Genomic DNA, 56,201 nt, shown 5'->3' on the forward strand with positions numbered 1-56,201 from the left:
ACGCCCAGCATGCCGAGGCACCACAGCACCGTGCGGTAGATCGGCCACGAGTCACCGCGGCGCAGCAGCCGGTAGACGCCCGCCAGGTAGAAGAACACCCCGAAGGCCACGATCAACGTCCAGAGCAGGTCGATGTCCCACGCGGTGAACCAGCGCTCGATCGTCAGCTCGGGCGGCAGCGGCGCGCCGGTCAGCACCTCGGCCGGGGTCTGCCCCACGAGCGGGGGCTGCACCGGCGGGGGCGTCCGCGCGAGAGCCGCGGCGACGCCGCTGGCGATGCCCATGAAGGCCAGCTCGAGAGTGATGACGCCCCAGAACCGGCGCGAGCCCGGCTCATCGGCCATGCGCGAGATGAGGCGACGGCGGTACCACGCGCCCAGCACGCCCATCGCGATCAGAGCACCGACCTTGACCAGCACGAGGATGCCGTACGCGGACCAGAGGTTCTGCAGGCCCAGCAGGCCGATCGAGGCGCGAACCGTTCCCGAGACCGCGACGACGATGAACGCGACCAGGGCGATCGACGAGTAGCGCAGGAGCGTCGTCTGCAACTGGCCCCGCGACATCGCCGGACGCACCACCACGAGCAGGATCAGACCGCCGAGCCACACGGCCGCGGCCATGATGTGCAGCACCAGCGAGGTCACGGCGGCGTTGTGGCTGGCCTCCTCGCCGGCGTGCCCCTGCGTCCCCATCGGGATGAGCGAGGCCAGCGCGAGGATCGCGACGACGAGGGTCGGGATCCACGATCGGACGGCGAAAGTGAGCACCGTCAGCACCGCGCCGGCGATCGTGGTGATCAGCCAGGCCTGCCCGATCGAGCTCTCGACGAGGAAGCGCCCGAGCTGCTGCCCGAACACGGCATCGAGCGTCGGCTTCGCGTTCAGGACGTTCAGGAAGGTGAGATACCCCGTGGTGGCCGCCGAGACGGTGAAGACGGCGGCGCCGATGGATGCCGTGTCGAGGGCGATCTCGAACGGTCGCTCTCCCGCGGTCAGAGCGAAGAGGGCCAGCACCAAAGAACCGACCATCGTGGCGGCGGAGAGGTTGACCACGACCGTGGCGATCGGAAGCCCCCAACGGACGACCGGTCCGGGGTCGGCGAGCTGCGTGGGGGCTGCTCCCCCGCCGTAGGCGAGCCCCACCGCGACGGCGATCAGCGAGACCACGACGAGGATGACGGGTCCCGCGACGCGGAGCAGGCGGGGATTCACCCCCTCAGCCTACGTCGCGCGGGAACGACAGAGGGGGGATGCCGCGTGGCATCCCCCCTCTGTGATTCGACGTCGTCTTACTTGACGGCGGCCTTCAGCTTGGAGCCCGCGGTCACCTTGACGCGCTTGCCGGCGGGGATCGAGATCTCTTCGCCCGTCTGGGGGTTGCGGCCCGTGCGAGCCGACGTCGCGACCTGCTCGAAGGCGATCCAACCGGGGATCGAGACCTTGCTGCCCTTGGCGACCGCCTCGGAGACGGTGGAGAAGAGGGAGTCGAGCACGCCCGACACGGCGGACTGGCTCTGGCCGGTCGCGCTGGCGATGCTCGCGACGAGCTCGGTCTTGGTGATGGACTTGTCAGCCATGTGGTTGTCCTCCAGGCGACGACTCGGTCGCCTCTCGTTACGCGGACGAGGGGAAAATCCTCCTCGTTGGTCGGGAGACCGCCTCGACAGTATCAACCGAACCGCGGAATTACGCGGATTCTGACGCTTTTCCTCCCTTTCCCGCCGGCGTGTCGCGGCGCGGAAGGGGTGGATGGGGCGCCTGAGGCGCGTGCGCGGAGTCCTTCCGCGGGGGCGGCGAACGCCCGACCCCGCAGGGCCCGAACGCGGGGTCCCGGAGAGTTCTGCGTAAGAGAGCGACCTTCGCGGCGGCCTCGATCTACAAAACGGTGCAGAATTACCCTGAACGGTTTGAAACTGCCTTACTGGCCGATCCCGCGGAGGTGCGATGCCCGGGACTCCTTCCTCCATCGACGCTCGTGCGGCCCTGCGCGCCGCGGCCGTCACGACGGCGACCCGCCTCGCACCGGGTCGCGGCATCCCGATCCCCCGTCATCTCGCGCTCTTGGCCGAAGCGGAGCTCCCGCCTCCTCCCGCGGTGTGGACCGACGCCACCGCGCAGACGGTCGCGGCCCTGCTGTCGGCGCGGGCGCGACGCGACGCTCTCGGGGACGGCTCCGATGCCGTGCGTGTGTACTTCGACGACGTGCGGCTCAAACGCCCCGCCGCTCTGTCGTACGGCGGTCGGGCGCAGCTGCTGGCCAGCGTCGGCGAGTACTGCGGCGCGATCGGCTCCGCGCAGCACACCGCACGGTTCGGAGCGGAGGCGCTCCTGTTCGCCGACACCCCCGCTCTGCGGTATCGCGCCCTCTCCGTCATCGCGCTGGGACACGCGATCAACGGCGAGTACACCGCGACCAAGGGTGCCCTCGCCGCGGCCGGAGACATCTTCACCGCCACGGGATGGCCGATCGAAGTGACCGCGTACCTCGTCTTCCTCGCCGAGATCCTCACCGCGTCGGCACGCTGCGACGTCGAAGGCCTCACCGCCGTCACCGAAGCGATGGCGCGCGCCCGTCGCGACGACCCGTACGGGGCGTACACGGCTCGGGCGGCGGGAGTGATGACCAAGCTCCTCCTACACCGGTTCGCCGACGGGCGGGCCGAGGCGCGTGAGCTGCTCCACGGCTGCCTGCGGAGCGCGAGCCACCGCCTGGTGCGTCACTTCCTGGTGGGCATCCTCTCCGACCTCTACGTCGCTCAGGGCGACGACCTTCAGGCTCTCGCCGTGCTCGCCCCGTACGACAACCCGGAGGGTCACGGCATCTGCTTCTCGACGCAGCGAGCCACCGCGCTGCTGCGTCTCGGACGAGAGCGCGAACTCCTGGTCGAGACCGATGCCTGCGTGGCATCCGAGACCGAGCACTGTCTGCGTACCTTCACGCCCGTGCTGCTCCGCCGCGCGCTCGCCCAGCAGCGCCTCGGCAACACCCGCCGCGCACATCAGAGCATGGAGGCGGCGCTGCTGATCATGGAACGCACCGAAACGTGGGCGACCCCGTTCCTCATGCTCCCGCACGACGAGACGCGCCGGCTCATGAGGGACGTCATGGCCCTCAACCCGGAGGTGCGGCATCTCGCCGCCCCTCTCGAGGCGATCCTCGCCCGCGTGGCGGCACCCGACAGCGAGAGCACCCCGGCGTGGGCCGTGCCGGGCCTCACACCGACGGAGCGCGCCCTGGCCTCGCTGCTCGACGGCCCGCTCAGCCTCGCGGAGATCGCGCGAGAGCGCGGCGTCTCACTCAACACGGTGAAGAGCCAGGTGCGGTCGATCTACCTCAAGCTCGGCGTCAGCGGGCGGGCCGAGGCGATCGAGCAGCTGAACGTCGTCGACGCCTGAGCCCGCGCGGCGACCTCGGGAACGCCGAAGGGCGAGGGCTCCTCTCGGAACCCCCGCCCTTCGATCGGGTGTCTGGTGCTTACCAGGACGACTTGGTCACACCGGGCAGCTCGCCACGGTGGGCCATGTCACGGAAGCGGACGCGCGAGACGCCGAACTTCGTGAGGACGCCACGGGGGCGGCCGTCGATGACGTCGCGGCTGCGCACGCGCGCGGGCGACGCGTTGCGGGGCAGCTTCTGCAGGCCCACGCGGGCGGCCTCGCGGGCCTCGTCGGTCGCGGTGGGGTCGACCAGGGTCTTCTTCAGCTCGGCGCGCTTCGCGGCGTAGCGCTCGACGACGACCTTGCGCTGCTCGTTGCGCGCGATCTTGCTCTTCTTAGCCATGTGCTTAGCGCTCCTCTCGGAAGTCGACGTGCTTGCGGACCACGGGGTCGTACTTCTTGAGCACGATGCGGTCGGGGTTGTTGCGGCGGTTCTTGCGCGTCACGTAGGTGTACCCCGTGCCGGCGGTCGAACGCAGCTTGATGATCGGACGGACGTCCTGAGCCTTCTTCGCCATTACAGCTTCACGCCCTTCGCCTGCAGGTCACGGACGACGGACTCGATGCCGCGAGCGTCGATGACCTTGATGCCCTTCGCCGAAACGTTGAGCTTGATGTTGCGACCCAGCGACGGAACGAAGTAGGTCTTCTTCTGCACGTTCGGGTCGAAGCGGCGCTTCGTCCGGCGGTGCGAGTGCGAGATGTTGTGACCGAAGCCGGGAACCGCTCCAGTCACCTGGCACACTGCTGCCATGGTGATGTCTCCTTCTGTACCGTGACACCGGACGGTGCCACCCAAGATCCCTTGTCTGCACCCCGTCTGAGCACGACCGAAGGCCGGGATCAGGGTATGGGATGCGAACTGCGTGCTGGAGTGCGCGCAGACAAGGGCTCAGTCTAGCACGGGCGGCGTGTCGCCTTGACGGGCGGCAGCCTCGGCTGCGCCCCGCCCCCATCGGAACGCCGAGACCGTGGCATCCCCCTCGATCCAGAACCGCCAGGGGAACGCATCCGTCCCGGCGACGCCCGCGACACCCACGCGCGGCCCGGTCGCCACGATCGCCGGCGGGGCCTCGGGCAGAAGCAACCGCGCTCGCGCGCCCGCGCGCACCTCGCCGGTGACCGCATCGATGCCGTCGTGGATCGGATGCCGCAGGCCCACCGCGTCTCCGAAGCGCCCGGGACCACGAGCCAGATCGCGCGCCGCCCGGACGGCGCCACGGCGCTCGAGGCGCCGGCGTTCGGCGATGTCCGCCCCCTCGACGATCTCGCCCCCACGCAGCAGCACTCCCCCGGCGACACCGTCGGGTCCGCACACGACGTTGACGCACGAGTGGATGCCATGGCTCAGGTACACGTACAGGTGACCGGGCTCGCCCCACATGGTGGCGTTGCGCGCGGTCGGTCCCATGCGAGCGTGCGAGCCCGGGTCGGGCTGATCTCCGGTGCCGCGGCCGTGGTACGCCTCGACCTCCGTCAGACGCGCGACGACCCGGTCCCCGGCGACCTCCGTCTCGAGCAGGGCTCCGAGCAGCCGCGGCGCGACCTCGACCGGCAGGTCGGCGAGATCGGCGCGGGTCGCGGGCCGCATCACTGCGGGGGCACCTGACACCACGACAGGTCGAAGCCCTGCAGCGCCACGACCTCCTGACCGGTGTCGACCTCGACGAGGTGGGTGAGCAGGCGTTGCGGGAGCGGTAGCTGGTACCTGTCGAAGGGGTTGTCGACGGCGCGGGGGGCGACGAGAACGGCGGCGTAGCGCCCACTCGGGGACACGCACGTCTGCAGCACGGTGTCGGAGCCCGGCACGCTCAGCAGCTGCCGTACGGTGCCGTCGGTGGCGACGTGCGAGACGATCGTCGATCGTGAGACCCCGTCGGGGCTGATGTCGGCGAACGAGCGGATGGTGCCCGCTCCCGCTCCGGGCAGGGGGGTCGCGCGCCCCGCCATCCCCGGCGGATCCACCGGGTCGACGAGTGCCTGCTCGGAGCCGTCGGTCAGGTTGATCTCGCGGATGCCCTCGATGCGCTCGACGATCGCCACCGACGACCCGCGCGCGATGCCGTCGATCGACACGGCGCTGCCGAGCGGCGCGGCGTTGCCGCCCTGCGCGTCGGTCAGCAGCAGGCGCGAGTCGAAGGTCAACACCAGCATGCTGTCGGTGTCGGGCACGAAACGGTAGTCGGCGATGCGGACGTCGCCGCCGTTCAGGCCCACCTCGACGGGCGGGGAGTCGTCGGCGACCGACGCCGTGAACAGACGGCTCTCGCGGCCTCCGGCGGCACCCAGGTCGGCATCCGAGAAAGTGAAGCCGATGCGCTCACCGCGGTCGGCGGACTGCAGATTGGTGACGTAGCCGGGACCGGGCAGGGCGATGTCGCGCTGGTTCTTGCCGTCGGGGTCGGTCACGATGATCCGCGGGGTGTCGCCGTCGCGCACCGAGACGACGAGGTGGTTCGCCGTGGCGCGGAAGTCCTCGATGTGGGGGTGCACGAAGACGGGCAGCCCCGCCTGCCCCTGCAGGTCGGTGCGGAAGATCGTGTCTCCCTCGGGGGTGCCGCGCTGCATGAGGTAGGCCTGCAGAGCCGGAGTGCGGAAGGTCTCGGTGAGCGTCGAGGCCGGTCCCGCGCCCAGTCCGTTCACCCCGTTGACGGTGATCGTGTAGTCGGTGTCGTCGCGCAGCGGCAGCGTGAAACGCACGCCGACGCTGCGGCCCGCGGTGTCGACCGTGAAAGGCGTCGCAGGGTCCACCTGGACCTGAGAGGGATCGACCTTCTCGAGCGACTGGGTCGTGGTGAGGATCACGCGGGAGCCGGATGCCGCGACCGCGGCCGCCGGATCGACCTGCACATCCGTGACGCGGGGCCCCTGGGCCACGGCCACCACTCCGCCGAGGCCGCCCACGACGACGAGACCGACGAGGACCGCGGCGAAGGCGATCGCGAAGCCGCGCCCGCGCCGACGACGCGCGCGCGAACGACGGGAGTCGCCGCCGCGGCGTGCATCAGTACTCATACGGGTCCGCGGGCTCGGAGATCGCCGCGACCTGATCGGCGTGCACGGCCAGCTTGCCGTCGCCGCTCGAACGCACCGTGCCGGTCACGGTCACCCATTGCCCGGTCGACGGGGCGTCGGTGGTCGCCGCGATCGGCAGGCGGGCGGTCTGCGCGTCGATGACGCAGTGCGTGATCACGAGCCGGGTGAGATCGAAGCTCGAGCCGTCGTTGGCCGGGGTGATGAACCCGGTGAGGGTCACGGGTTTGCCGTCGAACGTCTCGGGGTTGGTGGCGTGCGCGAAGACGGCCGACCAGTCGCCGATGCCGAACTTCGAGGTGTCGCCCGAGGCGGCGAGGGTCACCACGTCGGAGCCGGCGAACAAGGGCGGGGCTCCGACGTCGCGCGAGACCGCGAGCTCGGTCGACAGCGAGGCCGCGGGAGTCAGCAGCACGGCGATCACCGCCCCCGAGGCGAGCACACCGCCGGTGAACGCCGCGATCCCGCCGGGGGTCAGGCGCGGGCGGGCGGCGAGGTGGTCGTGGGCCGCGTGATCGTGCTCGTCGAGCGGGTCGGAGTGCTCGTGGTCGGCGTGCGCGAACGCCTCCCGCCGGGCGGAGGCCGCGGCGGGAGCGTGGCCGTGCTCGTGATCGTGCCCGTGGTCGGCCTCGGCACCGAGGGGCAGGGCGAAGGACGCGATCGCGCCCACCAGTGCGAGGAAGGCCATGCCGACGGCGAACCACGCCGAATCGGGGTTGATGTACAACGCCATGCGGCCGGTGGCCCACAGCGTGATGGTCGTGATCGACAGGCACGCGGTCAGGCCCACCCCGAGCCAGCGCGTGGCGAGAGCACCCGTTCTAGACAAGGAGGTTCACCACCGTTCCGAGCGTGAAGGCGAAGAGCACGACGACGACCGTCATGCCCACGAGAACGCGGGTCGAGAAGGTCGTGCGCAGCAGCGCCATCATCTTGAGGTCGATGATCGGACCCACCACGAGGAACGCCACGATCGAGCCGGGAGTGAAGGTCGAGGCGAACGACAGCGCGAAGAACGCGTCGACGTTCGAGCACAGCGACACCACGATCGCGAGCGCCATCATGGCCGCGATCGACAGCGCGGGGTCGGATCCGATGGCGAGCAGCGCGCTACGCGGCACGAGAACCTGCACCGCCCCGGCCAGCAGCGAGCCGATGATGAGGGCGGGCATGACCGAGCGCAGTTCGACGACGAACTGGGCGAGGGTGCGCCGGCCGCGGTCGCCGCGCTCCTGCACCACGATCTCGCACGTCTCGAGGAAGCGTTCGGTGAGCAGCTTGTCGGGTTCGGGATGCCGGCTGTACAGCCAGCCGATGAGGTTGGCGACCAGGTAGCCGCCGATCAGGCGCGCCACCAGGATGCCGTCGCTGAAGCCGAAGGCCGCGTGGGTGCTGATGATGACGATCGGGTTCACGATCGGTGCGGCGACGAGGAACGTCAGGGTGTCGCTGACGCCGAAGCCGCGCATGAGCAGACCGCGCGCGAAGGGCACGTTCCCGCACTCGCAGACCGGGATGAACATGCCCAGCAGCGACAGAACCGCCCGGCGCGCCCACGGCGCGCGCGGCATCCATCGCTCGATCGCCCCCGGCGGGACCCACACCTGCACGATGATCGACAGCACGACGCCGAGGACCACGAAGGGCAGCGACTCGATGAGCACGCTGAGAGCGAGCGTGAGACCGTCTTGCGCGCGCGTCGGCAACGGCTGCGCGAAGAACGTGGGGGCGAAAGCGTCGACGAGGAACAACGCCGTGACCACGACGACACCCAGGCCGAGCGCGACGAGGGTGCGGGAGGCGCCCGAGCGTTGCGGCGTGGGAGCCGTGGTGCGACTACTCGTCGCCACGCTCACGAGCCCGGGCGTGGGCGCACTCGGTGCAGATGCCGAAGATGTCGACGACGTGCTCGGCCTCGCTGAAGCCGTGCTGCGCGGCGGTGCGCTGCGCCCACTCCTCGACGTCGGTCGCGGCGATCTCGACGGCCTTGCCGCACGAGCGGCAGATCAGGTGGTGATGGTGTCCGCGCGTCTCGCAGGCACGGAACAGGTTCTCGCCGTCGGGGCTCTGCAGCGAGTCGGCGTCACCGCGGGCCGCGAGACCCGCGAGCGTGCGGTAGACCGTCGCCAGCCCGATGCCGGTGTTCTCGTCGCGCAGGGTCGCGTGCAGCGACTGGGCGCTGACGAAGCCGGGGGCTCCGGACAGAGCCTCCCGCACGCGTTCGCGCTGCCACGTATTGCGCTGGACCATGGCCGCGAGTCTAGCGAGGGGATCGGTGAATCGGCTGGGCGTCCTAGAGCGCGCGGGTGGTCCGATCGCGTCGCGCGCCCACCAGGCGGCAGACGAGGTAGATCGCGAACGAGATGGTCGTGATGTACGGGCTCACCGGCAGGGTTCCGGCCACCGCGAGCAGGACCCCGCCCACGGCCGAGACGAAACCGAACAGCGCCGCGAGCAGCGGCACCGAGAGGGGCCCGGATGCCACGCGCATCGCCGCCGCGGCCGGAGTCACCAGCAATGCCATGACGAGCAGCGCGCCGATGATGTGCACCGCGACCGCCACGATGAGTCCCAGCAGCAGCATGAACGCGAGCGACACCGCCGTGGTCGGCACGCCGCGTGCCGCGGCCGACTGCGGGTCGAGCGAGTCGAAGCGCAGCGGGCGCCAGATGAGCAGCAGGGCGACCAGTACCGCGATGCCGATCACGACGAGCCACCCCAGCTGCTCGCTCTGCACCGACACGATCTGGCCGGTGAGCAGGCTGAACCGCGTCGCGCTCCGGCCGTTGTAGAGCGAGAGGCACAGGATGCCGACACCCAGCCCGAACGGCATGAGCACGCCGATGATCGAGTTGCGATCGCGCGCGCGGGCGCCCAGCACCCCGATGAGAGCCGCCGCGATGAGCGAGCCAACGATCGATCCCGAGACCACGTCGACGCCGATCAGGAGGGCGACGGCGGCACCGGCGAACGACAGCTCGCTGATGCCGTGCACGGCGAAGGCCATGTCGCGCTGCATGACGAAGACGCCGATGAGTCCGCCCACGAGGCCGAGTACGGCCCCCGCATAGACGGAGTTCTGCACGAGTTCGAGGATCGCGCCGTACTGGCTCACCCCGCCGAACAGGGCGTTGCCGACGTCGGACCAGTTCATGCGTCTTCCTCGTCGTGGTGATGGTGGTGGGCCTCGTCGGCATCCGGTGCTCCGACGACGATCAGCTGACCGCCCGCGCGCACGACGTACACGGGGGCGCCGTAGAGGGCGGAGAGCGTCTCGGTCGTGAGCACCTCGTCGGGGGTGCCGAGAGTGAAGCGGCCGTTGGCGATGTAGAGGATGCGGTCGACGCGCGAGAGCACGGGATTGATGTCGTGCGTGACCAGCAGGACGGCCGCGTCCCGCTCGCGGCGGTGACGGTCGATGAGGCGGACGACGGCTTGCTGGTTGGCGAGGTCGAGGCTCGTGAGCGGCTCGTCGCACAGCAGCAGGGCGGGATCGTCGGCGAGGGCCTGGCCCACGCGCAGACGCTGCTGCTCTCCGCCCGAGAGCAGACCCACCGGCCGGTCGCCGAAGGCGGTGGCCCCGACCGCCTCGAGCAGTTCGTCGATGCGCGCGCGGTCCTTCTTCCGCGACAGCGGCAGGCCGAGCCGGTGCCCGTCGACGCCCAGACCGATGATGTCGCGGCCGCGCAGGGGCGTCTCGCGCGGGAGCGGACGCTGCTGCGGGATGTAGCCGATGCGGCGGTTGCCGGCGCGGCGCACGGGGGCTCCGAGGGCCTCGATCGAGCCGGAGCTCAGACGCTCGAGCCCGAGGATCGCGCGCAGCAGCGTCGTTTTGCCCGAGCCGCTCGGGCCGAGCACGGCGACGAGCTCGCCGGGCTCGACCTCGAGGTCGAGCCCGGCCCACAGCTCACGGCCACCCCTCTCGAGGGCGGCGCCGCGGATGCGCAGCGGTGCGGCCGCGCTCACGCCGCCAGCGCGTCGAACAGCGCCGTGATGTTGCTCTGCATCCACGAGATGTAAGTCTGACCCTCGGGGAGCGTTTCCGTGAACTCGATCACGGGGATGTTCTTGGCCTTCGCCTCGTTCTCGACCTGCGTGACCTCGGCGCCGCCGGTCTGCGGGTTGACGATCATGACGTTGATCTGCCCCGAGTCCAGCAACTGGAGCGACTCGAGAAGGGTCGCGGGCGGGACGTCCTGGCCCTCTTCGACCGATTCGCTGAACTCGTTCGGGGTCGCGTTGTCGAGGCCCGCCGCCGTGGTCAGGTACACGGGCACCGGCTCGGTCACGAAGATCTTCTTGCCGGCATCCTTCGCCTTGATCGCATCGAGCGAGTCCTCGAGACCGGCGATCTGCTGGGTGAATGCCTCGGCGTTGGCGTTGAAGTCGGCCACGTGCTCGGGCGCGAGCTTGCCGAGTTCGTCGGCGATGGCCTCGGTGAGGTCTTCGATGGTGTGCGGGTCGTACCAGACGTGCTCGTTGAAGCCCTCGATGTGGGCGTGGCCGTCTTCGTCGGAGTGCCCGTGGTCATCGGCGCTCTCGCTGGGCGCGGGGCTTGCGTCGTCGGCGTGGTCCGTCGAGCCCGGGTAGTCGTGGTTGTACTCGACCGCGGTGAGCACGGGGGCCGTCGTGCCGCTGGCCTCGATGAGCGACTCCATGAACGCGTCGTAGCCCGCGCCGTTCTCGATCACGAGGCCGGCGTTCTTGAGCGTCAGCTGATCCTGCGCGCTCGCCTCGTACTCGTGCGGGTCCTGGCTGGGCGAGGTGATGATCGAGGCGACCTCGACGTCGTCGCCACCGATCGCCTGGGCGATGGACCCGTAGACATCGGTGGATGCCACGATCTTGATCTTTTCGGACGCGTCCGACGAGGCGGGCGCGGCCGTGCCTCCGGCGCAGCCGGCGAGGGCGAGGACGGAGACGGTCCCGAGGAGGACAGGGGCGAGGAGGCGACGGGTCATGAGGAGACCGTATCGCCGTTGATAATCGTTCTCAAAATCGCAAGAGGGTGCTGCCCGGATTTCCCAGCCAAGACCTAAGCGCCCTGCCACATCGTCCGGTCGAAGGGCTCGCGGTGTGCACATCGGCAGGAGCCCAAACATCGCGGACGTCTTTTACTGGGTGCCATGACCGACCACGATCTTCCCGTCATCGCGCACTGGATCGACGGGGCCGCCTCCGCCTCGACCAGCGGCCGCACCGCCCCCGTATACAACCCCGCCACCGGCGCCGTACAGGCCCACGTCGCCCTCGCCGACGAGGCGGAGGTCGAGGCGGCCATCGCCTCCGCGCACCGCGGTTTCGCCGTCTGGAGCGGGTACTCCATCGCCAAGCGGCAGAGCGTGCTCTTCGCCTTCCGGGAGCTCTTGAATGCGCGCAAGACCGAGCTGGCGGAGATCCTCACCTCCGAGCACGGCAAGGTGCCCTCCGACGCCATGGGTGAGATCGCCCGCGGACAAGAGGTCGTCGAACTCGCGACGGGTTTTCCGCACCTCCTCAAGGGAGCGTTCAGCGAGAACGCCTCCAACGGCATCGACGTCTACTCGCTCAAACAGCCGCTCGGGGTCGTCGGCGTCATCAGCCCGTTCAATTTCCCCGCGATGGTGCCGATGTGGTTCTTCCCCATCGCCCTCGCCGCGGGCAACGCGGTCGTGCTCAAGCCCAGCGAGAAGGACCCCTCGGCATCCCTCTGGCTGGCACAGCTGTGGGCGGAGGCGGGTCTGCCCGCCGGGGCGTTCACAGTCCTGCAGGGCGACAAGGTCGCCGTCGACGGCCTCCTGAACAGCCCCGTGGTGCAGTCGATCTCGTTCGTCGGCTCCACCCCCATCGCGCAGTACATCTACGAGACGGCCGCGAAGAACGGCAAACGCGTCCAGGCGCTCGGCGGCGCCAAGAACCACATGCTGGTCCTCCCCGACGCCGACCTCGATCTCGTGGCGGACCAGGCCGTGAACGCCGGCTTCGGCGCGGCGGGCGAACGCTGCATGGCCGTCTCCGTCGTGCTGGCCGTCGAGCCGGTCGCCGACGAACTGATCGCGAAGGTCACGGAGCGCATCGGCCGACTGCGCATCGGCAACGGGTCGGCGGCACGAGACGGCGGCACCGAACCCGACATGGGGCCGCTCATCAGCGGAGCCCATCGCGACAAGGTGTCGTCCTACGTCGACATCGCCGAGGCCGATGGCGCGAAGGTCGTCGTCGACGGGCGCGGGTTCACCGTCGATGGTCACGAGGACGGGTTCTTCTTCGGCCCGACGCTGCTCGACGAGGTGCCCATCACCTCCCGCGCCTACACCGAGGAGATCTTCGGCCCCGTGCTCTCGGTCGTGCGGGTGAAGAGCTACGAGGAGGGACTCGACCTCATCAACAGCGGCGAGTTCGGCAACGGAACGGCGATCTTCACGAACGACGGCGGGGCGGCCAGACGCTTCCAGAACGAGGTCCAGGTCGGCATGATCGGCATCAACGTGCCGATCCCGGTGCCCGTCGCGTACCACTCCTTCGGCGGCTGGAAGAAGTCCCTCTTCGGCGATGCCAAGGCCTACGGCGTGCACGGCTTCGACTTCTTCACCCGAGAGAAGGCGGTGACCAGCCGCTGGCTCGATCCCGCCACCCACGGCGGCATCAACCTCGGCTTCCCCCAGAACAGCTGAGTCGTCTGCGGCGGATGCCGCGACCCCGGGTTCTTCGAAGCCTCGGGGTCGCGGCATCCGTCGTTCTCGGCGCGTCACCCCGCCACCACCGGTCGGTGCCGCCAGGCGAATTCTCCCGCAGACACGCCGCCCCACGGCTCGGGGCACCGGGGTGTCGGACACGAGATCCGCAGGACGGTCCCGCGGCGACGGGATCGATCGGCCGGGAACTCAGCCCTCGAGCTCGAGCGCGGCCCACAGCTCGGCCCGCGCGGCGAAGCTCGACAGGTCGAGCCCGAGGACCTGCTCCAGCTGCGCCACGCGCGCCCTCAGGGTGTGCCGATGGATGCCGAGACTCCGCGCCGCGGGATCCCAGGCGCCGTTGGCGTCGAGCCAGACCCGCGCCGAATCTCGCAGGCGCGCGCGTTCGACGGCCGGGAGCGCGTCGAGCGGCTGCAAGAGGGACCGCGCGAGCACCTCGCCCCCGCGGTCGCGGAGCGCGCCGACCAGACCGCGTCCGGCGAGCTGGTCGTAGGCGCGCAGGGTGCCGACCGCGGCGTCACGGGCCGCGTGCGATGCGCGTCGCAAGTTCTCGGCGAGGTCATCGCCCGCTTCGTGACGTGCGATCCCGACGCGCAGACCCCGTCGCTCGGCGAGCGCGGTGAGCATCGACGCCGCCCCGTCGGCCGCCAGCACGACGACATCGTCCTCGCGCTCCGCCGAGAACAGGCGCGAGGGGTCGCTCGAGACGAGATCGAGCTCGTCGAGCAGTCCCGGCACGGCCCCGGCTCCACGCACCACTCCGACGAGGTGCGGCTCGGCGGGCAGGCCGCCGAGCGCCGAATCCGCCACGCGACGCGCCGTATCGCCCTGCCCGTCGAGCAGCAGGTCGATCACCCCGGCGCGCACGCCGCGGAGGGCGGACTGCACGCCGCGCTGCTGCTCGAGCGCGATGCTCGCCAGGGCCACCACCGAGGCCACGAGGTCGCGCCCAGCCGGGTCGAGCGGCTCGGGCCCGCCCACCGCGAGCACGCCGCGCAGCCGCCCGCTCTGCCCGATCGTCTGTACCAGCGCATGACCGGCCGACGGCACGACGAGACTCGCCGCGGTGCGCCGCTCCAGCAGTCGCCGCACGTCACGGCCGACCTCCGCCTCGACCTCGGGCGGCGCCGCGCGCAGGCCAGGAGACGAGAGCCGACCGCCGACCGGGTCGTACAGCTCGACCCACGCGTCGAGCAGCCGGGAGAGCGTGGCGAGGATCTCGCGCAGACCGTCGTCGCGCACCGCGGCACGCGCCACCTGGCGCTGGGCGTCGAGCAGCCACGACAGCCGCGCGGCCCCGTCGGCAGCGATGATGTCGGCGACGAAGCGGATGATGCGGATGAACGGAGCCCGATCGGCGATCTCGACGATCGGCAGGCCCGCGGCCTCTCCCGCGCGCACGACGGCCTCGGGCACGCGGTCGTGGATGATGTCGGTCGCGAAGCCGAGGCCCGAGACCCCGTGCTCGCGCAGGCGCCGGCAGTAGGCCAGGGCGTCCGCGGCATCCGGATCGGAGGCGAACTGCGCCCCGTTGGTCAACAGGAGGTTGCCCGACTCGAGGTACGGCGTGGGGTCGAGCAGGTCGGAGCTGTGCACCCACGACAGGGGGCGGTCGAGCGCCTCGTCGTCCTGTCGGGTCAGCACGCGCAGGGGGAACGACCGGTCATCGAGGAGCGTGCGGAGGGTCGCGGGCATGGCGGGCCAAACTGTCGATCGTTCGATGAGATTACCGACATATCGGCGCTCCCCGCTGTGACGCGGCGCGCCCACACTGGGGGCATGTCGACTCCCCTCACCACGACCCGCAACGCCGAGATCAGCGACCGCGACCGCACGAGCGTCTTCCATTCGTGGTCGGCCCAGGGCACCCTCGCTCCGCTCCCCCTTGCGGGCGGCTCCGGCGTGGAGGTGTGGGATGCCGACGGCCGTCGCTACCTCGACTTCTCGAGCATGTTGGTCAACGTCAACATCGGGCATCAGCATCCGAAGGTCGTCGCGGCCATCCAGGAGCAGGCCGCACAGCTGACGACCGTCGCCCCCGCGCACGCCAGCGAGGTGCGCGCGCACGCGGCCGAACTCATCCTCGATCGGGCTCCCGCGGGGTTCTCGAAGGTCTTCTTCACCAACGGTGGGGCGGATGCCAACGAGAACGCCATCCGCATGGCCCGTCTGACCACCGGCCGCGACAAGGTGGTGTCGCACTACCGCTCGTACCACGGCAACACCGGCTCGGCCATCGTGGCGACCGGCGACTGGCGTCGCATGCCCAACGAGTACTCGCGCGGCCACGTGCACGTGTTCGGCCCCTACCTCTACCGGTCGGAGTTCTGGGCCGAGACCCCCGAGCAGGAGTGCGAGCGTGCGCTCCGGCACCTCGAGCGCACCGTGCAGGCCGAAGGGCCCGACACGATCGCGGCGTTCCTGTTCGAGACGATCCCGGGCACCGCGGGCGTGCTCGTGCCCCCGCCCGGTTATCTCGAGGGCGTCCGCGCGATCGCCGACCGCTACGGCATCCTGCTCATCCTCGACGAGGTCATGGCCGGTTTCGCCCGGACGGGTGAGTGGTTCGCGTTCGACGCGTTCGGCGTCCGCCCCGACCTCATCACCTTCGCCAAGGGCGTGAACTCCGGATACGTGCCGGTGGGTGGAGTGGTGATCTCGGATGCCGTGGCCTCGGTGTTCGACGACCGCGTCTTCCCCGGCGGCCTGACGTACTCGGGTCACCCGCTCGCCGCGGCATCCATCGTCGCCGCTCAGCAGGCGATGGACGACGAGGGCGTGATCGAGAACGCCCGTCGCATCGGCGCGGACGTCATCGGCCCGCGCCTGCGCCAGCTCGCGGAGGAGTCACCGCTGGTCGGCGAGGTGCGCGGCCGCGGTGTGTTCTGGGCCGTCGAACTCGTCGCCGATCAGGTCACCCGCGAGCCGCTGCCCGCCGCGCGCATCGGCGCGATCAAGGCCGCAATGCTCGAGAAGGGCGTGCTGGGCTTCACCGCCGACAACCGCGTGCACGTCGTGCCGCCCGCCGTGATCGGCGACGCCGACGCCCACCGCGGGCTCGACGTGCTCGTCGAGGTACTGCGCGGGGAGGCGGATCGCCGCTGAGGCCGGCGCGTTCGAGTCGAGCGCGGATCAGCCTCCGGGAGAGACTCGGCGATCGCGGGTTCGTCTGCTCATCCGCCACGCCCGCCACGCTCCGGTCGACCACAGCGCCCAGACCACCAGCAGGGGCTGGAAGAGCAGCCGGATGCCGCGGGCGAGATCGGTGTCGAGACCGAACGCATCGGTGCCCCGCACGAATTGCTCGATGTTGCCGGGGAAGATCGCGACGAAGAACGCCGCGACGATCCACCCGACGGTCACGCGCCAGCGGCTGAGCACGACGAGCGCGAGCCCGAGCGCGATCTCGACGACCCCGGATGCCACCACCGTGACATCGACCGGGAGCGGGAGCCACGACGGCACTTGAGCGACGAAGTCGTCGCGCGCGAACGTGAGGTGCGCGGTGCCGGTGAAGAGCAGTGCGGCACCGAGGAGCCAGCGGGCGAGCGTGCGGGGGAGGCTCATCTACCGAGCGTAAGCGGGGCCGCCCGGGTTGGGCCGCTCGCTGCGTTCCCGGGGTCGGGCACGCGCCGTCCTGTACGCGTGAGTGTCCAAAACACCCGGACGGTTTCGGAAGTCGTCCGGGTGTTTTGGACACTCGAGGGCAGACGGGCGCGGGCACCGCCGCGGCGCAGGCCCGGGCCGAGCGCTGACGCGCCGCGGGCGGCGGCTTTCGTCAGCGGCGCAGGATGCGGTGCGCGAGCGCGTTGCCGATGAGCTGCCCCGCCTGCACGATGACGACGATGATCGCCACGGTCACCCACGTTGCCTGCTGGTTGAACTGCTGGTAGCCGTAGATGATCGCGAAGTTTCCGAGGCCGCCGCCGCCGATGTATCCGGCCATCGCCGACATGTCGACGACCGCGATGAACATGAACGTGTAGCCGAGGATCAGCGGCGCCAGAGCCTCGGGGATGACGACGCCGAACAGCACGCCGATACGACGCGCACCCACGGCCCGAGCCGCCTCGACGGTGCCGGGGTCGACCGCGACGAGGTTCTGTTCGACCACGCGGGCGATCACGACCGTGGCCATGATCGTGATGGGCACGATCGCGGCATCCGTCCCCAGGGTCGTCCCCGTCACCGCGCGCGTGACCGGGGCCACGGCGGTGAGGAAGATGATGAAGGGGATCGGGCGGATGAGGTTGATCACGAGGTTCGCGACGGCGAAGACCACACGGTTCTCGAAGAGGTTGCCCGGCCGCGTGGCGTACAGCAGCGCGCCGATGACCAGACCCGCGAGGCCCGAGATGAGCAGCGAGACCGCGACCATGTAGACGGTCTCGCCGATCGACTGGATCAGCACCGGGGTGAGGGTGTCCCACTTGTTCATGCGCGGGCCTCCACGGTGGGAACGACGACGTCGGTGTGCGCGCGCAGCTCGGTCACGATGGCATCCAGATCCTCGGTGTGCACCCGGTACGTGAGCGTGCCGAGCTGCTTGCCGAGCACGTCGGTCACGCCGCCGTAGACGACGGAATGGCGGGCGCCGTGCCGGTGGAACACGTTCGAGACGTCCTCGCTCGAGAACTCGTTCACCTCGACGCTGACGAGGTCTCCCCCGCCCGCGGCGAGCGCCGAGAGAGCCTCGCCCGACGGGACGCCCTGCGTGACCGCCGCGACGAAGCGCTTGGTCAGCTCGGCGCGCGGGTGGGCGAAGACGCGGTACGTGTCGCCGCTGTCGACGACGCGGCCGCCCTCCATCACGATCACCTGGTCGCACAGCTCGTGCACGATCGATATCTGGTGCGTGATGACGACGATCGTGATGCCCAGGCGTCGGTTGATCTCGCGCAACAGGTCGAGCACCTCGGCCGTGGTCTGCGGGTCGAGGGCGCTCGTGGCCTCGTCGGCGAGCAGGATCCGCGGGTCGGTGGCGATCGCGCGGGCGATGCCGACGCGCTGCTTCTGCCCGCCCGACAGGCGCCGCGGGTACTGCTTCGCCTTGTCGCCGATGCCGACGAAGTCGAGCAGCTCGGCGACGCGCTTGTCGCGGTCGGCCTTCTTCCAGCCCGCCACCTTGAGCGGGTAGGCGACGTTGGCCGCCACCGTGCGCGAGGTGAACAGGTTGAACTGCTGAAAGATCATGCCGACGCGGCGCCGCAGGTCGCGCAGCTTCGCCTCGGACGCTGCTCCTACGTCGACGCCGAGCACCTCGACGGTGCCCGACGTCGGCTGCTCGAGGCCGTTCAGCAGGCGCACGAGGGTCGACTTGCCGGCGCCGGAGTATCCGATGACGCCGACGATCGACCCCTCCTCCACGGTCAACGACACGTCGTCGACCGCGGTGGTGGTGGAGCGGCGATCGGTGCGGAAGCTCTTGGTGACGCCCCGCAGCTCGATGACCGCGGTCATCCCTTCTGGGCCTTGAGGGCGTCTTCGAGGCTCGTCAGCTCGTCCTGCAGCTGCGCGCCGGTCCACTCGGTCTTGAACTGCAGGTTGCCCTGGTTCAGCTCGGTGACCGCGGCCTCGACCTCGGGCGAGTGGTACGCGGCGACGAGCTTCTCCCAGCGGGGGTCGTCCTTCTTGTCGTCGCGGGTGACGAAGGCGTTGATGTAGGGCGCGAGCTGCGGGTTGTTCAGGTCTTCCTTGAAGATGATGAGCTCGTCGCCGAGCCCGCCCTTCTGCGCCTGCGTGTTGTTGACGATCGCGGCCTGAGCGCTGCCGTCCTTGAGCGCGGTCACGGTCTGGTTCGTGTCGACGGGCAGCAGCTCGACCTTGGTCGAGACGATGTCGGCCGGGGTCGAGAGGGCGTTGCCGCCGTCCTTCAGGGTGAGCAGTCCCGCCTTCTGCAGGTTGAGCAGGCCGCGGGCGAGGTTGGTCGGGTTGTTGGGGATCGCGACCTTCGCGCCCTCGGGCAGGTCCTTCACGTCGGTGTACTGCTCGGAGTACAGCGCGAGCGGGTACACCGCGGTCGCGCCGACCGGCACGAGCGAGCCATTGTTTTCGACGTTGAACTGCGACAGGTAGATGAGGTGCTGGAAGAGGTTGCCGTCGAGCTCGCCGTCCTGCACGCCCTGGTTGAGCTGCACGCCGTCGTTGATGGTGCGCACCTCGAGGTCGATGCCCTCGTCGGCGAGCTTCTGCTTCAGCACCGTCCAGTGCGTCTCGTTGCCGTCGTCGGCTCCGAGCACGAGGCGGGACGCGTCACCGCCCTGGGCACCCCCGGCGCAACCGGTGAGGGTGAGGAGGAGGGCAGCGGTGGAGGCGCCGAGGATCGTGGCCAGGCGGGAGGTGCGAGAAGTCATAGCTCCAGGCCACCACGGACACAGCGGATGCCGAAGTCGAGGCGTTACGGCCGGTAACGGGCTGTCATGCGGGGTAACCGACTGGACGGATGCCGACCCGTGCACCATGATCGCGCCGCCCGGGACGCTCGACCGCGCGGATAGTCTGGACGGTGATGTCACGGGATGAAAACGCGCGTAAGAAATTGTCCCGGAACAGCCCCCAGGGGTTGGTCGTCGCGATCCTGGCCCTCGCGGGCCTGTGCTCGTCGTTCATGTTCACCCTCGTGGTGCCCATCCAGTCGCAGCTTCCCCAGCTGCTGAACGCCTCGCGCGACGACACGGCCTGGGTCGTGACCTCGACGCTGCTCGCGGCGGCCGTGATCACCCCCATCGCCGGGCGCCTGGGCGACATGTACGGCAAGCGCCGCATCGTGCTCTTGCTGCTGGTCGTGATGATCCTCGGCTCGGTGGTCGCCGCCCTATCGACGGGCATCATCGGCATGATCGTCGGCCGCGCGCTGCAGGGTGCGGTGGTCGGCGTGGTGCCGCTCGGCATCTCGATCATGCGCGACGTGCTGCACGAGAACCGCGTCGACAGCGCGATCGCCCTCATGAGCGCGACGCTCGGCGTCGGCGGCGCCCTGGGCCTGCCGATCAGCGCGCTCGTGGCCGAGAACACCGACTGGCACTGGCTGTTCTGGATCGCCGGGGGCCTGGGCGCAGTCGTGTTCGCGCTGATCCTCTGGATCGTCCCCGTCAGCGTGCTGCGTACCGCCGGCCGCTTCGACTACCTCGGCGCCGCCGGCCTCGCGATCGGTCTCATCGGTGTGCTGCTCGCCGTCTCGCGCGGCAACTCGTGGGGCTGGACGTCGCCGCTCACGCTCGGCCTGGCCGTCGGCGGCATCCTGATCCTGCTCGTGTGGGGCTGGTACGAACTCCGCGTCGACAACCCCCTGCTCGACCTCCGGGTCGCCGCGCGCCGACCGGTGCTGCTCACCAACCTCGCGTCCGTCGCGATGGGCTTCGCCCTCTTCACCTCGAACGTCGCCTACCCGCAGATGCTCGAACTGCCGCTCGCGACCGGCGTCGGTCTCGGCCTGTCGCTGCTCGCCGCGAGCCTCGTGGTCATGCCGTCGGGCCTGGTGATGATGGTGCTCTCGCCGATCTCGGGCACCCTGGCTCGCACGATCGGACCCCGCGTCCTGCTGGTCGCCGGCTCGATCTCGCTGATCCTCGCCTACGGCTTCAGCCTGATCTTCTCGACCGAGGTGTGGCACTTCGTCGTCGCGAACATCCTGATCGGTTTCGGCATCGGCTTCGGCTACGCCGCCATGCCCATGCTCATCATGCGCGCGGTGCCGCCGAGCGAGACCGGCGCCTCGAACGGCCTCAACGCTCTCGCGCGCTCGCTCGGGACGAGCACGGCCGCGGCGATCGTCGGCGTCGTGCTCGCGACCCTGTCGACCGGCAGCGGCGACACCCGCGTGCCCACCTCGCAGGCGTTCCAGGTGTCGTTCCTGATGGGCATCGGGGCGGCCGCGATCGCCCTGGTGCTGGCACTGCTGATTCCGACGCGGAACGACCCATCGATCGAGCGGGCGTCGCTGCCGGAGTGAGTGGGCTGCTTCGAGATCTCCCGGGTCCGCGACGGCCGCCCTCAGAGTTCTACGGAGCTTCCGTCCGCGCGTCGGAGGGTGAGGCGGTACGACGCCACCTCTCCTTCGACGACCTCGGCGACACCGTCGCCCAACCCGTGGGCGCTGAGGATGCCGGTCAGCGCCGCCGGGTCGGGTTCGACGCGCACGAACGAGACGAGCTCGATGGTCGGGATATCGCTGAGACCGGGCTGGGCAGTGTGCCCCCAGTCGATGAGGAAGGGGACGTCGTTGCGGTGATTCTCGCCGCGGGTGAGGCGCCATTCGAGCAGGATGCCGTCGGGCGTGCGCCGCGACAGGTCGCTCACGTCGCCCGGGTCGTAGCCGCCCGCCCGGGCCGTGGCGACGGTCGCGTCGATGTCGGACGGGTGCACCGCGTACGCCTGCACTCGCGGCTCGGTCAGCGTGTCGATGCCGAACGTCGTCGGCAGCGCGGGCTGAGCGCGGTCGGGGTCGGGGCCGATGAGTTCGATGTACTGCGGACCGCGTCGACCGTCGACGGTGAGGGCGACGAGCGCGTTCGCCGTGCCCGTGGGGTGCGCGCCGCCCGGAGCCGCGACGACGCCGGTGCGTTCGGCGAACCAGTCGATCACGGACGCGAGGTCGGGGCCGGCGATGACGACGTGGTCGAGAAGGCGGGGAATGCTCATGGCCGTCCTTGCTGTCGGGAGGGGACTTCGGGCTCGCCGAGCGACAGCATGAGCCGGTTCGCCCAGTTGAAGAAGGCGGCGCCGCCGATCACGTCGACGATCTCGGCGTCGTCGAGGCCCGCCGCGCGCAGACGCGCGATGTCGGCCTCGTCGAACGCCAGGGGGGTGTCGGCGAGGGCGACGGATGCCGCGACGACCGCGTTCCACGTCTCATCGCCGAGGTCGGCATTTACTCCCTCGTCGAGCAGGCGCTGCACGTCCTCTTCTCGTCCGGATTCGCGGGTGGCGGAGGCCGCGTGCACGGAGGCGCAGAAGACGCACCCGTTGCGGCGCGAGGTGGCGGCAGCCGCGAGCTCGCGTTCGGCCCGGCCGATGCCGCCGTCGACGTTGTAGAAGATGTCGAGGTCGGTCAGGGTGCGGGCGCGGAGCGCCTCGGGGTCGCGCGCGAGCAGTCGGAAATAGGGCATCTTCGCGCGGGCCGGCTCGATGAGGGCATCGCGCTGCGCGTCCGTCAGCTGGTCTTCGGCGACGGGCGACAGCCACGGCACCCAGCCGAGGCTGCGCTGGGTGAAGGCCTCCGGACGAGCGAGGTCGGGGTACTCGGTGACGGCGTCGGTCATCTCAGGCTCCTTCAACGAGCGAGACGCGGGCGGCGGATGGTGATGCGTGGGCGGCGTGCGCGTCCACGGGGGCAGGGGCCGCGGCGAGCACGCGCAGCCCCCACGCGAGGCGCAGCTGGAACGTCAGGAACGCAACGAGCTGCGACAGCGAGACGATGGCATCCGGACTCCACCCGGCATCCACCAGGTGTCGGAGGGCTTCGGGACGCGCTTCGCGCGGGCGCACGACCAGCAGATGAGCGTGCGCGAGGGCGGCGGAGAGACGGATGCCGAGACCCTCGGCCACGCGGGCCTCGGGGGCCCACCGCTCACCGTCGGTGGACTCCGCCGCGAGACCCGGTTCGCGGTACTGCCCGAACGGACCCGGGGTGCTCGCGGCGGCCGCGGTCTCGGTCACGACGGGGAGGAGCCCCGCCGCCTCGTCGCCGAGGAGGTCGCCGTAGAAGTCCGTCGCGGCAGTGAAGCCGTGCAGCGCCGAGACGAACACCGCGACCGCGTATCGCTCGGCGAGCGGGAAGTCGCCCGGCGTGGCCGGTTCGAGCAGGGCCTCCAAGCTGCGCTGCGCGTTCTCGCGCGCTTGCGGGCGACGGGAGCGGACGGCGTCGAGCGCATCGCCCGGACGGATCCCGGCGAGCAGATCGATGATGTCGGCGGAGGGCGTGCTCATGCGGATCCTTCCACGGAGGTGGTGGCGAGTGAGTGGTGGGCGTGGCGCAGAGCGTCGGCGGCATCCGGTCCGACGTCGAAACCGAGTCGGGGTGCGACTTCTCCGGCCAACAGCTCGAGCGACCGCAGGGTCAGCTCATGGGGCGCGGCGATCGAGTGCACCTGGAACGACACGTCGCTCACGGCCGTCAGCGTCTCATCGGCCGAAAGCGAGTCCACGACCTCGTCTACCGTGCCGACGTGGGTGTCGGTGAGGCGCACGAGCTCGTCGAGTCCGACCCTGTCGGTGTCGATGCCGAGCACCGTGCGCGCCAGGTGACGCAGGCCGTCACCGGCCAGCTCGAGCGCCCGGGTGCGGTTCTCGGGGTCGACCACCAGCGCGGTGCGCGAGGCGAGCACGCGCACGGGTGCGCCGGTGGGCAGCGCCGCTTTGTAGGCCGCGATGATCGGCAGCTGGAGGTCGTGCAGCGGTGCGCCGGGGGTCTCGGGGCTGCGCGGCTGCGTGCGCGAGAGCAGGAGTCCGTCGCCACGCCCGCCCGCACGGCGACCGCCGTCGACCGAGAACGTCGCCTGCCAGATGCGCGCCGCCAGGTCGCCGCCGCTCGGGTAGAGCAGGGAGTCGGATCCTCGGATGCCACGCCCCTCGAGCGCGTCCAGCAGTACGTCGAAGTGGTCGGCGAAGATCTCGCGGCGGCGGTCGGACTCACGCCCGAACGCGGCGAAGGATGCCGGAGTGCCGCCCGTGGCGAGACCCAGCTGCACGCGGCCCCCGCTGAGCTGATCGAGCACGGTGGCGTCTTCCGCGACGCGAAGCGGATCGTCGAGCGGGAGGGTGACCACCCCGGTCGCGAGCGCAATGCGGCTCGTACGCTCGGCCGCGGCGGCCAGGAGGACGAACGGAGACGGCAGCCCACCTTCGGTCTCACCGAAGTGGTGCTGCGCGAGCCAGGCCGAGGCGAAGCCGCTGCGCTCCGCGTGCGCGATCTGCTCGATCGCGAACCGGTAGCGGTCGGCTGCGCTCGCGGTCTCGAGCACGCGGCTGAAGAATCCGAGGCGGGGGCCGGTCATCGGAGGACCTCCTTGGGGTGGGGAATGGGGGGAGCGGCATCCGGGTCCTCGGACGACAGGTGCGCACGCAGCGAAGCGCCGGGGATGGCCGCGAGCAACTGACGTGTGTACTCGTGCTGCGGGTCGTCGAAGACGCGAGCGGCGGGCCCGTGTTCGACCTGACGCCCCCGCTGCAGCACCGACACGGTGTCGGCGACCTGACGGACGACGGCGAGGTCGTGCGAGATGAACACGTAGGTCAGCCCCAGGTCGGCCTGGAGGCGAGCGAGAAGGCGCAGGATCTGCGCCTGCACCGTCACATCGAGGGCCGACACCGCCTCATCGAGCACCACGAGCTCGGGTTCGACGATCAGCGCCCGCGCGATGGCCACGCGCTGTCGTTGTCCGCCGGACAGCTCCCGCGGACGTCGAGTGGCGATATCGGGGTCGAGTGCGACGAGCTCGAGGTGGTGGGATGCCCGGTCGGCGCGTTCCGCGCGGGAACCGATGCCGTAATTGCGCAGCGGTTCGGTCAGTATCTCGGCGATGCTCTGCCGCGGGTCGAGCGAGGCGTAGGGGTTCTGGTACACCAGCTGTGTGGTGCGATGGAAGGCGCGCCGGGCGCGCCGACCGGCCAGCGCCGTGACCTCGGTGCCCGCCACGTCGATCCGACCGGCGGTCGGGCGGTGGAACCCCGCGATCGAGCGACCCGTGGTCGTCTTGCCCGATCCCGACTCCCCGACGATCGCGTGCGTCGTTCCCCGCGCCACGGTGAACGAGACATCGTCGACCGCGACGAGCGGGGAGCGGCCGGGGCGGGGGAACTCCTGCGTCAGGCCCGCGACCTCCACCAGGGGGTCGGCGGCGAGGGTCGGGGCAGTGGGCGCTGCCCGCTCCACGACGCGCGCGAGCGACGGCGCATCGGAGAGGAGAGTGCGCGTGTAGGCCGAACCGGGGGCCGCGAGCACCTCGGCGGTCGGGCCCGACTCTTCCACGCGTCCGCGGCGCATCACGACGAGCGCGTCGGACCGGTCGGCGGCGACGGCCAGGTCGTGCGTGATGAACAGGATGCCGGTCCCCGTCTCGGTGCGGATCTCATCGAGCAGGTCCAGCACCGTGCGCTGCACCGTCACGTCCAACGCGCTGGTGGGCTCGTCGGCGATGATCAACTCGGGACGCAGCGCCAGCGCCGCGGCGATCAGCACACGCTGGCGCATCCCGCCCGACAGCTCGTGCGGGTACTGCCGCGCCCGGGCCTCGGGGTCGTCGATACCCACGCGCTCGAGCAGATCGAGCACGCGCGCCCGGATCTTCGAGCGGTCGGTCCAGCCGTGGATGCGAAGCGCCTCGCCGACGCTCCACCCGATCGTCGCGACCGGGTTCAGGGAGTTGCCCGGGTCCTGCGGGATGAGGGCGATGCAGCGGCCACGAAGATTTCGCCAGCGCCGCTCGGGCAGGCCGACGAGGTCGGTGACACCGTCGGTGCGTTCGGAGAGGCGGATGCTGCCGCCCGACACGAAGCCGTTGGACGCGAGCAGACCGATCGCGGCCTGCGCGACCGTGCTCTTGCCCGACCCCGACTCGCCGACGAGGGCGGTGACGGAGCCCGCCTCGACGTTAAACGAGACTCCGCGGACGGCGTCGACATCGCCGCGGCGGGTGCGGTACCGCACCTGGAGATCACGGATCGACAGCAGAGGCTCGGTGCTCACGCGGCATCCCCTCCTCGAAGGGCCTGGCTCAGGCGGTTGGTCGACAGCACGACGAGGACGACGACCAGGCCGGGCAGCACCGTGAGCCACCACGCGGTGGCGACGTAGTTGCGGCCTTCTGCGATGAGCAGACCCCACTCTGGGGTGGGCGGCGGTGCCCCGTAGCCGAGGAAGCCGAGAGTGGAGATCTGCAGGATGGCGGAGCCGAACTGGAGGGCGGCGAGGGCGATCACGGGCGTCAGCGAATTGGGCAGGATGTGCCGCCACAGCACCCCGAAGAAGGTGCCGCCGGAGCCGTACGCGGCCTCGACGAAATCGGTGACGCGGACGCTCACCACCCGCGAACGCGCGAGCCGGGCGAAGACGGCGATCGAGGTGACTCCGACCGCGACCGCGGCGCTCGTGGTGCCGAACCCGAGCAGGATGACGACGGCGAGCGACAGCAGCAGTGCGGGGATCGCGAGCAGCACGTCGATGACGCGCATGAGCGCCTCATCGACGGCGCCGCGGATGGATCCGGCGGCCAGACCCACGGTCGTGCCGACCACCAGGCCCACCAGAACCGCGATGAGGGCGCCGATGATCGACTGCGAGGCGCCGTAGACGACGCGCGCATAGAGGTCGCGTCCGGTCGCGTCGGTGCCGAACCAGTGCTCGGCGCTCGGCGGTTGCAGCGCGAGGGCCGCGGTCTCGGTCGGGCTCTGGGCGGTGAACAGGCCCGGGAAGACGGCCCACAGCAGAGCGACGACCACGACGAGCGCGGGGGCGACGAAGCTGGCGCGCGACCAGAGTTGGCGCGCCCGGACCCGGCCCGCGCCGGTTGCGGTCACGACGTCGCGGTCGGCCGCAGGAGACGAGACGGTCATGCGGTGCCTCCACGGGACAGATCGCGGGTGGGTCCGCCCACCTCGGCATCGACGAGGTCGTCGACGGCCCGCTCCGCGGCATCCGCCCGGACGGCGCCGCGCCGAGCGGATGCCGCGGTCCGCAGCCGCGCGTCCAGCACGGGGAAGAGCAGGTCGACGATGAGGTTGATCACCACGAACGCGACGGTGGAGATCACCACGACCGCCAGAAGCACCGGGGTGTCGCGGTCGGCGACGGCCTGCGCGGTCAGCTGACCGATGCCGGCTCGGGCGAAGACGGTCTCGGTGACCACCGCCCCGCCGACCAGCTCGCCGAACAACAGGCCGGCCATGGTCAGGGTGGGCAGCAGCGCGTTACGAGCGACGTTTCGCCACAGCAGCCACGACGTGCTCGCGCCACGCGCACGCACGACCGTCACGAACGGCTGCTCGCGCACCTCGTCGATCGAGCGCATGAGCACCTGCGCCAGAGGGGCGGCGATCGGGATCGCCAGGGTGATGACGGGCAGGATCAACGCCTGAACAGGGTTCGCGCCGATCACGGGCACCAGGCCGAGCCGGAACGAGAAGACCTGGATGAGGATGATCCCGATCCAGAACACCGGCAGCGACACGAACAGCGGGGGGATGCCGCGGCACACGCGCCGCAACAGCCTGCCACCCCCGTAGGTCGCGGTGAAGGCGATCGTCACCGCGAGCACGACCGCCAGGGCGAGCCCCAGCACGGCGAGGGTCAGGGTGGGCGGCAGGGCGGTGACGATCAGGTCGGACACCGCCGCGCCGCTGGCCACCGAGTATCCGAAGTCGCCCGTCAGGAAGCCGGCGATCGAGCGAGCGTACTGCACGATCAGCGGCTGGTCGGCACCCAGAGACTGGCGGATCGCCTCGATCTGGTCGGGCGTCAAGCCGAGCTCCGGACTGCCGTAGCGGGCGAGCACGGCGTCGCCGGGCAGGGCGGCCAGCAGCAGATAGGCCGCCGTGTAGGCCAGGACCAAGACGAGGACGGCCTGGCCTACACGACGAACGACGTACGACATGGATGCTCCGTGGACCGGGTTACCGCGTGACTCAGCCGGCGAGCCAGGTCGAGTAGAACGACGGGCGTCCGACCGACTCGGTGTCGAATCCCTGCACCTTCGCGGTGAGGCCGAACACCTGCGGCTCCTCGAAGATCGGCAGGATGTACGCGTTCTCGGCGAGGTACTGCTGCGCAGCTTCGGACGCGGTCTGGCGCTCGGCCGTGGTGGGCTCCGACGCGATGGCCGACAGCAGCGTGTCCAGCTGCGGGTCGCCGATCGATCCGTCGGCAGGGTTCAGGTTCAGCAGCGTGTTGCGGTTCTTCGAGAAGTACTGCGACTTCAGCACATCGAAGTCCGCGCGTCCGACCATCGAGTGGTAGACCTGGATCGTGCTCTGATCGGTGGCCGCCTTCGTCTGCGCGGCCATGTCGCCCGCGAACAGCGAAACCTGGATGCCGAGCTTGCCCAGCTGCTCCTGGATCAGCGTCACGACCTCTTTCGAGCGGGGCTGCGGCAGGGCCTCGTTGAACGCGAGGGTGAGCTTCTCGCCGTTCTTCGCGCGGATGCCGTCGGCGCCGAGCGTCCACCCGGCCTCGTCGAGAAGCGCGGCGGCCCGCTCGGGGTCGTAGGTGTAGAAGGACGACGTGTCGACGTAGCCGAGGGCGGTCTTCGCGAGTGCGCCGGTGGCGAGCGGGTAGTTGGCGGTGAAGAGGGTGTCGACGATCTTCTGGCGGTCAATACCCGCGATGATCGCCTGGCGCATGCGGACGTCTTCCAACCGCGGCTCGCGGAAGCGGAAGCTCAGGCCGTTGTTCACGCCGTTGGTGGCCGCGGCGTGGAGCGACAGCGAGCCGCTGGCGAACTGCGCCTCGTCGGGGGCGGGGATGTTGCGGGCGACGTCGGCCTGACCCGCGACGACCGTACCGACGCGCACGCTGTTCTCGGCGGCGACGATGTAGTCGATGCCCGCGAGATAGGCGGGGCCCTGGTGCGCCAGCGACGGGGGAGCCCAGTTGTAGTCCGCGCGCGCGGTGACGCTGGTCTGCGTGCTGATCTGTTCGTCGGAGATGACGAACGGGCCGCTGCCGATGATGTCCTTCGCGTTGCCGGGTCCGAACTGCTCGCTCGTGCGGTCGAGACTCGCGTCGGAGAGCAGCCCCGAGTTGATGGTCGACACCGCCTGCGCGAAGCCGGGCGAGGGGGCGGTGAACCGGAAGACGACGGTGTCGTCGTCGACGACCTCGCCACCGCCGTAGTTGTTGATGGCCTCGGAGACCGGCAGGGCGCGGTCTTTGTCGCCCTTCCCGTAGAGGTCGATGTTCTTGACGACGTTGGCGGCGGTGAGCGGCGTTCCGTCGGAGTAGGTGACGTCGGTACGCAGCTCGAACGTGTACTCGGTGGCGTCGGCGTTGACCGTGTAGTCGGTGGCGATCCACGGCTCGAGCTCGAGGGTCTCGGGGTTCTGGTACAGCAGCCGGTCGGTGATGTTGTTCACGATGCCGCCGTTGGGGTAGAAGCCCGCGGACGGCGGGTACAGCGTCGTCCAGGTCTGCGGCTCCAGATAGGTGAGGGTGCCGCCGCTGACGGGTTCGCCGCCGGCGTCGGGGCCCGTCGACGTCGAGGTCGCCGAGCACCCGGCGAGAAGGGCGACCACGGCGAGGGCCGAGACCGAGGGGACGGCTATGCGGGCGAGTCGGGACATGTGAACTCCAGAGGGCGCCGCGGTGCGGCGTGCGAGACAGGAGGTTCCACCCCACCACGGACACGGGCCGGCGCTCCAACCGACGGTCACGATTCGTCATGACGACACGGACGGCCATTGCGCACACGATCAGGCCTGATCAGGGTCGTATTCGGGGAGTTCCTGATTGCCCGTGAGATGCGGAACATGACGGATCGTTACGCCGTCCGCACGCCGACGTCGACGCGAACGAGGGCCCGATGACGACGCGAACGGGCCCCGCACCCGAGGGCACAGGCACGAGCGCCGATCACGCGAGCGGCGCGGTCACGATCGACCGGCGCCCACGACAGAGACGTCGGGCTGCCCCGTCCCGTCGGATCAGTCCAGCAGCAGCGCCGGCTCCTCCAGCACGGATGCCACGTCGGCGATGAACCGTGAGATCCCGTCGCCGTCGACCACGCGGTGGTCGAACGAGCCCGACACCGTGGTCACCCAGCGGGGGCGCACCTCGCCGTCGACGACCCACGGCTTCTGGCGGATCGCGCCGAGCGCGATGATGCCCGCCTCACCGGGGTTGATGATCGGGGTCCCGGCATCCACTCCGAAGACGCCGATGTTGGTGATCGTGAACGTGCCGCCGGTCTGGTCGGCGGGGCTCGTCTTGCCCTCGCGCGCGGTGAGGGTGAGGGTCTCGAGCGCCTTGGCCAGTTCGCGCGTGTTCATCGACTGCGCGTCCTTGATGTTCGGCACGAGCAGGCCGCGCGGGGTCGCCGCGGCGATGCCGAGGTTCACGTAGTGGCGCACCGAGATCTGCGCGCCGTCCTCGGTGTCGACCCACGCAGCGTTGATCATCGGCGTGCGACGCAGGGCCCAGATCACCGCGCGCGCCATGATCAGCAGCGGCGAGATCTTCACGTCGGCGAAGTCGGGCGAGGCCTTGAGGCGCTTGACGAGCTCCATCGTGCGCGAGGCGTCGACGTCGACCCACACCGACACGTGCGGCGCCGAGTACGCGCTCGAGGTCATCGCGTTCGCGGTCGCCTTGCGCACGCCGCGAACGGGGATCGACTCCTCGCGGGCGTCGGAGGCGGGGGCGGATGCCACGGGCGCGGGCGCCGCGGCAGCGGACACCGGGATCGTCTCCTCGCGCACGGCGCCCCACGCGGGCGTCTCGATGTTGCGGAAGACGCTCGCCTGCTCGGCGTGCTTGACGACGTCGTCGCGGGTCACCTCTCCGGCGGGGCCGCTGGGCGTCACCGCCGAGAGGTCGACGCCGAGGTCGCGCGCGAGCTTGCGGATCGGGGGCTTGGCGACCACGCCGACCGAGGCCTTCACGGGGCGCTCGGCGGGCTTGCGGCGACGCGACGACACCGCACCGCCCGTGCCGTACCCGACGAGCACCGCTCCGCCGGGGTCGCTGGGCTCGGGGACACTGACCGGGGCCGCGGGCGCCGGGGCGGCGGCATCCGTCGATCCGATCGTGATGATCGGGGCGCCGACCTCGACGGTCGACCCCTCGGATGCCAGCAGCTCGCCGACCGTGCCCGCGTAGGGCGACGGCAGCTCGACGAGCGACTTGGCCGTCTCGATCTCGACGATCACGTCGTTGACGGCGACGGCGTCACCGGGCGCGACGCGCCACTGCACGATCTCGGCCTCGGTGAGGCCTTCTCCGACGTCGGGGAGAACGAAGGTCTGCTCGGTCACGGTGTGTCCTTTGCTCGAAAGCCAGCTTGTCACCGGCGGCGCCGCAACGGAATGCGGACGCGGTCGGCGGGTGTCGGCGGGCGCGGGGCGGAAAGGGTCAGTAGGCCAGAGACCGGTCGACGGCCTCGAGGATGCGGTCGGCGTCGGGCAGGTACGTGCCCTCGAGCTTCGCGGGCGGGAACGGCACGTCGAAGCCCGACACCCGCAGCACGGGCGCCTCGAGCGCGAAGAACGCCTTCTCCATCACGGTCGCGGCGATCTCGGAGCCGAGCGAGGTGAAGCCCGGCGCCTCCTGCGCGTAGACCATGCGGCCGGTACGGCGCACCGAGTCGAGCAGCGGGCCGTAGTCGACGGGCGACAGGGAGCGCAGGTCGATGACCTCGCAGCTCGTGCCCTCGCTCTCGGCGAGCGCGGCTGCCTGCAGCAGGGTCGTGACCATCGCGCCGTGACCGACGAGGGTCACGTCGGTGCCGCGGCGGACGATCCGGCTCGCGTGCAGCGGCAGAGCGGGCGCATCGAGGTCGACCTCGCCCTTCTGCCAGTACTTCGCCTTCGGCTCGAGGAACACGACCGGGTCGGGCGAGGCAATCGCCTGCTGGATCATCCAGTACGCGTCGTTCGCGTTCGAGGGGCTGACCACGCGCAGACCCGCCGTGTGCGTGAAGTACGCCTCGGGGCTCTCCTGGTGGTGCTCGACGGCGCCGATGTGCCCGCCGTAGGGGATGCGGATGACGACGGGCATGCGCACCGCACCCTCGTGGCGGTTCGTGATCTTCGCCAGCTGCGAGGTGATCTGGTCGAATGCGGGGAAGACGAAGCCGTCGAACTGGATCTCGAGGACCGGTTTAAAGCCGCCCATCGCGAGACCGATCGCGGTGCCGACGATGCCCGACTCGGCGAGAGGGGAATCGATGACGCGGCGCGGACCGAAGTCCTTCTGCAGGCCCTCGGTCACGCGGAAGACACCGCCGAGCGGCCCGATGTCCTCGCCCATGAGCAGGACGCGGTCGTCCGTCTCGAGGGCGCGGCGAAGACCGGCGTTGAGTGCGCGGCTGATCGGGAGATTCTCGGTCACTGGGCGCCCCCGTCCATCGACGTCTCGTAGTCGTCGAGCCAGCGCTGCTCCTCCTGGATCAGCGCGTGCGCCTCGGAGTAGACGCTCTCGAACATGTGCGCGCGCGGGATCGACCCGAGCTCGTTCGTGCGCACGCGCACGTCGTCGGCGAGGGCGGCCCCCTCGGCATCCGCGTCGTCGAAGAACTGCTGCGAGGCGCCGCGCCCCTCGAGGAACGCGCGCATGCGGGCGATCGGGTCGCGCCCGGCCCACGCCTTCTCTTCGTCCGAAGTGCGGTACTTCGTGGGGTCGTCGCTCGTGGTGTGCGCGCCCATGCGGTACGTCATGGCCTCGATCGCGCGGGGGCCGCCGCCGGCGCGCGCCTCGTCGAGCGCGGTCTTCGACACGGCGTAGCTGGCGAGCACGTCGTTTCCGTCGACCTGGAGGCTCGGGATGCCGTAGCCCTCACCGCGCTTGTACAGCGGCGAGCGCGACTGCGTCGCGACGGGGACTGAGATGGCCCACTGGTTGTTCTGCAGGAAGAACACCTCGGGGGTCTGGAAGCTCGCGGCGAAGACCATCGCCTCGTGCACGTCGCCCTGGCTGGACGCTCCGTCGCCGTAGTAGACGATGACGGCCTCGTCGCGCTCGGGGTCGCCCGTGCCGCTCTTTCCGTCGAACACCAGGCCCATCGCAAGACCCGTGGCGTGCAGCGTCTGCGCGCCGAGCACGAGCGTGTAGATGTGCGTGTTGCCGTTCTTGGGGTCGGTCGGGTCCCACCCGCCGTGCGTGAGCCCGCGCATGAGCCGGATGATGTCGAGCGGGTCGACGCCGCGGATGCGGGTGACCACGTGCTCGCGGTACGAGGGGAAGACGTGGTCCTGCGCGCGGGCCGCGCGCGCCGAGCCGACCTGCGCCGCCTCCTGCCCGAACGACGGCGGCCACAGGGCCAGCTGTCCCTGACGCTGCAGGTTGGTCGCCTGCACGTCGAAGGCGCGGATCGACACCATGTCGCGGTAGAAGGTCTCGAGTTCGGCGTCGCTGAGGGCGTCGATGAGCGGCAGGTAGCGCTCGGCCTCGGGCGTGGGAGCCAGGGTGCCGTCGGCCGCCAGAACGCGCACGAGAGCGGGATCGTCGAGCGGGGTCATGGTCCCACGCTAACGCGCGACCCATGCGCGAGACCGCATGAGGTACACAACGGATGCCGGGATCCGACGTGCCAGATCGACAAAGACGCCGCGCGGGTCAGCGCGCGGCGGTGGCTGCGGCGACCTCGACCACGCGGTCGAGCGACTCTTCCTCACCGATCGAGATGCGGATGCCGTCACCCGGGAACGGACGCACGATGAGTCCGGCCTCCTCGAAGGCGGTCGCGACCTCGACCGTGCGGTCTCCGGCGGCGAGCCACACGAAGTTGCCCTGGGCGTCGGGGACGTCCCACCCGGCCTCGCGGAGACGGTCGACCAGGCGGTCGCGTCGCTCGGCGATGACCTTCACGCGGTGCAGCAGCTCGCTCTCGGCATCCAGGCTCGCAATCGCCGCGGCCTCTCCGGCCGCGGTGACCGACAGCGGGATCGCGGTGCTGCGCGCGGCGTCCAGCACGCCGGTGTGGCCGATCGCGTAGCCGATGCGCAGGCCCGCGAGACCGTACGCCTTCGAGAAGGTGCGCAGCACCACCACGTTCGGGCGGTTGAGCACGGCGCGCACGCGGCTACCCTCGACCGAGTCGGGGTCGGTGACGAACTCGGCGTAGGCCTCGTCGAGCACGATCAGCACCTCGCGCGGCACGGCGTCGACGAAGGCGGCGAACTCGTCGTACCCGACGGTCGGTCCGGTGGGGTTGTTGGGGCTGCAGACGATGACGAGGCTCGTGCGCTCGGTGACGGCGGCGGCCATCGCGGGCAGGTCGTGACGGGAGTCGCCCGTGAGCGGCACCTGCACACTCTTGGCCCCCGCGACCGCGACGAGCGAGGGGTACGCCTCGAACGAACGCCAGGCGTAGACGACCTCGTCGCCGGGGCCCGACGTCGCCAGCAGCAGCTGCGCGAGCACCGAGACGCTGCCGGCGCCGACGTGCACCTCGTCGGGCGAGACGCCGTACCGCGCGGCGAGGCGCTCGCGCAGGCGTGCGGCCGTGGCATCCGGATACCTGTTGAAGGCCCCCGCGGCGACGACGGCGTCGAGGACGCCGGGGAGGGGCTCGAAGGGGTTCTCGTTGCTCGAGAGCTTGAAGGCGTCGGGGCTGGCCTGGCGACCCTGCCGGTACGCGGGCAGCGCGGCGATCTCGGGGCGGATACGGGGCAGGACCGGCTCTTCACTCACCCCGCGAGCCTAACCGGGGCCCCGCCGCACGCGTCAGTCCCTCTTTCCCCACCCCCTCCTTCCCACGGTGGAGAGGACCGCGAGCTCTCCACAACCCCGTGGCGCCACGGCGGCTGCGTGCCACGATGGGGGCATGCGCTTCGTCGTCCGCGTCGCCGTCAACGCCTTCGCCATCTGGATCGTCACGCTGCTGCCCGCGCTGCAGGTGCGGCTCATCCCCTTCGCCCCGGGCGAGTGGTTCCAGGTGCTCCTCACCCTCCTCGTGGTGGGGCTGATCTTCGCCCTGGTGAACACGCTCGTGGGCACCGTGGTCAAGATCGTCGCGATCCCGCTCTACATCCTCACGCTCGGCCTGATCTCGCTGATCATCAACGGTTTCCTGCTGTGGCTCACCGCCGTCATCACGGGAAACTGGGACTGGGGACTGCGCACCGGCGAGTTCTGGCTGACGGTCGTGGCGGCGCTGCTGATCGGCATCATCAACGCGGTGCTCGGCGGCATCCTGCGCCCGCGGCGCGAGGAGCGCGAACGCCGCTGATGCGCGCGGAGCCCATCAGCGCCATGATGGGGGGATGACCGCGAACCCCGACGCGCCGTTCCGCGTCGTGTTCGTATGCAGCGGCAACATCTGCCGCTCGCCGATGGCCGACGTGGTGTTCCGCCGCATCGCCCACGCGTCCGGCCTCTCAGCGCACGTCGCGTCGACGTCGGCCGGTACCGGTGACTGGCACGTCGGCGAACGAGCCGACCATCGCACCCTCGCCGCCCTCGAGCGCCTGGGCTACGACGGGTCCTCGCATCGTGCCCGGCAGTTCCAGTACACCGACTTCGAGCGCAACGACCTCGTGGTCGCCCTCGACCGCAGCCACGAGCGCGTCCTGCGCGGCTGGGCGCGAGACGACGACGATGCCGACAAGATCGCGCTGCTGCAGTCGTTCCTCCCGGATGCCGAGACCCTCGACGTCCCCGACCCGTACTACGCCGGGGCCCCGATGTTCGACGAGGTGCTCGGTATGATCGAACGCGCCAGCCGCGCCCTGTTCCGGCAGCTCGAGCCCGCCATCCGCTCCGCGGGCTGACCCTTTCGCGCGACCCCCGGGAGACCCGTGTCCTCTCTGCCCCCGCAGCCCCTCAGCCCCCTCGACGGCCGCTACTTCGCCACCGTCGCAGAACTCGGCGACTACCTGTCGGAGGCCGGCCTCAACCGCGCCCGCGTCGAGGTCGAGGTCGAGTGGCTGCTCGCGCTGACCGACCGGTCGCTCTTCGGCACCGCGCCCGTCTCGGATGAGGACCGCGCGCGCCTGCGCGCGCTGTACGAGGAGTTCGGCGCCGACGAGGTCGCCTGGCTCAAAGAGAAAGAGGCGGTCACCCGCCACGACGTGAAGGCCGTCGAGTACCTCGTGCGCGACCGCCTCGACAGCCTCGGTCTCACCGCACTCGCCGAGCTGACGCACTTCGCCTGCACGAGCGAGGACATCAACTCCACCGCCTACGCGCTGACGGTGAAGCGCGCGGTGGAGCGCGTGTGGCTGCCGAAGCTCCGTTCGGTGACGGCCGCGCTCGCCGAGCTCGCGAAGAAGCACCGCGACACCGCGATGCTCTCGCGCACCCACGGACAGCCCGCCACGCCCACCACGATGGGTAAGGAGATCGGCGTCTTCGCGTGGCGCCTCGAGCGCGTCATCCGACAGCTGGATGCCGGGGAGTACCTCGCGAAGTTCTCGGGGGCGACCGGAACCTGGTCGGCGCACGTCGCCGCCGAGCCCGACGTCGACTGGCCCGAGCTGACGCGCGGGTTCATCGAGTCGCTCGGCCTCGGCTTCAACGAGGTGACCACGCAGATCGAGTCGCACGACTGGCAGGTCGAGCTCTATGACCGCGCGCGTCACGCCGGCGGCATCCTGCACAACCTCGCCACCGACATCTGGACCTACATCTCGCTCGGGTACTTCACCCAGATCCCCGTCGCCGGCGCCACCGGGTCGTCGACCATGCCGCACAAGATCAACCCGATCCGGTTCGAGAACGCCGAGGCGAACCTCGAGATCGCGGGCGGGTTGTTCGGCACCCTGGCATCCACTCTCGTGACCAGCCGCCTGCAGCGCGACCTCACCGACTCCACGACGCAGCGCAACATCGGCGTCGCCTTCGGCCATTCGCTGCTCGCGCTCGACAACCTTCAGCGGGGGCTCACCGAGATCTCGCTCGCCGAGGATGTGCTGCTGGCCGACCTCGACGTGAACTGGGAAGTGCTGGCCGAAGCGATCCAGACGGTCGTTCGCGCCGAGATCGCCGCCGGCCGTTCGCAGATCACCGACCCCTACGCCCTGCTCAAGGACCTCACGCGCGGACGCCGTGTCGGCGCGCCCGAGCTGGCCGAGTTCGTGCGCGGCCTCGACATCGGCGACGCCGCGAAGGAGCGCCTGCTCGCGCTCACGCCCGCCGCGTACGCCGGCCTCGCGTCGCGGGTGGTCGACGCGCTGTAACGCGCCGCGGGGACGCGCCTCCTCCGTCGAGTGTCCAAGACACGCCAGATCGGCCCTCGCGCCGACGGCGTGTCTTAGACACTCACGCCGTAACGGGGGGCGGCGTCGCGCCTTCGCGTGCCCGCGCGCCGGGCTCCGCGCGTCGCGTCGCCCCGCCGCCCTGCCTCCCTGCCGCTCTGTTGAGTGTCCAAAACACCCGGACGAAATTCGAAAACGTCCGGGTGTTTTGGACACTCGAGCGATGAGATGCGGCAACGGCGGCACCACTCGTTCCTTCTCGGGGCTCCGCCCCCCCCCCCGGTCCGCCGTGACGCGTCGCCCCCCGGTTGAGTGTCCAGAACACCCGGACGAAATTCGGAAACGTCCGGGTGTTTTGGACACTCGACGTGGGTGCGCCGGCGGCGAGCCACCCGCCGTCCCCGGCCAGCGCCCGCGCAAATCCCCTCTGGACGCCGCGCACCCCCGACCCATAGTGTTGACGTCAACATCCCCCACCGCGGCCCCGGGTCGCCATGCGCCGCACCGTCGCGGCGCAGATCGGAACAGACGCGATGATGCCTCGACGCCCGCTCGTCCCCCGCCTGCTGGCCACAGCGATGGCCGCCCTGCTCGCCGGAGCCCTGGCATCCCCCCTCGCGGCGAGCGCCGCCGTCGGCATGCCGACCGACCCGAATGACGGGGTTCCGCGGGTCGACCCGCCCGTCACGTACACGAACTTCCTGCCGCTCGCCGATCCGGGTCTCGGGGCCGCCGACTACTTCCAGCCGTCCTGGTTCGACACCGACGGCCGGCACATCCAGGCGCACGGCGGCCAGGTCGTGACCACCACCGAGAACGGCCAGACCGTCTACTACTGGTACGGCGAGGACCGCACGAACGGCTACTGGAACAGCCCCGGTGTCGCGGTGTACCGATCGACGGATGCCAAGAACTGGACGAACCTCGGAGACGCGCTGCGCAGCATCTCGACGCGCGACGACCTGCTCACGCCCTACTTCGAGGACCTCTACGACACCGTCGACGAGAACGGCCAGCCCCGCACCGAGAAAATCGACGCCCTGGCCTATCACCTGAACTCGACGCAGAACTCCGACTACACGGCGATCTTCGAGCGCCCGAAGGTGCTGCACAACGACAAGACCGGGCAGTGGGTCATGTGGTGGCACGCCGACGGACGCATCGAACCCGGCGGCAGCACCTACGCGCGCTCGATGGCGGCGGTCGCCGTGTCAGACTCCCCCGCGGGACCCTTCCGCATGACGGGCGCGTTCCGCATGCCGAACCGCACCGACTACCAGGCGTGCACGCCGTACGCGGTGCCCGGTCAGGCGCGCGACATGACGGTGTTCCAGGACGACGACGGCAAGGCGTACATCTCGTACTCGTCGGAGGAGAACTACAGCCTCTACGTCGCCGCGCTCGACGACAGCTATACGAACGTGACGCACACCACCGACCGCGACACCCTCGACGTGAACCAGTACTCCGAGGACGGCCGGTACCCCTACGTCTTCGCCGACGGCACGCCCGAGGCACCGGAGCGCGGCACCGACTTCCAGATCGTCAAGGAGTGCGGTCACCTCGAGGCCCCCGCGATCTTCGAGCGAGACGGCACGTACAGCGTCGTCACCTCCGGGGCGACGGGCTGGGCGCCGAATCCGCAGACCTATTACACGACCGAGAACCTGATGGGCACGTGGATCCGCGGCGTCGACGCGAACGACGTGAACGAGACCGTCTCGTACAACGCGATCCCCGACGGCGGCGACGGACTGCTGTCGATCGGCGACGTGCGTCGCTCGACCTTCGGCTCGCAGACCACGAACGTGTTCGAGCTCGAACCCGGCAAGTTCGTCTATATGGGCGACCGCTGGAACGAGGGGAAGTCCGACTCCACCTATGTCTGGCTGCCCCTCACCGTGGGCGAGAACGGCCGGTTGGAGATGCACAACCCCGCCGCCGAAGACCCCGCGCGCTACGGAGCGGGTTGGGATGCCTCGTACTGGGACGACAAGGGCTTCGGTCACGGCACCTGGAGAGCCGTCACCACCGGGCTCCCCGAGAGCGTCCGCCGGGGCGCCACCCCGCAGCTGCCGACCAGCGTGCCCGTCGACACCTCCGCCGGCACGGCCCCGGTCGCCGTCACGTGGTCGACGATCGACACGAGCGTGCTCGGCCCCCAGACGATCACCGGCACCCTGGACGCCGACGCGCAGTTCACCGCCGGCCGGTCGTTCCAGCGCACGATCACGGTGGCCGAGCCCGGCATCGCCGACATCGCCCCCGAGGCGACCGTCGCCGCGTCGAGCCGCAACGACCTCGTCGCCACCCTGACCGACGGCAACGCCACGGCCAAGGGCTGGGACGACTGGACCGGCAACGGCTACCCGCGCGACAGCTGGCTGCAGTTCGACTGGGGCACCGACCGCACCTTCGACTCGATCGTCGTGCACACGTACAAGGACGGAGCGACCGCGACCTGGCCCTCGCGCATCCAGGTGCAGTACCGCGACGCGGCCGGCGCGTGGAAGGACACCGCGGTCGAGGCGACCCTCGCTCAGGATGCCGGCACCCCGGCCCCCGTGGCCGTGATCGACGCCCGGACACTCCCGGCGACCAGCGCCCTGCGCCTCCGGCTGACGAGCCAGGCGAACACGTGGCAGTCGATCTCCGAGGTCGACGTGTGGGGCAACGCCTCGGCCATGAACGTCTGCCGAGGGGGTGACGCCTCGGTGTCGGCATCCTTCCATCAGACGAAGTGGGCCACGATGCCCGCTTCGAACGCGTGCGACGGCCGACTCGGCACCGCGTGGTCGACCTGGACCGACGCGGGCGGGAAGGACTCGGCGACCTTCACGATCGAGACCTCCGAGACCCACCGCCTGAACGAGGTGCGCTTCACGAACATCGAGGGCTCCATCGCCGGCGTCTCGCTCGAGTACCGGGATCCTCGCGAGGACGAGTGGAAGCCGCTCCCCCTCACGGGCGACGCTCCGACCGTGACGAACGGCGTCGAGACGACCCTGTCGTTCCGCACAATCCTCGCGACGGGCCTGCGTCTGACGTTCTCGACGCCCGGGTCCTACCTGAAGATCCCCGAGATCGTCGTGCCCGAGGCGGGCGGTATCGCGCACATCGAGCCCGTCCTGCCGGCCCAGCCCAACACCGCCGGTTGGTACACGACCCCTCCCGGGCCCATCTCGCTCTCGCACGACGGCAACACCGACGTCGAGGTGCAGTACCGCATCGATGGCGCGGACTGGCAGACGGGGACGACATTCGACATCACCGCCGACGGCGATCACACCGTCGACTACCGCGCGCTGTGGAACGGCGCCGAGGTGCCCGAGGTCGCGGGGTCGCTCCCCGTCCGCATCGACACCGTCGCACCGACCACCGAGGCCTCGGTCGCGAAGCCCTCGACCCTGCTGCGCCTCGTTCAGCCGGCCGCGGTGTTCCAGGCATTGGCCCCGGCCACAGCCACGGTGGTGTTCTCGGCGACGGATGCCACCTCCGGCGTCGCCCTGACCGAGTACTCGCTCGACGGGACAACGTGGACCACCGGCTCGAACGTGACGCTCACGGGCGCCGGCGACCACGTGGTGCGGTTCCGTTCGACCGACGTCGCGGGCAACGTCGAGCAGGCGCGGTCCGCCACCGTCACGGTCGCGGCGGGCGCTGCCCCGGGCGACGGCGCGGGCACGGGCGACGGTTCCGGAACGGGCTCCGGCACGCCCGGTGCTCCCGCCGGAACGATCGGCGGGTCGGGGAGCTCGGGTGGCGGCACCGCCGGCGGTCTCGCCGTCACCGGCTCGGAGGTGCCCGTGGCTCTCGGCATCCTGGCCCTGGTCGCTTCGGGTCTCGGCGTAGCGCTGCTCGGGGCACGTCGCCGCCGCCGCGCCTGATCGCACCCGCGCGCCCGCCGCACCCGCCGCACCCGCCGCACCCGCCGCACCCGCCGCACCCGCGTTGAGTGTCCAGGACACCCGGACGAAATTTCAAAACGTCCGGGTGTTGTGGACACTCAACCGGCAAACAACCCCTCGCGGGCGCCCGCCGCGGTGCGGTCAGCGCGCGGCCGCCCGGCCCCGGGTCGAGTGTCCAGAACACGCCGCACCGGGCAGCGCGCCCGCGGCGTGTTGTGGACACTCAACGATCGAGACACTCGAGCACTGGCACCGGCACCGGCACCGGCACCGGCACGGCATCCCGCCAACAGCGTTGAGTGTCCACAACACCCGGACGAAATTTCAAAACGTCCGTGTGTTTTGGACACTCGACAGACAGCCCACCCTCGCTGGCCACCCCACGGCGTGTTCTGGACGCTCAACCCCTGAGCGGCGGGAACGGCGGCGGGGCCGGGAGCGGGAGAATGGATGCCATGCGCGCGATGATCATGGATGCCCTGGCCGAAGCCCTCGAGGTGCGCGAGGTCGAGGCGCCGTCCGCTCCGGCGGGCGGGGTCGTGGTCGAGGTGCACGCGACGGGCCTGTGCAAGAGCGACTGGCACGCGTGGGTCGGGCATGACGACGTCGCACTCCCCCACGTTCCGGGGCACGAGCTCGCCGGAGTGATCGTCGAGGTCGGCCCGGGTGTCCAGCGCTGGAGCGTCGGCGACCGCGTGACGGTACCGTTCGTCATGGGGTGCGGGGCGTGCGAGTGGTGCCTCGGCGGTAACGCCCAGGTGTGCCCCGACCAGCAGCAGCCGGGCTTCACCCAGTGGGGCAGCTTCGCCGAGCGGGTCGTGCTGCGGGCGGCCGACACCAACGTCGTGCGCATCCCCGACGACGTCTCGTTCGAAGCGGCCGCGGCCCTGGGCTGCCGCTTCGCCACCGCCTACCGCGCGCTCACGGGTCGGGCCCGGGTGAAGGCCGGCGAGTGGATCACCGTCGTCGGCGCGGGCGGGGTGGGCCTCAGCGCCGTGATGATCGGGGCCGCCCTGGGCGCCCGCGTGATCGCCGTCGACCGCACGCCCGCGGCCCTCGAAGCCGCCCGCCGTCTCGGCGCCGAGCACACGCTGGTGGCCGACGGGTCCGACATCGCCGCCGCCGTGCACGAGCTCACCGGGGGCGGCAGCCACGTCTCCGTCGACGCCGTCGGCAGCGCGCAGACGGCGCGCGACGCCGTGCTGAGCCTGCGCCGGCGCGGTCGACACGTGCAGATCGGACTACTGCCCACCGCCGACGGCATGACCGCCATGCCCATGGCGCGCGTGATCGCGTGGGAACTCGACCTGCTCGGCAGCCACGGCATGGCCGCGGTCGACTACCCCGAGATGCTGTCGCTGATCGAGAGCGGTGCCCTGCGCCCGCAGGAGCTCATCGAACGGGTGGTCGGACTCGACGCCGCCGCCGAGCTGTTGCCGACGATGGACTCGGCATCGCCCGCGGGCATGACGATGATCGACCCGCGTCGGTAGGCGTTACGCCCGGGGCTCGGCGGGGCCGTCGTCGGTGCGCGGAGCCTCGGGCGCGGTCGGGGCACTGGAGGAGTCGGCATCCGGTGCATTCTTCGGCAGGAGCAGCGGACGATCGACCGTCGAGGTGACCTTGGTGGGGTCGACGACCAGCAGCAGCAGCGCGAGCGACACCAGCGTGACGATGAAGGTCGCACCGGCCGCGACCAGACCCACGATGAGCGCACGTTGGATCTCGTCGGCGGGACGCGTCTGGAAGAAGCCCATCGACATGAGCGTCACGAAGCCGGCGAAGAGGGCGGCGATGAATGCCAGGCCGAGAAGCTGAACGGGCTTCATCAGGTCGCGGCGGGTGGTGGGCTTGTCGGTCATGACGCGGCCTCCTCGGAGGGTACGGCCGGAACGGGCTCGGGGCGGCGCGGAGAGAAGCCCGCGATCGCGAGGAACACGGCGACGACCGCCGTGTACCCGCCGAAAAGTCCTACGGCGATGGTGATGCCGGTCAACGTGAACGATCCCGCCCCGGCGATGCTGTAGTCGAGGGCGTACTGCTGGATCGGGAGCATCAGCACGACCCCGAGCACGAGACTCAGGATGCCGATGAGCACGCCGTCACGCGCACCCGCGGCCCCGGCCGTCTTGCGTTGGCGCAGCGCGCCCACCAGCTCGATGACGCCCGAGAGCAGCGCCCAGGCGATGACGACCCCGAAGAAGACACCGGTCGTGCGCCAGCTGCCGACGCTGCCGACCATGCCCGCGACGACCGAGACGACCGCGAGGAGAGCCGGCGTGAGCCGCTGACCGCGCGGGTACACGAGCCACACCGACAGCGCGAACACGAGTCCGGTCGCGAGGGCGAAGCCGCTGAACACGCCGAGCCCGAGAGGGGCCGAGTGATCGGACGAGAAGGTGACCATCACGGCGGCGAGCGCCGCGAAAAGGGCGCGCGCGAGCTGCACGTGGCGAACGTCGAAGGCTCGCGCAGTGGAAGGAGTGGTCACGGAGGGTCCCGGAGAGACGGTGTCGATGGCATCCAGTCTATTCCTCGGCGCCTGGACGGACTTCGTGGACGCTCGACGTCGAGACGCTTGCAGGGCCGTGCCTCAGGCTCCTCGCGCGGGCACGGGGTGCCGGGCGGGAGCGGGCGGGCGCAGCATCGCCATCGGGTCGGCCCCGCGGATGCCGCGGATCGGGGCGATCTCTTCGAAGCCGAGGCGGCCGTAGAGACGACGGTTGTCGGCGGTCGACGATTCGAGGTAGGCGGTCGCGCGGGTGACGTCGAGGGTCTCGAGCCGGGAACGCAGCAGGGCACCCCCGACGCCGAGCCCGCGCGCGGCGGGCGAGACGCCGATCTGCGCGAGGTACCAGTGCGGGGAGCGCGGACGGTGCCGCGCCAGGCGCGACGACAGGACGGCGGCGCGGACGAGACCCGCCACACCGAGCGCCGACAGGTAGCCGGGAAGCTGTCGCCAGGGGAGGGATGCCGTGACGGGGCCTTCCCACGCGGCGACACCCACGATCGCGTCGTCACCGGCGCGACGCGCGAGGTCGACGCTGCCGGTCTCGAAGGGGGCACCGCGAAGCATGGCCGCGAACAGGGTGGAGAGACGCTCGAGACGGCGGCCTCCGGGCAGGATCGCGGCCATCACGGGGTCGTCGTGGAAGGCACGGGCGAGCACGGCCGCGGCCGCGGGGAGGTCCTGCTCACGGGCGGGGGTGATGTGCAGTTCGGTCATCGCGTCCTCCAATTGGTCCAAGTGGATATATTCAGTATGCGAGACTCGACCGGCCCGATCGCTTGGAGAACGCCGTGAACCCCGAGGCCCCCACCCGTGACTACCTCCCCCTCGAGGAGCGCCGGGAGCGCCTGCTCGACGCGGCACTCTCCGTCGTCGCCGATGCGGGAGCGTCGGCCCTGAGCTTGCGACGGGTGGCCGAGCGCGCGGGCGTCGCGCACCGGGTGGTCACCTACGCCTTCGGGAGCAAGACCGCTCTCGTCGAGGCCGTTCTTCACCGGGCCTCGCAGCGCGCCCTCGACGCGGTCTGGGCCGACGACCTGTCCCCCTCCGACTTCGCCGAGGCGGTGCGTCTGTCGTTGCACGGCCTGGCTCGCGACCTCCGCCACCACGAGAGCGAGTACCGCGTCGTGAGCGAGCTCACGGCATCCGCCCGCGCTCATCCCGAGCTCCGCGGCGCGGCGCAGAGCGAGATCGCCGCGAGCACCCGGGCCATCGCCGCGAGCATCGAGCGGTGGTCCGATGCGACGGGCCGCGCTCTGAACACCCCGACACCGATCGTCGCGGCGGCCCTGCGCGCGAGCGTCGACGGGCTGGTCGAGTGGTGGTTGAGCAGCCACGACGAGCAGGCCTTCGACGCCGTCGTCGAGGTGCTGGCATCCGCCTTCATCGGTCGGGAGGCCGATCAGGGGCGACCGCACACGGCCGAGGAGCAAGGGCGATAGCCTCTCGACCATCCCTCGCGCGACACGGGCACCACCCACGTCAGCGAATCGAGGGCCTTGTTTCCGACACCATAGGAGAACATCGTGACCACGCAGCCCGCACCCGCCGGAACGACCTACCCGGGCAAGACGCTCGGCATCATCGGCCTGATCGTCGCCTTCCCGTTCAATCTGATCGGCCTGATCATCTCGATCGTCGCTCTCGTGCAGTCGAAGAAGGCCGGGTACAAGAACACCCCGGCGCTGATCGGCATCATCGTCGGTGCGGTTCTTCTCGTCGTGGGCGTCATCGTCGCCATCATCCTCATCAGCGTCTTCGCGAGCCTCTTCGCCGCGTGCGGCGACCTGGGCCCGGGGCAGCACTACGTCGACGGCGTGACGTACACCTGCTCCTGATCGCGTTCGACGGGCAGAGCGACCGGCCGTTCGGCTCGGTCCCTCTGCCCGTTCTGCATTGCGCCTGGGCTCGCCTACCGCGAAGACCGGCGGCGCCGCTCACTCGACGAGCTGACGCTCCTTCTCGGCCAGCGTGCGCTCCACGGCCGCGGCGACGCGGTCGTCCTCCGCTTGCTGGGCACGTCGACGGCGCTCGCGGAGCAGCCGCGGCCCGAACACGATCCCCGCGACGACCAGCGCGACCAGGAGCAGCAGCGGCCAGGGAATCGCCCAGCCGAACGTCGAGACCTCGAGCGGGTCGAGCGTCGAGATCGAGCCCGCGGCATCCGTGACGATCGGGGTCGCCGACACCGAGGCGATCACTACGCCCATCGCGGCCACCGCGGGCACCCGCACCTCGCGCTCCCAGCTCTCGCCGGGAAGCAGCGTGGGGGCGGCCGCCTCGGGCGCGGACTCGAGCCGTGCGACACCGAAGGGGCCGGTGACGGCGTCGGTCTCGTCCGCCGAGAGCGAGACGTTGCCCGTGTTGTGCAGGCGGTAACGCACGGTGGCGTCGCCGAACAGGAACGGCACGAAACCGCCGTCCCACCCGACACGCAGATCGTCGACGGCGAGGGCCGGGGCGAGGTCTCCCCCGACGCGGATGCCGGTGCGGATGCCCAGGCGACGGTCGACGTTGACGTTCGCGGTGGCGTCGGCCACCGTGAGCGAGGTGACGACCCCGCCCGCGTAGTCGCCGGGGGTGGCGTTCTGGGGGACGTCGACCGCGAACGGCACCTCGACAGTCTGGCCCGCGGGAACGGAGACGTGGCGCTGCGGCACGGTGACCCACGCGCCCACGCCGACCGGCTGGTCGTTCGCCACACGGAGATCGAGGGCGCCCGTCGAGCTCGTGAAGCCGTCGGCCGCGTAGACGTCGAGCTCGATGGCCTCGGTGCCGCGGTTGGCGACGACGAGGGCGTCGTCGAGGTGGGCGCCGGGGTTCAGCGCGTAGCTGTAGTTCGTGCGGTCGGCGCCGAGGGCGTTCGAGGCGGTGCGCACGGTCCAGGTCACATCGTCGGTCGCAGCCATCGCGGGCGCGGCGCTCAGCGCCGCCCCGGCGACCAGGGCCGCGGCCAGGGAGAGAGCGGCGACCCGCGAGGGGGTGGGCAGTCCAGTCATGGGGGGAAGTCCTTCGGGAGGGGCACCGGCGGGGAGACGGACTCCCCGCCGGTGCTGTTCGCTGGTCAGCCGGCCAGCGCGGTGAGGGTCAGGGTCGCGCGGTAGCTTCCCTTGTCGATGGTGTTGGGGATCTTCAGGTCGAGATCGGCACCGACGACGCCGGCGCTGCGGTCGTGGCCCACGGGGGCCGCACCGAGCAGACGCGAGACCGACAGACCGTCGCCCCCGTCGTAGCCCGAGTTCACCGCGGCACCCGCAACGGCTCCGGCACCGGCGGTGACGACCTTCGGCGACCAACCGAGGAACGAACCCTTGAAGGTCTTGCCGTTGTCGGTGAAGTCGCCCACCGACGCCGAGACCGACCATGGCGACTTGCTCGCGCGGGTGTCGGTCACGGTGATCGGGTTGATCTGACCGGTGGCCTCGAAGTACTGCATGTTCTTCTCGGTCGCGGTACCCATGTCGACCAGGCCGTTGTGACCGTTGATCGTCCAGCCGAACTCACCCGGGGCGCTGGTGGGCACATCGACCTGGATGTCCTGGCCGTCGCCGTGGTTGGGGTGGATCGTGACCTCGTCCTGGATGGTGCCGACGGCCTCGGCCGGCTTCGAGCCGTTCTCGGGGCCGCACCACAGCACCTTCTTGAGCTCGACCGCCGCGTTCGGCGCGTCGCAGGTTCCGGAGCGGATGTTCTGGACGATCAGCTGGTCCTTCTTCACCTGCACCTTCACGTACGAGCGCACGTGCTCCTGGTTCTGCACGGAGTTGTACCAGTAGTTCGCCGGGTTCAGCGGGTCGGCGCCGTTACCGGCTCCGCTCGTGCCGCTGTTGTCGGGTGCGGTGATGTCGTAGTACTTCGAGCCGGATGCCGAGTTCGCGGTGACGTAGACCACGCCGCCGGGTCCTTCGAAGACCTCGTCCTGACCGGGCTTCTCGTCGGCGTTCGCCTTGGCGCCGTTCTTGATCTCGTACGAGCGCGAGTAGCTGTGGTCGTGGCCCTGGAGCACCAGGTCGACACCGAGCTTTGAGAACGCGGTGGGGAAGTCGGTGCGACGGATCTTGTTGTCGGCGTCCTTGGCGTGATCGGCCGGCGAGTAGATCGCGTGGTGGTACACGAGCACCGTGTACTTGGCATCCGCTCCGTGCTTGTTGACGACGTCGGTGACGTACGAGATGTGCGCGTCGTCGCCGCCGCCGCCCTGCGAGGTGGCGTAGCTGTTGCTGTTCAGGTCGATGTACAGCACGTCCTTGTAGATGAACCAGTAGTCGCCGCCCGACTCGGTGCCGATGCTGCCCGAGCCCTTGCGGTAGTAGGCGCCGGAGCGGTCGGTGTTGGGCGTGTACAGGTGCTGCTCGTACGCCTTGCCACCCACGTCGTGGTTACCGATCGTGGCGACCCACGGGTACTGACGCAGCTGGTCGGGGGCCAGGAACGAGTCCCAGTGCGACTCGGTGTTAGCGGTCTCGACCTGGTCGCCGCCCGAGACGAGGAGCTCGGCGTTGGGGTTGGCGCCCACCGCGACGTTCATCGTGTCCTGCCAGCCGGCCTGATCCTTCGCGAGGTTGCCGGACGAGCCGATCTGCGGGTCGCCGAAGAAGAGGAAGTCGTAGTCGCCCTCGAACGACTGCGTCTTGAAGGAGTACGTGTTCGACCAGTTGCCGTCGGAGCCGACGCGGTACGAGTACGCCGTGTTCTCGGCGAGGCCCGTGATCGTGGCGTGACGGTTGAAGCCGCCGCTCGAGGCGATGTTCGCGGTCCCGGATGCCGAGAACGTCGTGGCCGACGCCGGGAACTGGCCGTTGGTCACCGCCGAGGTCGGCGCGAGCTGCACCGTCTGGGCGGTGTCGGCCGAGGAGTACCAGGTCACGATGCGCTGCGACTGGTCGGCACCGACGCCGAGGATGATGCCGGTGAGGCTGGCCGTGGTGTCGGCCATCGCCGCCGGGACGCTCGCCACGCCCGTGAGGACGAGTGACGCGCCGACCGCGGCGGTTGCGATCCACGAGACACGGCGACGCGTGCGCGTCCCGTGCGACGTCGATGCGGTGAGGAACATGGCTGTCCGTTTCTTTCGAGGGGGTCTCTGGTGCGCTCACCGATGGCGAGCGCAGTCCACGCTCCGCCCACCGGGTGACATCGGGGTGAATTGTTGACTCAGCACACGTATCGACTGCGCCAACTCCCGTCACTCGAGGCCGAAGATGCGCTGCACGAACCAGACGAGACCGGCGACGGTGACCACCACCGCGATCGCGGCACTCACCCACATGCCCACGCGCGGAGCCCGGCGACGCAACAGGACGAGCAGCGGGAAGACGATCACGATGATGCCGATCTGCACGGCCTCGATGCCCACGTTGAATACCAGAAGCGACCAGAGCAGAGTCCACGACCACGGCTCGTCGATGCCCAGCGCCGAGGCGAATCCGAGACCGTGCACAAGGCCGAAGAGGAACACCACGGCGACGCGCAGCCAGCCCGCGCGGTCGAGGCGGAGGAAGCCGTGAGCCTTCGAGAGGTCCTGGTCGACCCGGCCGGGGCGCAGCAGGCGCCAGAGGTACCAGGCCGCGACGACGGCGATCGAGAGCGCGATGGTCGGCTCGACCACCTCGGGAGGAGCGGCGATCACCCCGGTCGCGGCGAGGATGAACGTCACCGAGTGCGCGAGGGTGAATGTCGTCGCCGCGATCACGATCTCGCGCAGACGCCTCGACCCGACGATGAGCGCGAGCAGGAAGAGGATGTGGTCGATCCCGGTGAGAAGGTGCTCGGCGCCGAGGCGGAAGAACTCCCAGAAGCGTTCGAGCGGCGTCTGCGCGGTCGTGAACGACGGGTGCTCGGCATCCAGGACCGTGCTCCCCTCGTGCAGGTCGAGGTCGTAAGTAAGGATCGTCTTCGTATCGGTGACGAAGCCCTCCGCGTCAGGGAAGAGCGAGGCCCTGATCTCGTGGCCGTTCTCCGAGGGCGGGCAGGTGTCTTCGAGCGTGACGACGGCGTAGGGGACGCCGTCCTGCTGGGTCATCGAGATGGCGTCGTCCAGGCGCGGGGTGCACGCGGCTCCCGCCGCCGTGATCTGGAACCGCTCCGTGACGTAGCGGGCGATCGTGTCGCGGTGTGCGATCAGGACGGCCGCCTGCTCGGCCGCGTCGCCGTCTGAGAACGCCGCCATACCGGCCTGATAGAGCGGGTCGTCCTTCTCGGCGTCGGCGGCGGAGACGACGAGCAGGTCGTACTCGAGCTGCAGCTCGGAACGCACGACGCCGGTGCCGCCGCTCTCGAGGTGCGCGTAGACGACCGACAGGATGCCGTGGGCCGAGGCCGGCGCCGCCATCGACAACAGTGCCGCGATCCCCGCGGCGACGAACAGGACGCGCGAGAGGACGCGCCGAACAAAGACAGACATGTGCACCTTTCCGTCGGAGATGGTGCGCGCTCGTCGTGAACGGTTGCCCGCGATGCGGGGAACGGAAACGAAACGTGCGGGCGTCGTTCTCTCGCGGTCCACCTGCGCGGTCCAGGGTGAGGGGGTGAAGCGAAAGGTCCTGGCCGCGGTGGCGGCGACGACGATGGTGGCGGTCCTGTCCGGGTGCGCGAGCGACGAGGGCTGGTCGGCGATGCGCCCCGCCCCGGTGGCGGTCGGGTCGCCCGCCCCGGGTTTCGCCCCGGCCACGGCCCCGGCGCCCGAGTCGACGCACACCCCCGCCCCCGGTTCGTGGAGCGGGGTGAGCGCTCCCGCCGGTTACCGCGTGGTGCTGCTCACGGTGGGAGACGACGCCCCCACCGCGACCCTCGTCGCCGCGGTGCAGGACTGGGCGACCGAGACGCGTGCCGACCTGCGCGTGGTGCACGCCGACGACGACATGATCGACGGGGCCGTGCGGGCGATGGACCTCAACCCCGACCTCATCATCAGCGCGGGCGACGCCCTCGTCGACCCGCTCGCCACGGTGACCGCCAACCACCTCGATCGGCAGTTCCTCATCGTGGGCGCCGAGCTCGCCGAACCGACCGAGAACGTCACGGCCGCCGACTGGACCGGGGCGGCCTACCGCGGCGAGGGCCTCGGCACCGCCGCCGCGTACGACCCGGCGACCTTCACGCCCGAGCGCGCCGGGGCCGCGGTGCGCGCCGGGGTCGCGGCCGTGCTCACGGGTCTACGCGGCGTCGTGCTCTGGATCGACTGAGGCGGCGAGGCGCGGCGCTCAGGCACGGCACGCGAGCGCGGAGCTCAGGCGCGGCGACGGCGCCGAGCGACACGCACGGCGGCACCGCCCGCCACGGCCGCGGCGGCCAGGGCGGCACCCCACAGCGCGATCTCGACCCCCGTGGCGGGGAGCGTCCCGGGGCGCGGGGTGCTGGCATCCGGGACCGCGTCCGAAGAGGGCGTCGGCGAGGGCGAGGTCGGAGCGCCCGTGCGCGCGGGCACCTGTACCTGGATGACCATCGAGTCGTCGGTCGAATCGGCGCTGCCGGCGGCAAGGGGTACCCACAGGACGGATGCCACGAGCACCGCCGCCGTCACCTTCAGGGAGTTCACGGTGGAGAGTCTGTCCGGGGAAGGTGAAAACGGGGCCACCGGAGGGTGAATTGCAGATCGATCCCGAGGAGGACCCGGATACTCCCCGGGGCGGACGACCGCGCGGCACGCGATCGCTGAGATGGAACCATGACCTCCTCAGCTGTGCTCACCGCCTCCGGCCTCATCAAGCAGTACGGCGAGCTGCGCGCCCTCGACGGCGTCTCGCTCACGATCCGCGCCGGCGAATCCGTCGCCGTGATGGGCGCCTCGGGCTCGGGCAAGACCACGTTGCTGCATTGCCTCGCCGCCGTCATCGCCCCCGACGCGGGCTCGATCGTGCTCAGCGCGCCGGGCGCCGCCCCGCGCGAGCTCGTCGGGCTGAGCGAGAGCGAACGCTCCCGGGTACGCCGAGAGGCGCTCGGCTTCGTCTTCCAGGAGCACCTGCTGCTGCCCGAACTCACCGCCGTCGAGAACGCGGCGCTCCCGCTGCTGTTGAAGGGGCTACGACGACAGGATGCCGAGCGGCACGCCGCCATGTGGCTCGCTGCCCTCGGGCTCGCGGGCCTCGAGGGTCGCCGCATCGGTCAGCTTTCGGGCGGTCAGGCGCAGCGCGTCGCGATCGCCCGCGCCCAGGTGACCGGGGCCCCCGTCGTGTTCGCCGACGAGCCGACCGGCGCCCTCGACTCCACCACCTCGTCGGAAGTGCTCGATGCCCTGCTGCTAGCCACGACCGGTCAGGGCCGCACCCTCGTCATGGTCACGCACGATGCCGACGTCGCCCGCCGCTGCTCACGGATCGTGCGGGTGAGCGACGGACGCATCGTCGGTGATTCGGCGACGGATGCCGTCCGCTCGGCGCCGGGTGCTGCCCCGACCCCGGGTGCCGCCCCGGCCCCGGGCGTCGTTCCGACCCCGGGCGTCGTTCCGACGTCGGCGGAGGCGAACCGATGAGCACCGTCCTCCCGCTCGCCCGGCTGCTCTCGCGGCCCGCGCGCCAGGGCCGGGCGGCGATCGCCCTCCCCGTCGTCGCGTTCGCCGTCACGACCGCTCTGCTGCTCGTGGTCGCGGGCGGTGCGCGCATGTTCCTCGTGGATCCCCGGGCCGGGGCCGAGGCCGGGCTGTACGGCATCCTGGCCGTGCTCGCTCTAGTGCTGCTCGCCGTACCCCTCGTCACCCTCGGAGCGGCGGCCGCGCGCCTGACCAGCCGCCGCCGCAACGACCGGCTCGCGACGCTGCGCCTGCTCGGCGCGAGCACGCGCGAACTGTGGTCGCTGACCGTGCTCGAAGCGACCGCCGTCGCCGCCGCGGGAGCCGCCGCCGGAGTCCTGCTGTACGCCGCCCTCCTCCCCCTCGTCGGGCTGCTGCCGTTCTTCGGCGGACCGGTCGGCGTCGGAGCCGTGATCGTGGATCCGCTGCTGGGCGCCGGGGTGCTGGCATCCGTGGTGCTCATCGGCGCGGCGAGCGCCGCCGCGAGCCTGCGAAAGGTGACCGTCACCCCGCTCGGTGTGCGCACGCGCAGCGAAGCGCCGGTGAAGAAGACCACGGCCTTCGTCGTCGGTGCGGTGCTCATCGTCGCGGTCGTGGCGCTCGTGGCGAACTTCGGCACCCTGGCCCCGATGCTCGGGGCGGCCGTGGCCGTCGCGGTGCTCCTCGGCCTCTTCGCCGGAGCCCTCGGCCTGCTCAACCTCATCGGCGCCCCCATCGTCGCCGCCCGCGGACGCATGATGGCCCGCCGCGCCCGCTCCGCCGCCGAGCTCGTCGCCGGTCGCGAGCTCGCCGCCCACCCCGGCCCCGCCTGGCGCCGGGTGTCGGGGATGGCGCTCGTGTCGTTCATCGCGGTCGTCGCCGGGTGCGGTCTCGCGATCGCCGACATCGCCGGAGACGCCGGGCCGCTCATGGCCGACATCCGCACGGGCGTGCTCGTGACGCTCGGCATCGCCTTCGTGCTGCTCGCGTGCGCGGTGGGGGTGACGCAGGCGGCGTCGGTGCTCGAGGAGCGCGAGCTGATCGTGGGCCTGGACCGCCTCGGCATCCCGGATGCCGAACTCCGCCGCGCCCGCCGCATCACCGTGATGGTGCCGCTGCGGTGGGCCGCCGTAGGAGGCGCAGCCCTGGGGCTGATGCTCGCGTTCCCCATCGTCGGGATGAGCCTGATCATCGCTCCGCTGGCGGTGCTGACGATCGCGCTGACCTTCGTCGCGGGCTTCGCCCTGGTGGCCGCGGCCCTGGCCTCGACGCGGCCGATCGTGACCGGCATCCGCCGCGGCGCGCTCTGAGCCGCGCGCTCTCCCACCCCCTGCCCGCCCCGGTCGAGTATCCAAGGCACGCCGCACGCGCCCCCGCGTCCGCGGCGTGTTTTGGACACTCAACGCTTCGAGCGGGCCCTCCCCGGGTCGAGTGTCCAAAACACCCGGACGCCCCCCGCGACACGTCCGGGTTTCCTGGACACTCAACACACACCCCGCGGCCACCCCGTCGAGTGTCCAGAACACGCCGCACGCGCCCCCGCGTCCGCGGCGTGTTTTGGACACTCAACGCTTCGAGCGGGCCCTCCCCGGGTCGAGTGTCCAAAACACCCGGACGCCCCTCGCAACACGTCCGGGTTTCGTGGACACTCAACACACCCTGCGCCCCGGACGCGCCGAGACGGGTGCTGGCGGGTGCTACCGTGCCCGAGTGATCCCGGATGCCACTTCCCCGCGCCGTATCCACGTCTCGGCCGCGGTCATCACCGACGCCGACGGCCGCCTGCTGCTCGTGCGCAAGGCCGGCACGACGGCGTTCATGCAGCCCGGAGGCAAGCCCGAGGCCGGCGAGACGGCCGCCGAGACCCTCGCGCGCGAACTCGCCGAAGAGGTCGGCCTGCGCGTCGACCCCGAGCTGCTCGAACCGCTCGGCTCCTACGCCGCGAGCGCGGCGAACGAACCGGGTTTCGAGGTTGTGGCCGAGGTCTTCCGCGTCGACATCGGCGACCAGAACCCGACCCCGGATGCCGAGATCGCCGAGCTCCGCTGGGTCACCGCGGCCACGGCATCCGGTCTCGAGATCGCACCTCTCGCCCGCGAGTACTTCCTGCCCGCCTGAGGCCCGCGCGAGCCCGCGGCTCACGTTGAGTGTCCAAAACACCCGGACGGATTCGAAAACCGTCCGGGTGTTTTGGACACTCAACCGGGCGGGGCGGGCGCGGGGCACGCCCCGCGGCGCCCTACCAGCTGCCCTTGCTGTAGTCCTTGAGGAAGATGCCGAACAGGTCCTCGCCGGCCTCGCCGCGCACGATCGGGTCGTACACGCGCGCCGCGCCGTCGACGAGGTCGAGCGGGGCGTGAAAGCCCTCCTCGGCCAGGCGCACCTTGGTGAAGTGGGGGCGCTCGTCGGTGATCCAGCCGGTGTCGACGGCGGTCATCAGGATGCCGTCCGACTCGAACATCTCGCGGGCGCTCGTGCGCGTGAGCATGTTCAGCGCGGCCTTGGCCATGTTCGTGTGGGGGTGGCCGGGGCCCTTGTATCCGCGGCCGAACACGCCCTCCATCGCCGAGACGTTGACGATGTACTTGCGGCGCGCGGTCGACGCCGCCATGGCGGGGCGCAGACGGCTGACGAGCAGGAACGGCGCGGTCATGTTGGCGAGCTGCACCTCGAGCATCTCGAGGGGCTCGACCTGGTCGACGTGCTGCGTCCAGCTGTTGATGCGGTCTTCGTCGGGAACGAGTCCGCCCGCGTCGATCGCCGTGCCGGCGGCCAGACGCTCGAGCGACGACGACCCCGCGGCCATCGCCTCGGCGGTCAGCTCGTCGGCGGTGCGTGCGGCCGAGGCGAGGATCGGGTGCGCCGACACCGACTGCGCGAGCGCGAGGGGGTGGGCGTCGTTCGTGTGGCCGAACGTGACGAGCTCGGGCAGCGGGCCGTCCGGGAGCGGTGCGAGTTCGGCATCCACCAGGGGTTTGTAGGCCCCCGGAGACCGCCGGACCGTTTGAGCTGCGTTGTTGATGAGGATGTCGAGAGGGCCCTCGGATGCCACGGACTCCGCCAACCCGATCACCTGAGCGGGGTCGCGCAGGTCGATGCCGACGACCTTGAGCCGGTGGATCCACTCGGCACTGTCGGGCAGCGACGAGAAACGGCGCACCGCATCGCGCGGGAACCGCGTGGTGATGGTCGTGTGGGCGCCGTCGCGCAGCAGCCGCAGCGCGATGTACATGCCGATCTTCGCGCGACCGCCGGTGAGGAGCGCCCGCTTGCCGGTGAGGTCGGTGCGAGCGTCGCGCTTCTCGTGGCTCAACGCCGCGCAGTCGGGGCAGAGCTGGTGGTAGAACGCGTCGACGAGCGTGTAGTCCTGCTTGCAGATGTAGCAGGCACGGGCCTTGATGAGCTCGCCCGCGAACGGCATCGACGTGCGCGCGGCGAGCGGGATGCCGCGGGTCTCGTCGTCGATGCGGTCGGCGGCGCCCGTGGCGGTGGCGGCGACCACCGCGCGGTCGGCTTCGGCGATGCGCTGACGCTTCTCTTTGCGCGACTGGCGCTTGACGTCCTTGTAGAGCTTGCCGGTCTGCCGTCGCAGGGCGATGTACGCGGGATCTTCGGGGTCGAGCGACGACGCTGCGTCGATGACGCGCAGCGCGATCTCGAGCTCGGTCGGATCGATGGATGCCGACCGCGCGGCATCACGGTCGGGGCTCAGCTGTGTTTCGGGCACAGGGAAGTGTACCGAGGCGAGTCTGAACGATCGTCGGGCCGGGCGTGTCGGCACCGGCGCCCCCGCGTCACGAGAACAGGGCATGCCACCAGAACAGGCCGATCAGCCGCGAAACGCCCTGTTCTCAGGCGCACAGCCTGTTCTCGGCGCACGCCCGCGCCGCGACCGCCCGGCACCCGGCGCGTCACGAGAACAGGGGATGCCACCAGAACAGGCCGATCCGCCGCGAAACACCCTGTTCCCGGGCGCACGGCCTGTTCTCGACGCGCACCCGCGCCGCGGCCTGTTCTCGGCGCAGGCCCGCGCCGGAACCGCCGGCCCCGCGCATCAGCCCTGCCCGGACTCGACCCAGCGGGTGTGCGCCTTCAGCGCGTGCAGCACCGCCAGGCGCACCGCGAAGTACAGCACCGCGCCGATCGCGACCAGGGCCACGCCCCAGGTGAGCAGAAGGATGAAGATATGCGCCCCGAACATCCCGCGAGCCTAGCGGGAGGCACGGGAGGCGGCCACTGAAGCGTGCGCCTCTCCCCCGACCGCAGCCCCCGTGCCCTCGGACACGTGCCGCGACCGGTCGTACCGCAGCA

55 protein-coding genes (2 of these 55 only partly in view) are annotated in these 56,201 nt (G+C 70.7%); 15 read left to right on the plus strand and 40 right to left on the minus strand.

The genetic code is table 11. The annotated features are described in order from the left end of the window. Both J2X55_RS01710 and J2X55_RS01715 read right to left on the minus strand, forming a co-directional pair. On the minus strand, positions 1-1,214 hold the 5' portion of the coding sequence (locus J2X55_RS01710) for a cytochrome c oxidase assembly protein (protein WP_309821616.1). Its footprint begins 769 nt before the window's first position; only the first 1,214 of its 1,983 coding nucleotides appear in the window; its start codon is at positions 1,212-1,214; its stop codon lies off the left edge, out of view. A 77-nt stretch (positions 1,215-1,291) separates the two neighbouring features. Continuing rightward, positions 1,292-1,579, minus strand: coding sequence for an HU family DNA-binding protein (locus J2X55_RS01715; protein WP_013584778.1), 288 nt, complete (start codon positions 1,577-1,579; stop codon positions 1,292-1,294). A gap of 367 nt (positions 1,580-1,946) precedes the next feature. Here J2X55_RS01715 and J2X55_RS01720 point away from each other — a divergent pair, with 367 nt between their 5' ends. Next, positions 1,947-3,398 (plus strand): LuxR C-terminal-related transcriptional regulator, encoded by a 1,452-nt coding sequence (locus tag J2X55_RS01720; protein WP_309821617.1) that lies wholly within the window; start codon positions 1,947-1,949, stop codon positions 3,396-3,398. Between the two features lie 79 nt (positions 3,399-3,477). Here J2X55_RS01720 and rpsN read toward each other — a convergent pair whose 3' ends face one another. The 11 genes from rpsN to J2X55_RS01775 form a co-directional block, all read right to left on the minus strand. Then, entirely contained in the window at positions 3,478-3,783 is a 306-nt protein-coding gene (rpsN, locus tag J2X55_RS01725) for a 30S ribosomal protein S14 (protein ID WP_013584776.1), read from the minus strand. Positions 3,784-3,787: 4 nt separating this feature from the next. Beyond that, positions 3,788-3,958 (minus strand): 50S ribosomal protein L33, encoded by a 171-nt coding sequence (gene rpmG, locus J2X55_RS01730; protein WP_013584775.1) that lies wholly within the window; start codon positions 3,956-3,958, stop codon positions 3,788-3,790. Then, positions 3,958-4,194, minus strand: coding sequence for a 50S ribosomal protein L28 (gene rpmB / locus J2X55_RS01735; protein ID WP_055832508.1), 237 nt, complete (start codon positions 4,192-4,194; stop codon positions 3,958-3,960). Before rpmB ends, rpmG begins: the two co-directional genes overlap by 1 nt. Positions 4,195-4,332: 138 nt before the next feature. Beyond that, the gene (locus J2X55_RS01740; protein WP_309821618.1) at positions 4,333-5,031 is read right to left on the minus strand and encodes a DNA-3-methyladenine glycosylase; all 699 of its coding nucleotides are present in this window, start codon (positions 5,029-5,031) and stop codon (positions 4,333-4,335) included. After that, a complete protein-coding gene (locus tag J2X55_RS01745; RefSeq protein WP_309821619.1) occupies positions 5,031-6,455 on the minus strand; it encodes a hypothetical protein in 1,425 nt (474 codons plus the stop codon). The genes J2X55_RS01740 and J2X55_RS01745 overlap by 1 nt, the downstream gene beginning before the upstream one ends. Beyond that, on the minus strand, positions 6,445-7,302 hold the full coding sequence (locus J2X55_RS01750) for a DUF1980 domain-containing protein (RefSeq protein WP_115916660.1): 858 nt from the start codon (positions 7,300-7,302) through the stop codon (positions 6,445-6,447). The genes J2X55_RS01745 and J2X55_RS01750 overlap by 11 nt, the downstream gene beginning before the upstream one ends. Continuing rightward, positions 7,295-8,329 (minus strand): permease, encoded by a 1,035-nt coding sequence (locus tag J2X55_RS01755; protein WP_309821620.1) that lies wholly within the window; start codon positions 8,327-8,329, stop codon positions 7,295-7,297. Before J2X55_RS01755 ends, J2X55_RS01750 begins: the two co-directional genes overlap by 8 nt. Beyond that, positions 8,310-8,723, minus strand: a complete 414-nt coding sequence (locus tag J2X55_RS01760; protein ID WP_115916656.1) for a Fur family transcriptional regulator — start codon at positions 8,721-8,723, stop codon at positions 8,310-8,312. The genes J2X55_RS01755 and J2X55_RS01760 overlap by 20 nt, the downstream gene beginning before the upstream one ends. Positions 8,724-8,766: 43 nt before the next feature. After that, positions 8,767-9,627: a metal ABC transporter permease gene (locus tag J2X55_RS01765; protein WP_115916654.1), complete on the minus strand. Its 861-nt coding sequence runs from the start codon at positions 9,625-9,627 to the stop codon at positions 8,767-8,769. Next, positions 9,624-10,439 carry a metal ABC transporter ATP-binding protein gene (locus tag J2X55_RS01770; RefSeq protein ID WP_115916652.1) on the minus strand — a complete coding sequence of 272 codons (816 nt, stop codon included), beginning with the start codon at positions 10,437-10,439 and terminating at the stop codon, positions 9,624-9,626. The genes J2X55_RS01765 and J2X55_RS01770 overlap by 4 nt, the downstream gene beginning before the upstream one ends. Further along, the gene (locus J2X55_RS01775) at positions 10,436-11,434 is read right to left on the minus strand and encodes a metal ABC transporter solute-binding protein, Zn/Mn family (RefSeq protein WP_309821621.1); all 999 of its coding nucleotides are present in this window, start codon (positions 11,432-11,434) and stop codon (positions 10,436-10,438) included. The genes J2X55_RS01770 and J2X55_RS01775 overlap by 4 nt, the downstream gene beginning before the upstream one ends. Before the next feature lie 165 nt (positions 11,435-11,599). On the opposite strand from J2X55_RS01775, the gene J2X55_RS01780 reads away from it, so the two are divergent. After that, a complete protein-coding gene (locus J2X55_RS01780; protein ID WP_309821622.1) occupies positions 11,600-13,126 on the plus strand; it encodes a CoA-acylating methylmalonate-semialdehyde dehydrogenase in 1,527 nt (508 codons plus the stop codon). 210 nt (positions 13,127-13,336) lie between these two features. Here J2X55_RS01780 and J2X55_RS01785 read toward each other — a convergent pair whose 3' ends face one another. Then, a complete protein-coding gene (locus tag J2X55_RS01785; protein ID WP_309821623.1) occupies positions 13,337-14,842 on the minus strand; it encodes a PucR family transcriptional regulator in 1,506 nt (501 codons plus the stop codon). Between the two features lie 84 nt (positions 14,843-14,926). On the opposite strand from J2X55_RS01785, the gene J2X55_RS01790 reads away from it, so the two are divergent. After that, entirely contained in the window at positions 14,927-16,252 is a 1,326-nt protein-coding gene (locus tag J2X55_RS01790) for an aspartate aminotransferase family protein (protein ID WP_309821624.1), read from the plus strand. A 27-nt stretch (positions 16,253-16,279) separates the two neighbouring features. Here the strand turns inward: J2X55_RS01790 and J2X55_RS01795 are convergent, their stop codons facing one another. The 4 genes from J2X55_RS01795 to J2X55_RS01810 form a co-directional block, all read right to left on the minus strand. Beyond that, positions 16,280-16,714 carry a hypothetical protein gene (locus J2X55_RS01795; RefSeq protein ID WP_309821625.1) on the minus strand — a complete coding sequence of 145 codons (435 nt, stop codon included), beginning with the start codon at positions 16,712-16,714 and terminating at the stop codon, positions 16,280-16,282. A 211-nt stretch (positions 16,715-16,925) separates the two neighbouring features. Next, positions 16,926-17,585 (minus strand): methionine ABC transporter permease, encoded by a 660-nt coding sequence (locus tag J2X55_RS01800; RefSeq protein WP_115916640.1) that lies wholly within the window; start codon positions 17,583-17,585, stop codon positions 16,926-16,928. Continuing rightward, positions 17,582-18,607, minus strand: coding sequence for a methionine ABC transporter ATP-binding protein (locus tag J2X55_RS01805; RefSeq protein WP_309821626.1), 1,026 nt, complete (start codon positions 18,605-18,607; stop codon positions 17,582-17,584). The genes J2X55_RS01800 and J2X55_RS01805 overlap by 4 nt, the downstream gene beginning before the upstream one ends. Further along, positions 18,604-19,500: a MetQ/NlpA family ABC transporter substrate-binding protein gene (locus tag J2X55_RS01810; protein WP_309821627.1), complete on the minus strand. Its 897-nt coding sequence runs from the start codon at positions 19,498-19,500 to the stop codon at positions 18,604-18,606. The genes J2X55_RS01805 and J2X55_RS01810 overlap by 4 nt, the downstream gene beginning before the upstream one ends. Before the next feature lie 155 nt (positions 19,501-19,655). On the opposite strand from J2X55_RS01810, the gene J2X55_RS01815 reads away from it, so the two are divergent. Next, positions 19,656-21,098 (plus strand): MFS transporter, encoded by a 1,443-nt coding sequence (locus tag J2X55_RS01815; RefSeq protein ID WP_115916634.1) that lies wholly within the window; start codon positions 19,656-19,658, stop codon positions 21,096-21,098. Between the two features lie 41 nt (positions 21,099-21,139). On the opposite strand, the gene J2X55_RS01820 is transcribed toward J2X55_RS01815, so the two are convergent. The 12 genes from J2X55_RS01820 to J2X55_RS01875 form a co-directional block, all read right to left on the minus strand. Then, positions 21,140-21,787 carry a VOC family protein gene (locus J2X55_RS01820; protein WP_309821628.1) on the minus strand — a complete coding sequence of 216 codons (648 nt, stop codon included), beginning with the start codon at positions 21,785-21,787 and terminating at the stop codon, positions 21,140-21,142. Then, entirely contained in the window at positions 21,784-22,407 is a 624-nt protein-coding gene (locus J2X55_RS01825) for an alkylhydroperoxidase domain protein (protein WP_309821629.1), read from the minus strand. The genes J2X55_RS01820 and J2X55_RS01825 overlap by 4 nt, the downstream gene beginning before the upstream one ends. A 1-nt stretch (position 22,408) precedes the next feature. Continuing rightward, positions 22,409-23,074 carry a CMD domain protein gene (locus J2X55_RS01830; RefSeq protein ID WP_309821630.1) on the minus strand — a complete coding sequence of 222 codons (666 nt, stop codon included), beginning with the start codon at positions 23,072-23,074 and terminating at the stop codon, positions 22,409-22,411. Then, positions 23,071-24,141: a putative FMN-dependent luciferase-like monooxygenase gene (locus tag J2X55_RS01835; protein ID WP_309821631.1), complete on the minus strand. Its 1,071-nt coding sequence runs from the start codon at positions 24,139-24,141 to the stop codon at positions 23,071-23,073. The genes J2X55_RS01830 and J2X55_RS01835 overlap by 4 nt, the downstream gene beginning before the upstream one ends. Continuing rightward, the gene (locus tag J2X55_RS01840) at positions 24,138-25,832 is read right to left on the minus strand and encodes an ABC transporter ATP-binding protein (protein WP_309821632.1); all 1,695 of its coding nucleotides are present in this window, start codon (positions 25,830-25,832) and stop codon (positions 24,138-24,140) included. The genes J2X55_RS01835 and J2X55_RS01840 overlap by 4 nt, the downstream gene beginning before the upstream one ends. Continuing rightward, entirely contained in the window at positions 25,829-26,698 is an 870-nt protein-coding gene (locus tag J2X55_RS01845) for an ABC transporter permease (protein ID WP_115916623.1), read from the minus strand. Before J2X55_RS01845 ends, J2X55_RS01840 begins: the two co-directional genes overlap by 4 nt. After that, positions 26,695-27,735: an ABC transporter permease gene (locus J2X55_RS01850; RefSeq protein ID WP_309821633.1), complete on the minus strand. Its 1,041-nt coding sequence runs from the start codon at positions 27,733-27,735 to the stop codon at positions 26,695-26,697. Before J2X55_RS01850 ends, J2X55_RS01845 begins: the two co-directional genes overlap by 4 nt. 31 nt (positions 27,736-27,766) lie before the next feature. Continuing rightward, entirely contained in the window at positions 27,767-29,419 is a 1,653-nt protein-coding gene (locus J2X55_RS01855) for a TIGR04028 family ABC transporter substrate-binding protein (RefSeq protein ID WP_309821634.1), read from the minus strand. A 360-nt stretch (positions 29,420-29,779) separates the two neighbouring features. Beyond that, positions 29,780-31,108 (minus strand): dihydrolipoamide acetyltransferase family protein, encoded by a 1,329-nt coding sequence (locus J2X55_RS01860; protein WP_115916617.1) that lies wholly within the window; start codon positions 31,106-31,108, stop codon positions 29,780-29,782. A gap of 97 nt (positions 31,109-31,205) precedes the next feature. Continuing rightward, a complete protein-coding gene (locus J2X55_RS01865; RefSeq protein ID WP_103207702.1) occupies positions 31,206-32,183 on the minus strand; it encodes an alpha-ketoacid dehydrogenase subunit beta in 978 nt (325 codons plus the stop codon). Further along, entirely contained in the window at positions 32,180-33,310 is a 1,131-nt protein-coding gene (locus tag J2X55_RS01870) for a thiamine pyrophosphate-dependent dehydrogenase E1 component subunit alpha (protein ID WP_115916615.1), read from the minus strand. The genes J2X55_RS01865 and J2X55_RS01870 overlap by 4 nt, the downstream gene beginning before the upstream one ends. A gap of 97 nt (positions 33,311-33,407) precedes the next feature. Beyond that, a complete protein-coding gene (locus J2X55_RS01875; protein ID WP_309821635.1) occupies positions 33,408-34,484 on the minus strand; it encodes a histidinol-phosphate transaminase in 1,077 nt (358 codons plus the stop codon). A gap of 133 nt (positions 34,485-34,617) precedes the next feature. Here J2X55_RS01875 and J2X55_RS01880 point away from each other — a divergent pair, with 133 nt between their 5' ends. From J2X55_RS01880 to J2X55_RS01900, 5 genes are all read left to right on the plus strand, one after another. Continuing rightward, complete coding sequence (locus J2X55_RS01880; protein WP_309821636.1) at positions 34,618-35,022, plus strand: phage holin family protein; 405 nt, start codon at positions 34,618-34,620, stop codon at positions 35,020-35,022. A 34-nt stretch (positions 35,023-35,056) separates the two neighbouring features. Continuing rightward, a complete protein-coding gene (locus J2X55_RS01885) occupies positions 35,057-35,563 on the plus strand; it encodes a low molecular weight protein-tyrosine-phosphatase (RefSeq protein WP_115916609.1) in 507 nt (168 codons plus the stop codon). 27 nt (positions 35,564-35,590) lie between these two features. Continuing rightward, positions 35,591-36,970, plus strand: coding sequence for an adenylosuccinate lyase (gene purB / locus J2X55_RS01890; RefSeq protein ID WP_309821637.1), 1,380 nt, complete (start codon positions 35,591-35,593; stop codon positions 36,968-36,970). A gap of 512 nt (positions 36,971-37,482) precedes the next feature. Beyond that, positions 37,483-40,875: an OmpL47-type beta-barrel domain-containing protein gene (locus tag J2X55_RS01895; RefSeq protein WP_309821638.1), complete on the plus strand. Its 3,393-nt coding sequence runs from the start codon at positions 37,483-37,485 to the stop codon at positions 40,873-40,875. 476 nt (positions 40,876-41,351) lie between these two features. Next, entirely contained in the window at positions 41,352-42,389 is a 1,038-nt protein-coding gene (locus J2X55_RS01900; RefSeq protein ID WP_309821639.1) for a zinc-dependent alcohol dehydrogenase family protein, read from the plus strand. 3 nt (positions 42,390-42,392) lie between these two features. Here the strand turns inward: J2X55_RS01900 and J2X55_RS01905 are convergent, their stop codons facing one another. The 3 genes from J2X55_RS01905 to J2X55_RS01915 form a co-directional block, all read right to left on the minus strand. Continuing rightward, positions 42,393-42,758, minus strand: coding sequence for an amino acid transporter (locus J2X55_RS01905; protein ID WP_115916603.1), 366 nt, complete (start codon positions 42,756-42,758; stop codon positions 42,393-42,395). Then, on the minus strand, positions 42,755-43,387 hold the full coding sequence (locus J2X55_RS01910; RefSeq protein ID WP_309821640.1) for an acyl-CoA synthetase: 633 nt from the start codon (positions 43,385-43,387) through the stop codon (positions 42,755-42,757). The genes J2X55_RS01905 and J2X55_RS01910 overlap by 4 nt, the downstream gene beginning before the upstream one ends. A 102-nt stretch (positions 43,388-43,489) precedes the next feature. Continuing rightward, positions 43,490-44,122 carry a GNAT family N-acetyltransferase gene (locus J2X55_RS01915; protein WP_309821641.1) on the minus strand — a complete coding sequence of 211 codons (633 nt, stop codon included), beginning with the start codon at positions 44,120-44,122 and terminating at the stop codon, positions 43,490-43,492. A 74-nt stretch (positions 44,123-44,196) separates the two neighbouring features. Between J2X55_RS01915 and J2X55_RS01920 the strand changes: the two genes are divergently transcribed. Then, positions 44,197-44,847, plus strand: a complete 651-nt coding sequence (locus J2X55_RS01920; RefSeq protein WP_147302376.1) for a TetR/AcrR family transcriptional regulator — start codon at positions 44,197-44,199, stop codon at positions 44,845-44,847. Between the two features lie 84 nt (positions 44,848-44,931). After that, positions 44,932-45,243: a hypothetical protein gene (locus J2X55_RS01925; RefSeq protein ID WP_115916595.1), complete on the plus strand. Its 312-nt coding sequence runs from the start codon at positions 44,932-44,934 to the stop codon at positions 45,241-45,243. Positions 45,244-45,342: 99 nt separating this feature from the next. Here the strand turns inward: J2X55_RS01925 and J2X55_RS01930 are convergent, their stop codons facing one another. The 3 genes from J2X55_RS01930 to J2X55_RS01940 form a co-directional block, all read right to left on the minus strand. Then, a complete protein-coding gene (locus tag J2X55_RS01930; RefSeq protein ID WP_309821642.1) occupies positions 45,343-46,404 on the minus strand; it encodes a WxL protein peptidoglycan domain-containing protein in 1,062 nt (353 codons plus the stop codon). 65 nt (positions 46,405-46,469) lie between these two features. After that, the gene (locus J2X55_RS01935; protein WP_309821643.1) at positions 46,470-48,461 is read right to left on the minus strand and encodes a metallophosphoesterase family protein; all 1,992 of its coding nucleotides are present in this window, start codon (positions 48,459-48,461) and stop codon (positions 46,470-46,472) included. 129 nt (positions 48,462-48,590) lie between these two features. Next, a complete protein-coding gene (locus tag J2X55_RS01940; protein ID WP_309821644.1) occupies positions 48,591-49,808 on the minus strand; it encodes a HupE/UreJ family protein in 1,218 nt (405 codons plus the stop codon). Between the two features lie 124 nt (positions 49,809-49,932). On the opposite strand from J2X55_RS01940, the gene J2X55_RS01945 reads away from it, so the two are divergent. Beyond that, positions 49,933-50,589 carry a hypothetical protein gene (locus J2X55_RS01945; protein WP_309821645.1) on the plus strand — a complete coding sequence of 219 codons (657 nt, stop codon included), beginning with the start codon at positions 49,933-49,935 and terminating at the stop codon, positions 50,587-50,589. 44 nt (positions 50,590-50,633) lie between these two features. On the opposite strand, the gene J2X55_RS01950 is transcribed toward J2X55_RS01945, so the two are convergent. Next, positions 50,634-50,942, minus strand: a complete 309-nt coding sequence (locus J2X55_RS01950) for an LPXTG cell wall anchor domain-containing protein (RefSeq protein ID WP_115916587.1) — start codon at positions 50,940-50,942, stop codon at positions 50,634-50,636. Between the two features lie 129 nt (positions 50,943-51,071). Here J2X55_RS01950 and J2X55_RS01955 point away from each other — a divergent pair, with 129 nt between their 5' ends. From J2X55_RS01955 to J2X55_RS01965, 3 genes are all read left to right on the plus strand, one after another. Further along, positions 51,072-51,875: an ABC transporter ATP-binding protein gene (locus J2X55_RS01955; protein WP_115916585.1), complete on the plus strand. Its 804-nt coding sequence runs from the start codon at positions 51,072-51,074 to the stop codon at positions 51,873-51,875. Further along, on the plus strand, positions 51,872-53,200 hold the full coding sequence (locus J2X55_RS01960) for an FtsX-like permease family protein (protein ID WP_309821646.1): 1,329 nt from the start codon (positions 51,872-51,874) through the stop codon (positions 53,198-53,200). Before J2X55_RS01955 ends, J2X55_RS01960 begins: the two co-directional genes overlap by 4 nt. Positions 53,201-53,600: 400 nt before the next feature. Then, a complete protein-coding gene (locus J2X55_RS01965) occupies positions 53,601-54,008 on the plus strand; it encodes an NUDIX domain-containing protein (RefSeq protein WP_309821647.1) in 408 nt (135 codons plus the stop codon). Positions 54,009-54,129: 121 nt separating this feature from the next. Here J2X55_RS01965 and J2X55_RS01970 read toward each other — a convergent pair whose 3' ends face one another. The 3 genes from J2X55_RS01970 to J2X55_RS01980 form a co-directional block, all read right to left on the minus strand. Continuing rightward, entirely contained in the window at positions 54,130-55,701 is a 1,572-nt protein-coding gene (locus J2X55_RS01970; RefSeq protein ID WP_396653237.1) for an SDR family NAD(P)-dependent oxidoreductase, read from the minus strand. 243 nt (positions 55,702-55,944) lie between these two features. Further along, complete coding sequence (locus tag J2X55_RS01975) at positions 55,945-56,091, minus strand: hypothetical protein (protein ID WP_309821649.1); 147 nt, start codon at positions 56,089-56,091, stop codon at positions 55,945-55,947. 9 nt (positions 56,092-56,100) lie between these two features. Further along, positions 56,101-56,201 carry the 3' portion of an acyltransferase gene (locus J2X55_RS01980; RefSeq protein WP_309821650.1) on the minus strand. Its footprint extends 1,099 nt past the window's final position, so the window shows 101 of its 1,200 coding nt (coding positions 1,100-1,200); its start codon lies off the right edge, out of view; it ends in the stop codon at positions 56,101-56,103.

It is taken from the genome of Microbacterium sp. 1154 (genome assembly GCF_031455375.1).
Taxonomy (GTDB): domain Bacteria; phylum Actinomycetota; class Actinomycetes; order Actinomycetales; family Microbacteriaceae; genus Microbacterium.

What these genes read in the sequence shown, in the direction of transcription:
- J2X55_RS01715 (WP_013584778.1), bottom strand. Translation starts at nt 1,579, where the DNA reads ATGGCTGACAAGTCCATCACCAAGACCGAGCTCGTCGCGAGCATCGCC.
- J2X55_RS01720 (WP_309821617.1), top strand. Translation starts at nt 1,947, where the DNA reads ATGCCCGGGACTCCTTCCTCCATCGACGCTCGTGCGGCCCTGCGCGCC.
- rpsN (WP_013584776.1), bottom strand. Translation starts at nt 3,783, where the DNA reads ATGGCTAAGAAGAGCAAGATCGCGCGCAACGAGCAGCGCAAGGTCGTC.
- rpmG (WP_013584775.1), bottom strand. Translation starts at nt 3,958, where the DNA reads ATGGCGAAGAAGGCTCAGGACGTCCGTCCGATCATCAAGCTGCGTTCG.
- rpmB (WP_055832508.1), bottom strand. Translation starts at nt 4,194, where the DNA reads ATGGCAGCAGTGTGCCAGGTGACTGGAGCGGTTCCCGGCTTCGGTCAC.
- J2X55_RS01740 (WP_309821618.1), bottom strand. Translation starts at nt 5,031, where the DNA reads ATGCGGCCCGCGACCCGCGCCGATCTCGCCGACCTGCCGGTCGAGGTC.
- J2X55_RS01745 (WP_309821619.1), bottom strand. Translation starts at nt 6,455, where the DNA reads ATGAGTACTGATGCACGCCGCGGCGGCGACTCCCGTCGTTCGCGCGCG.
- J2X55_RS01760 (WP_115916656.1), bottom strand. Translation starts at nt 8,723, where the DNA reads ATGGTCCAGCGCAATACGTGGCAGCGCGAACGCGTGCGGGAGGCTCTG.
- J2X55_RS01765 (WP_115916654.1), bottom strand. Translation starts at nt 9,627, where the DNA reads ATGAACTGGTCCGACGTCGGCAACGCCCTGTTCGGCGGGGTGAGCCAG.
- J2X55_RS01775 (WP_309821621.1), bottom strand. Translation starts at nt 11,434, where the DNA reads ATGACCCGTCGCCTCCTCGCCCCTGTCCTCCTCGGGACCGTCTCCGTC.
- J2X55_RS01780 (WP_309821622.1), top strand. Translation starts at nt 11,600, where the DNA reads ATGACCGACCACGATCTTCCCGTCATCGCGCACTGGATCGACGGGGCC.
- J2X55_RS01785 (WP_309821623.1), bottom strand. Translation starts at nt 14,842, where the DNA reads ATGCCCGCGACCCTCCGCACGCTCCTCGATGACCGGTCGTTCCCCCTG.
- J2X55_RS01790 (WP_309821624.1), top strand. Translation starts at nt 14,927, where the DNA reads ATGTCGACTCCCCTCACCACGACCCGCAACGCCGAGATCAGCGACCGC.
- J2X55_RS01795 (WP_309821625.1), bottom strand. Translation starts at nt 16,714, where the DNA reads ATGAGCCTCCCCCGCACGCTCGCCCGCTGGCTCCTCGGTGCCGCACTG.
- J2X55_RS01800 (WP_115916640.1), bottom strand. Translation starts at nt 17,585, where the DNA reads ATGAACAAGTGGGACACCCTCACCCCGGTGCTGATCCAGTCGATCGGC.
- J2X55_RS01805 (WP_309821626.1), bottom strand. Translation starts at nt 18,607, where the DNA reads ATGACCGCGGTCATCGAGCTGCGGGGCGTCACCAAGAGCTTCCGCACC.
- J2X55_RS01810 (WP_309821627.1), bottom strand. Translation starts at nt 19,500, where the DNA reads ATGACTTCTCGCACCTCCCGCCTGGCCACGATCCTCGGCGCCTCCACC.
- J2X55_RS01815 (WP_115916634.1), top strand. Translation starts at nt 19,656, where the DNA reads ATGTCACGGGATGAAAACGCGCGTAAGAAATTGTCCCGGAACAGCCCC.
- J2X55_RS01820 (WP_309821628.1), bottom strand. Translation starts at nt 21,787, where the DNA reads ATGAGCATTCCCCGCCTTCTCGACCACGTCGTCATCGCCGGCCCCGAC.
- J2X55_RS01825 (WP_309821629.1), bottom strand. Translation starts at nt 22,407, where the DNA reads ATGACCGACGCCGTCACCGAGTACCCCGACCTCGCTCGTCCGGAGGCC.
- J2X55_RS01830 (WP_309821630.1), bottom strand. Translation starts at nt 23,074, where the DNA reads ATGAGCACGCCCTCCGCCGACATCATCGATCTGCTCGCCGGGATCCGT.
- J2X55_RS01835 (WP_309821631.1), bottom strand. Translation starts at nt 24,141, where the DNA reads ATGACCGGCCCCCGCCTCGGATTCTTCAGCCGCGTGCTCGAGACCGCG.
- J2X55_RS01845 (WP_115916623.1), bottom strand. Translation starts at nt 26,698, where the DNA reads ATGACCGTCTCGTCTCCTGCGGCCGACCGCGACGTCGTGACCGCAACC.
- J2X55_RS01850 (WP_309821633.1), bottom strand. Translation starts at nt 27,735, where the DNA reads ATGTCGTACGTCGTTCGTCGTGTAGGCCAGGCCGTCCTCGTCTTGGTC.
- J2X55_RS01855 (WP_309821634.1), bottom strand. Translation starts at nt 29,419, where the DNA reads ATGTCCCGACTCGCCCGCATAGCCGTCCCCTCGGTCTCGGCCCTCGCC.
- J2X55_RS01870 (WP_115916615.1), bottom strand. Translation starts at nt 33,310, where the DNA reads ATGACCCCGCTCGACGATCCCGCTCTCGTGCGCGTTCTGGCGGCCGAC.
- J2X55_RS01880 (WP_309821636.1), top strand. Translation starts at nt 34,618, where the DNA reads ATGCGCTTCGTCGTCCGCGTCGCCGTCAACGCCTTCGCCATCTGGATC.
- J2X55_RS01885 (WP_115916609.1), top strand. Translation starts at nt 35,057, where the DNA reads ATGACCGCGAACCCCGACGCGCCGTTCCGCGTCGTGTTCGTATGCAGC.
- J2X55_RS01895 (WP_309821638.1), top strand. Translation starts at nt 37,483, where the DNA reads ATGCGCCGCACCGTCGCGGCGCAGATCGGAACAGACGCGATGATGCCT.
- J2X55_RS01900 (WP_309821639.1), top strand. Translation starts at nt 41,352, where the DNA reads ATGCGCGCGATGATCATGGATGCCCTGGCCGAAGCCCTCGAGGTGCGC.
- J2X55_RS01905 (WP_115916603.1), bottom strand. Translation starts at nt 42,758, where the DNA reads ATGACCGACAAGCCCACCACCCGCCGCGACCTGATGAAGCCCGTTCAG.
- J2X55_RS01915 (WP_309821641.1), bottom strand. Translation starts at nt 44,122, where the DNA reads ATGACCGAACTGCACATCACCCCCGCCCGTGAGCAGGACCTCCCCGCG.
- J2X55_RS01930 (WP_309821642.1), bottom strand. Translation starts at nt 46,404, where the DNA reads ATGACTGGACTGCCCACCCCCTCGCGGGTCGCCGCTCTCTCCCTGGCC.
- J2X55_RS01935 (WP_309821643.1), bottom strand. Translation starts at nt 48,461, where the DNA reads ATGTTCCTCACCGCATCGACGTCGCACGGGACGCGCACGCGTCGCCGT.
- J2X55_RS01940 (WP_309821644.1), bottom strand. Translation starts at nt 49,808, where the DNA reads ATGTCTGTCTTTGTTCGGCGCGTCCTCTCGCGCGTCCTGTTCGTCGCC.
- J2X55_RS01955 (WP_115916585.1), top strand. Translation starts at nt 51,072, where the DNA reads ATGACCTCCTCAGCTGTGCTCACCGCCTCCGGCCTCATCAAGCAGTAC.
- J2X55_RS01960 (WP_309821646.1), top strand. Translation starts at nt 51,872, where the DNA reads ATGAGCACCGTCCTCCCGCTCGCCCGGCTGCTCTCGCGGCCCGCGCGC.
- J2X55_RS01970 (WP_396653237.1), bottom strand. Translation starts at nt 55,701, where the DNA reads ATGCCCTGTTCTCGTGACGCGGGGGCGCCGGTGCCGACACGCCCGGCC.
- J2X55_RS01975 (WP_309821649.1), bottom strand. Translation starts at nt 56,091, where the DNA reads ATGTTCGGGGCGCATATCTTCATCCTTCTGCTCACCTGGGGCGTGGCC.